Here is a 56,972-nt window from a genome sequence, read left to right as displayed (position 1 = left end):
GGTGGTCTGAACCGTTCGCTGTTCCTGCCCTTCATCAAGCAGATCACCGACCACATGGACGTGCTGCGGCTCGACGCGCGCACCGACTTCCGGTTGGAAAAACTTCAGGGCGTGCCGATGTGGCTGACGCCGGCGGACGCCGAAGCGGACACCGCGCTCGATCGCGCCTGGTCGAAGATGTCAGGCAGCGCCAAATGCAAGTCGCGCGATATTTCGATCAAGGGCCGCATCCTGCACGTGCCGTGCTCGGCGCACGGCGTGGCGCGCTTCGCGTTCGCCGATCTCTGCGAGAAGCCGCTCGGCGCATCCGACTATCTCAGGCTGGCGCACGACTATCACACCATCCTGGTCGACCATATTCCAGTGATGGACATCTCTCAGCGCAACGCCGCCAAACGTTTCATCACGCTGATCGACACGCTGTATGACAATGCCGTGAAGCTGATGGCCTCGGCCGATGCAAACCCGATCTCGCTCTATCTTGCCAACGAGGGCAACGAGGCCAACGAGTTCAAGCGCACCGCCTCGCGCCTGATTGAAATGAGCTCGGAATCCTATCTGGCGCTGCCCCACGGCCACAAGGATTCCACCGCCAGCGGCTCGACCAAGGGCTTGGTGGAGACTTAAGTCCTATTTGCCAGCGCTGTCATTCCGGGGCGCGCCCCTTCGCGGGCGAGCCCGGACTCCACTTTTGCCACCCGTCTTGAGGCCCGATGCATTCCGGGCGCGTCGCCTCGCGATGCCTCGGAATGACAGGGATGCGCTCGAATACGAGGCAAGCCCGACAATTGGGCAAGCCCTGACTTGAACGGGGGAGGCGAAAGGGATAACCACCCGTCTCAGTTTTCCCCTCCTTACGTGTCTAAAGGACAGGCTCACATGGCGCGCGACAAGATTGCTTTGATTGGCTCCGGTCAGATCGGCGGAACGCTGGCTCATCTCATCGGCCTGAAAGAGCTGGGCGACGTGGTGATGTTCGATATCGCCGAGGGCGTGCCGCAGGGCAAGGCGCTCGACATCGCGCAGTCCTCGCCGGTCGACGGCTTCGACGCGCACTACACCGGCGCGAACTCCTACGAGGCACTCGACAACGCAAAGGTCTGCATCGTCACCGCCGGCGTGCCGCGCAAGCCCGGCATGAGCCGCGACGACCTCCTCTCCATCAACCTCAAGGTCATGGAGCAGGTCGGCGCCGGCATCAAGAAGTATGCCCCCGACGCCTTCGTCATCTGCATCACCAACCCGCTCGACGCGATGGTCTGGGCGCTGCAGAAGGCCTCCGGCCTGCCGCACAAGAAGGTCGTCGGCATGGCCGGCGTGCTGGATTCGTCGCGCTTCCGCTACTTCCTGGCCGACGAGTTCAACGTTTCGGTCGAAGACGTCACCGCCTTCGTGCTGGGTGGCCATGGCGACACCATGGTGCCGCTGGTGAAATACTCCACCGTCGCCGGCATCCCGCTGCCCGATCTCGTCAAGATGGGCTGGACCTCGCAGGCGCGCCTCGACGAGATCGTCGACCGCACCCGCAACGGCGGCGCCGAGATCGTCAATCTGCTCAAGACCGGCTCGGCCTTCTACGCGCCGGCGGCTTCCGCGATCGCGATGGCCGAGAGCTATCTGCGTGACAAGAAGCGCGTGCTGGCCTCGGCCGCCTACCTCAACGGCGAATACGGCGTGAAGGACATGTATGTCGGCGTGCCCGTCGTGATCGGCTCCAAGGGTGTCGAGCGCGTGGTCGAGATCGAGCTCGTTGGCAAGGACCGCGAAGCCTTCGACAAGTCGGTCGGCGCAGTGCAGGGTCTGGTGGACGCCTGCAAGAAGATCGCACCCGATCTTCTCGGTCGCTAAACTCAATAATCCCCGCCGAAGATCGAAAACCGGTCTTCGGCGGTTTCATTTCCGGGCCTCGCGTCGGGCGGGTTCCGGATCGGCAGTCCAGAGATCGATGTCAAAGAATCCGGGTTGCAGTTCCTGTGGTATATGGTATGCCAGCCACAAGACTGAGGTGGGCCTACGAGGTCACCGCCCGCGGGTTCAGGGAGCGACCATATGAATATCCATGAATATCAGGCCAAAGCGCTGCTGAACGAGTTCGGTGTAGCGATCTCCAAGGGCGTTCCGGTCCTGAAGGCCGCCGATGCGGACGCGGCGGCAAAGGCCCTTCCGGGCCCGGTCTGGGTCGTGAAGAGCCAGATCCACGCCGGCGGCCGCGGCAAGGGCAAGTTCAAGGAAGCCTCGGCCGGCGACAAGGGCGGTGTGCGCATCGCCAAGTCGGCCGCGGAGGTTTCCGAGTTCGCCAAGCAGATGCTCGGCGCCACGCTCGTCACCATCCAGACCGGCCCCGCCGGCAAGCAGGTCAACCGCCTCTACATCGAGGACGGCTCCGACATCGACAAGGAATTCTACCTCTCGATCCTGGTCGATCGCGAGACCTCCCGCGTCTCCTTCGTGGTGTCGACCGAGGGCGGCGTCAACATCGAGGACGTCGCGCACAACAGCCCTGAGAAGATCGTGACCTTCTCGATCGATCCCGCGACCGGCATCATGGGCCATCACGGCCGCACCGTCGCGAATGCGCTGAAGCTCTCCGGCGATCTCGCCAAGCAGGCCGAGAAGCTCACCGCGCAGCTCTACGCCGCCTTCGTCGCCAAGGACATGTCGATGCTGGAGATCAACCCGCTGGTCGTGACCAAGCAGGGCCAGCTCCGCGTGCTCGACGCCAAGGTGTCGTTCGACGACAACGCGCTGTTCCGCCATCCCGAGGTGCTCGCGCTGCGCGACGAGACCGAGGAAGACGCCAAGGAAATCGAGGCGTCGAAATACGACCTCAACTACGTCACCCTCGACGGCAATATCGGTTGCATGGTCAACGGCGCCGGTCTCGCCATGGCCACGATGGACATCATCAAGCTCTACGGCATGGCGCCGGCGAACTTCCTCGACGTCGGCGGCAGCGCCAGCAAGGAGAAGGTCGCGGCCGCCTTCAAGATCATCACCGCGGACCCGAACGTGAAGGGCATCCTGGTCAACATCTTCGGCGGCATCATGAAGTGCGACGTGATCGCCGAGGGCGTCACGGCTGCGGTTCGTGAAGTCGGCCTCAGCGTGCCGCTGGTGGTTCGCCTCGAAGGCACCAATGTCGAGCTGGGCAAGAAGATCATCCGTGAATCCGGCCTGAACGTGGTGCCGGCCGACAATCTCGACGACGCCGCGCAGAAGATCGTGAAGGCCGTCAAGGGAGGCTGAGGCCATGACCCAGGACCATCTCGCTGCATTATCCCCGTTGCCGGAGCACGCGCGTCTTGCCGCGTTCGCCGGTGAATGGAATGGCGAAGAGGTGGTCTTTCCGTCGCGCTGGACGGAGGGCGGCACTGCGACCTCTCACGTCGTGGCCCACATGGATCTCAACGGCTTCTATCTGATCCAGGACTCGGTCCAGACCCGCGACGGCAGGCAGAGCTTCGCCACCCACGGCATCTTCACCTTCGACCGCGAAGACCGGACCTATAAATTATTCTGGTACGACTCGCTCGGCTACACGCCGCCCTCGCCCGCCTCCGGCGGGTGGGTCGGCAAGACCCTGACGCTGGTGCGCGGCTCGCTCCGCGGCAATGCGCGCCACGTCTACGAAATCATCGACGACGATTCGTACTCGTTGAAGATCCAGTTCTCGCCGGACGCGGAAGGCTGGGCCGACGTGCTCACCGGCGTCTACCGCCGCATCCACTGACCTCTCACTCGTTAGTTTCGCGAAAGCAGACCTCATGTCCATCCTGATCGACAAGAACACCAAGGTCATCTGCCAGGGCTTTACCGGCAAGAACGGCACCTTCCATTCGGAGGCCGCGATTGCCTACGGCACCAAGATGGTCGGCGGCACCTCGCCGGGCAAAGGCGGTGCGACGCATCTGGGCCTGCCGGTGTTCGACACCGTGCGCGAGGCGCGCGAGAAGACCGGTGCCGATGCGTCGGTGATCTACGTGCCGCCGCCGGGCGCGGCGGACGCGATCTGCGAAGCCATCGATGCCGAGGTCCCGCTGATCGTCTGCATCACCGAAGGTATCCCGGTCATCGACATGGTGCGGGTGAAGCGCTCGCTGGCCGGCTCCAAGTCGCGCCTGATCGGGCCGAACTGCCCGGGCGTCATGACCGCTGGCGAGTGCAAGATCGGCATCATGCCGGCCAACATCTTCAAGACCGGCAGCGTCGGCATCGTCTCCCGCTCCGGCACCCTGACCTACGAAGCCGTGTTCCAGACCTCTCAGGAAGGCCTCGGCCAGACCACGGCGGTCGGCATCGGCGGCGACCCGGTCAAGGGAACCGAGTTCATCGACGTGCTGGAAATGCTGCTTGGCGATCCCAAGACCGAGTCGATCATCATGATCGGCGAGATCGGCGGTTCCGCCGAGGAGGACGCCGCCCAGTTCCTCAAGGACGAGGCCAAGCGCGGCCGCAAGAAGCCGATGGTCGGTTTCATCGCCGGTGTGACCGCCCCTCCCGGCCGCCGCATGGGCCATGCCGGCGCGATCATTTCGGGCGGCAAGGGCGACGCCGGTTCGAAGACCGACGCGATGAAATCGGCAGGAATTACAGTGTCGCCGTCTCCCGCCCGCCTCGGTCACACGCTTGCCGAAAAGTTGAAGGGCTAATTCAGTCCTTGGCAATTTTCCGGGCGAAGTTTCGCAGCAAATAGGATAAATGGTGCCTGTCGCGCTGGTCCCCTGCCGGGGAGCCCAGCGCCAGCGCCGTTTGTTATGCGCGAACCGAAATCGCCAGGAACTCAAGTATGTCTCGCCAAGACGCGAACGCAGCCTTTGCCCTCTCCTCCTTTTTGCAGGGCACCAACGCCACCTACATCGACGAAATCTACGCCCGCTACGAGAAGGACCCGTCCTCGGTCGATGCCGAGTGGCAGGAATTCTTCAAGAGCCTCAACGACCCGCCGGGTGACATCAGCAAGAACGCCCAAGGCCCGTCCTGGGAGCGCGCCAACTGGCCGCTGACCCCGCAGGACGATCTGACCTCCGCGCTCGACGGCAATTGGGCCGAAGTCGAGAAGACGGTCGGTGCCAAGATCGCCGCCAAGGCTCAGGCCAAGGGTGGCGATAAGGGCGGCGGCCTCTCCTCCGCCGACCTGCTCCAGGCCACGCGCGACTCCGTCCGCGCGCTGATGCTGATCCGCTCCTATCGCATGCGCGGCCACTTCCACGCCAAGCTCGATCCGCTCGGCATCGAAGCCCCGCGCAACCGCGAGGAGCTCGACCCCCGGACCTACGGCTTCAGCGAAGCGGATTTCGACCGAAAGATCTTCCTCGACCACGTGCTCGGCCTCGAATACGGCAGCCTGCGCGAGATCACCGCGATCTGTGAGCGCACCTACTGCCAGACGCTCGGCGTCGAGTTCATGCACATCACCAATGCGGCACAGAAGGCCTGGATCCAGGAGCGGATCGAGGGGCCGGACAAGGAAATCTCGTTCACCCGCGAAGGCCGTCGCGCCATCCTGATGAAGCTGGTCGAAGCCGAAGGCTTCGAGAAATTCTGCGACACCAAGTTCACCGGCACCAAGCGCTTCGGCCTGGACGGCGCCGAGTCACTGATCCCCGCGCTCGAGCAGATCATCAAGCGCGGCGGCAATCTCGGCGTGAAGGAGGTCGTGCTGGGCATGCCGCATCGCGGCCGCCTCAACGTGCTGACCCAGGTGATGGGCAAGGCGCATCGCGCGCTGTTCCACGAGTTCAAGGGCGGCTCGGCCAATCCTGACGCCGTCGAAGGCTCCGGCGACGTCAAATATCACCTCGGCGCGTCCTCGGACCGGGAGTTCGACGGCAACCGCATCCATCTGTCGCTGACCGCCAACCCCTCGCATCTCGAGATCGTCGATCCCGTCGTGCTCGGCAAGGTCCGCGCCAAGCAGGACCAGCACGGCGATCCGCCGGACATGCGCATCTCGGTGCTGCCGCTCCTGATGCACGGCGACGCCGCGTTCGCCGGCCAGGGTGTGGTCGCGGAATGCTTCGGCCTGTCGGACCTGAAGGGCTACCGCACCGGCGGCTCCGTGCACTTCATCGTCAACAACCAGATCGGCTTCACCACCTATCCGCGTTATTCCCGTTCGTCGCCTTACCCGTCCGACGTGGCGAAGATGATCGATGCGCCGATTTTCCACGTCAACGGCGACGATCCGGAAGCCGTGGTGTTCGCGGCCAAGGTCGCGACCGAGTTCCGGCAGAAATTTCACAAGCCTGTGGTCATCGACATGTTCTGCTACCGCAGGCATGGCCATAACGAGGGCGACGAGCCGGCTTTCACCCAGCCGGTGATGTACAAGAAGATCGCGGCCCATCCGTCGACGCTCGAGCTCTACGCCCGCCGCCTCATCAGCGAAGGCGTGTTGACCGAGGGCGAGGTCGACAAGGCCAAGGCCGATTGGCGCGCGCGGCTCGATGCCGAGCTCGAAGCCGGCTCCGGCTACAAGCCCAACAAGGCCGACTGGCTCGACGGCAAATGGGCCGGCTTCAAGATCGCCGATCCGGAAGAAGATGCGCGGCGTGGCGTCACCGGCGTCGACATCGCCGAGCTGAAGGACATCGGCCGCAAGATCACCAAGGTGCCGGACGGCTTCCGCGTCCACCGCACCATCCAACGCTTCCTCGAGAACCGGTCCAAGGCGATCGACGGCGGCACGGGCATCGACTGGGCTACCGGCGAGGCGCTGGCGTTCTGCACGCTGCTCAACGAGAACCACCATGTCCGGCTGTCCGGACAGGATTCGGAGCGCGGCACCTTCTCGCAGCGCCACTCGGTCCTGATCGACCAGGAAGACGAGAGCCGCTACACGCCGTTCAACCATCTCGGCCACGAGCAGGGCCATTACGAGGTCATCAATTCGCTGCTGTCGGAAGAGGCCGTGCTCGGCTTCGAATACGGCTACTCGCTCGCCGAGCCGAATACGTTGACCCTGTGGGAAGCGCAGTTCGGCGACTTCGCCAACGGCGCGCAGGTCGTGTTCGACCAGTTCATCTCCTCGGGCGAGCGCAAATGGCTGCGCATGTCCGGCCTCGTCTGCCTCCTGCCGCACGGCTATGAAGGCCAGGGACCGGAGCACTCCTCGGCGCGTCTGGAGCGTTATCTGCAGATGTGCGCGGAAGACAACATGCAGGTGGTCTATCCGACCACGCCGGCGAACTACTTCCACGTGCTGCGCCGCCAGCTCCATCGCGAGATCCGCAAGCCGCTGATCGTGATGACGCCGAAGTCGCTGCTGCGTCACAAGCGGGCGGTGTCGCGTCTCGAGGAGCTCGCGAAGGGAACGACCTTCCACCGCATCCTCTATGATGACGCCCAGATGCTGCCGAGCGAAGCGGTCAAGCTCGTTTCCGACGAGAAGATCCGCCGCATCGTGCTCTGCTCGGGCAAGGTCTATTACGACCTCTACGAGGAGCGCGAGAAGCGCGGCATGGACGACATCTACCTGATGCGCGTCGAGCAGCTCTATCCGGTGCCGCTGAAGGCGCTGGTGGCCGAGCTGTCGCGCTTCAAGAAGGCCGAAGTGGTGTGGTGCCAGGAAGAGCCCCGCAACATGGGGGCCTGGCACTTCATCGAGCCCTATCTGGAATGGGTGCTGAACCAGGTGAACGGCGCGAGCCGGCGTCCGCGTTATGTCGGCCGCGCCGCCTCCGCCGCGACCGCCACGGGTCTGATGTCGAAGCATCAGGCGCAGCTGAAGGCGTTCCTGGACGAAGCATTGAGCTGAACTTTTTCGAGCTGCGTCATGCCCCGCCTCGTGCGCAACGGCGCACTGGCGCGGGGCATCCGGCAAACCGTGGCGTCCGTGGTGAATGCGAACGTTTCGGCTTGCTGGATGGCCTGCTTTTCGCCGGCCGATGACACCTGAAAATTCCCGACCGCATTGGCGATCTCCTTAAGGAAAAGACCATGACTGAAATTCGTGTGCCGACCCTCGGCGAATCCGTCACCGAGGCCACCATCGGCCGCTGGTTCAAGAAGGCCGGCGATCCCGTCGCCGTCGACGAGCCCTTGGTGGAGCTCGAGACCGACAAGGTCACCATCGAAGTCCCGGCGCCCTCCGCCGGCACGCTGAGCGAGATCGTCGCGGCCGATGGCGCCACCGTCGCGGTCGGCGCGCTGCTCGGCCAGATTACCGAAGGCGCCGCTGGCGCTGCCAAGCCGGCCGCTGCGCCCGCAAAGCCCGCGGCAGCCGCTCCTGTCGCCGCTGCGGCTGCTCCTGCTGCGTCGAAGGCTCCGCCGGCCGACGCCCCGCTCGCCCCGTCCGTGCGAAAGCTCTCGGCCGAGACCGGCATCGACGCCTCGACCGTTCCCGGCTCCGGCAAGGACGGCCGCGTCACCAAGGGCGACATGCTCGCCGCGATCGAGCGTGCGGCCTCCGCGCCGACCCCGGTCAACCAGCCCGCCGCCGCCGTTCAAGTCCGCGCGCCGTCGCCGGCCGATGACGCCGCCCGCGAAGAGCGCGTCAAGATGACCCGGCTGCGCCAGACCATCGCGCGCCGCCTCAAGGACGTGCAGAACACCGCCGCGATGCTCACGACCTTCAACGAGGTCGACATGACCAACGTCATGGCACTGCGCGCGCACTACAAGGATGCGTTCGAGAAGAAGCACGGCAGCAAGCTCGGCTTCATGGGCTTCTTCACCAAGGCCGTCGTGCAGGCGCTGAAGGACATCCCGGCCGTCAACGCCGAGATCGACGGCACCGATTTGATCTACAAGAACTACTACCACATCGGCGTCGCCGTCGGCACCGACAAGGGCCTCGTGGTGCCCGTGGTGCGCGACTGCGACAACAAGTCGATCGCCGACATCGAGAAGGGCATCGCCGATTTCGGCCGCCGTGCCCGTGACGGCCAGCTCAAGATCGACGAGATGCAGGGCGGCACCTTCACGATCACCAATGGCGGCATCTACGGCTCGCTGATGTCGACCCCGATCCTGAACGCGCCGCAGTCCGGCATCCTCGGCATGCACAAGATCCAGGAGCGGCCGATGGTCGTGGGCGGCAAGATCGAGGTCCGCCCGATGATGTATCTGGCGCTGTCCTACGATCACCGCGTCATCGACGGCAAGGAGGCGGTGACCTTCCTGGTCCGCGTCAAGGAGAGCCTGGAAGATCCGGCTCGCCTGGTGCTCGATCTCTGATCCCTGATGCTCTGCGAGCGCCGTCGCCTTTCGCGACGGCGCGTGTCGAACCATGGAGGCGCGCGTGACCGATAAAGTCGTTGTCATCACCGGCGGCAGCCGCGGCATCGGGCGGGCGACCGCGATTGCGGCGGCCGCGCGCGGCTTCCGAATCGTCGTCGGCTATGCCAGCAACAAGACGGCCGCCGACGAGGTGGTCGCCGCGATCGAGGCCAGCAACGGCAAGGCGATCGCGGTCAAATGCGATGTCGCCGAGGAAAGCGACATCCTGGCGCTGTTCAAGGCCGCCGACGGGTTCGGCACGCTCGGCGCACTCGTCAACAATGGCGGTATTGTCGGGACCAGCGGCGTGCGTGTCGACGAGATGTCGGCCGAGCGCATCCAGCGCGTGATGGCGGTCAACGTCACCGGCTCTATCCTCTGCGCGCGCGAGGCGGTGAAGCGGATGTCGACCCGGCACGGCGGCCAGGGCGGCGTCATCGTCAATCTGTCGTCGGTTGCTGCCAAGCTCGGCGCGCCGAACACCTATGTTGACTATGCCGCGTCCAAGGGCGCGATCGATTCTTTCACTGTCGGCCTCGGCCATGAGGTTGCCGGCGAGGGCATTCGCGTCGCGGGCATCCGCCCCGGCCTGATCGACACCGAAATCCACGCTGCCGGCGGTGAGCCCGACCGCGCCCATCGTCTGGCCCATATGGTGCCGATGAAGCGCGTCGGTACTGCCGATGAAGTCGCCAATGCCATCGTCTGGCTGATGTCGGACGACGCCTCCTACGTCACCTCAGCCATTCTCGATGTGTCCGGCGGACGCTGACGCACCGGCGGACGCTGACACATCCTCATCACGCTAAACCTACGGGACTTTCTCTCATGGCTACCTACGATCTCGTCGTCATCGGCACCGGACCGGGCGGTTATGTCTGCGCGGTGCGCGCAAGCCAGCTCGGCATGAAAGTCGCCGTGGTCGAAAAGAACGCCACGCTCGGCGGCACCTGCCTCAATGTCGGCTGCATGCCGTCGAAGGCGCTGCTGCACGCCTCCGAAATGTTCGAGGAAGCCGGGCATTCCTTTGCCAAGATGGGCGTCAGCGTCTCCGCGCCGAAGCTCGATTTGCCTTCGATGATGAACTTCAAGCAGCAGGGCATCGACGGCAACGTCAAGGGCGTCGAGTTCCTGATGAAGAAGAACAAGATCGACGTGCTCAAGGGCACCGGCAAGATTCTCGGCACCGGCAAGGTCGAAGTCTCCGCCGACGGCAAGTCGCAAGTGGTCGAGACCAAGAGCATCGTGATCGCCACCGGCTCGGACATCGCGCGGCTGAAGGGCATCGAGATCGACGAGACGCGCATCGTGTCGTCGACGGGCGCGCTGTCGCTGGACAAGGTCCCCGGCAAGCTGCTGATCGTCGGCGCCGGCGTGATCGGTCTCGAGCTCGGCTCGGTCTGGCATCGTCTCGGCGCCGAAGTCGTCGTCGTCGAATTCCTGGACCGCATCCTGCCCGGCATGGACGGCGAGATCGCCAAGCAATTCCAGCGCATCCTGGAGAAGCAGGGCTTTGCGTTCAAGCTGGGCGCCAAGGTCACGGGCGTGGACACCTCCGGCAAGACGCTGAAGGCGACGATCGAGCCCGCCGCCGGCGGCGCCGCCGAGACGCTGGAAGCCGACGTCGTTCTCGTCTGCATCGGCCGCGTGCCGTACACGGATGGGCTCGGCCTGAAGGAAGCCGGGATTGCGCTCGACAATCGCGGCCGCGTGCAGATCGACCCGCATTTTGCCACCAGTGTGAAGGGCGTCTATGCCATCGGCGACGTCGTCGCGGGCCCGATGCTCGCGCACAAGGCCGAGGATGAAGGCGTCGCGGTTGCCGAGATCATCGCCGGGCAGGCCGGCCACGTGAACTACGATGTTATCCCGGGCGTCGTGTATACCACGCCGGAAGTGTCCTCGGTCGGCAAGACCGAGGAGGAGCTGAAGCAGGCGGGCGTGGCTTATACCGTCGGAAAGTTCCCCTTTACCGCCAACGGCCGTTCCAAGGTCAACCAGACCACTGACGGTTTTGTGAAGATTCTCGCAGATGCGAAGACCGATCGCGTGCTCGGCGTCCACATTATCGGCCGCGAAGCCGGCGAAATGATCCATGAAGCGGCCGTTCTCATGGAGTTTGGCGGCAGTGCGGAGGATCTCGCCCGCACCTGCCACGCGCATCCGACCCGCTCGGAAGCCATCAAGGAAGCCGCGCTTGCAGTCGGCAAGCGGGCCATCCATATGTAGGCTGCGTCCAGCGCCGAATCGGGCGGGAAACACATGTTACGCCGCCTGCTTCAACCGGTCTGGGTCCTGCTTGCGATCATCTTCCTGATCGAAGCCTGGCTGTGGGATCATCTCGAACCGATCGTCGCGCGGGTTGTCGCAATCATCCCGCTCGCGCGTTTCAAGCAATGGCTGACGGAGCGCGTCGATGCGCTGTCGCCGGCGATGACGCTGATCGTGTTCGCGGTTCCAATCATCCCGCTGTTTCCGCTCAAGCTGGGTGGCCTATGGCTGCTCACGCACGAATACTGGACCAGCGCGGTCGTCACCATCCTGTTCGCAAAACTGCTCGGGGTCGGCGTCACCGCTTTCGTGTTCGACGTGACGCGCGACAAGCTGATGGAGATGGCCTGGTTCGAGCGGCTCTATGATCTGGTGCTGAAGCTGCGCGCCAAGGCCGCCGAGCTGGTCGACCCGATCAAGCGACGCATCCGCGAGCTGATCGCCGGCAACGGCGAAGGCTGGTCCTCCCGCACGTTCCGCCTGATCCAGCGTTTTCGCAAGAGCGTGCACGAAGCGCGCTGAACGTTCCCGCATCCTCGGTGTCATCGCCCGGCCTAGACCGGGCGATCCAGTATTCCAGAGAAAACGAAGAGATACGGAGGAGCCGCGGCGTACTGGACGCCCCGGTCAAGCCGGGGCACGACAGCGGAATGTCTGGCGGCCGATTTGCATCGCGCCGTGGTCACGCCCCATGCCCCTCAGTGCAGATGCAGCAGGTGCGGCAACCACAGACCGAGCCCGGTCATGACGAGCCCGCCGAGCGTCAGCAGGCCAGCGACATAGGCGAGTGCGATCATGCCGGTGATGATGGTGGCCGACGCCAGCACGATGCCGATCTGGAAGGCGGCGGACGCCAGCTCGAAATGATGATACTTCGCGGTGGCCTCGTCGCGCTCATGCTCGGCGTGCTTGGCTTTTTCGGCGAGCTGCTCGGTGCCTTCGCCGGTCTCCGGCTCGGAGCGGTAGCGCGCCGCGGTCTTCTGCCAGTCCTCGATCTGCTTCTGCGCAGCGGCCTTGATGGCGTCGTCGGTGACGGAGCCCAGCGTCAGCTTGCCCTGCTCGGCGGCGGCCTGCACCACGGTGCGGCGGATGCTTTTGGCCTGGAAGAAGGCCCAGAGATTGGAAGCTTGGACGTTCTTGCTGATCGACTCCGTCTGGGCGCCCTTGCCGAGCGTTTCCGAGATCGCCAGGAACAACGCCAGCACCGCGATCAGGAGCGCGATGTTCTTGTTCGAGCCGGACGCGTGTTCGGCGTGCTCGGCATGCTCCATGCTTTCATGTGCGCTCATAAATTCCTCCTGGCCAGGTTCCCACGATTGACCGAACCGCGGGCGCCGCGCAAGAGGCATGCGCGGCAAGAGAGCTTGCCAAGAGAGCTTGCCAAGAGAGCTTACTATGACAGCTTCATGTCAGCATCACCGCCGCGGATGCGCGCTGGCATAGACTTCCAGCAGCCGCTCGGAATCGATGCCGGTATAGATCTGCGTGGTCGAGAGCGAGGCATGGCCGAGCAATTCCTGGATCGCGCGCAGATCGCCGCCGCGTGACAACAGATGCGTGGCGAAGGAATGCCGGAGCGCGTGCGGCGTCGCGCTGTCGGGCAGGCCGAGCGCGCCGCGCAGCCGCTCCATCGCGAGCTGGATGATGCGCGGGCTCAAGGGCCCGCCGCGTGCGCCGACGAAGATCGGGCCCTCGCCCGGCAACGGATACGGGCACATCGCAACATAGTCCTGCACGAGCGCGAGCACGTTCTGCAGCACCGGCACCATACGCGTCTTGTTGCCTTTGCCGGTTACGATCAGCACGTCGCCTTCGCCGGGGCGCGGCACCTCGCGGCGCTTCAGGCCCAGCGCTTCGGAGATGCGCAGGCCCGAGCCGTAGAGGAGAGCCATCACCGCGGCGTCGCGCGCAAGAATCCAGCTCTCGCGGTCCTCGCCGGCGCGCTCGTCGGCGTCCGCAAGACGTTTGGCCGACGCCATCGGCAGCGGCTTCGGCAGGCTTTTTGCGACTTTCGGCGCGCGGATCGCCGAGAGTGCGCCGACCTTGCCCTTGCCCTCGCGTTCGAGGAAGCGGCCGAACGAGCGCAGGCCCGCGAGCGCGCGCATCAGGCTGCGGCCGGCAATGTCGTCGGCGCGGCGCATCGCCATGAAGGCCCTGATATCGGTGGCTTCCAGCGCGGCAAAACGCTTGAGCGTCACCCGCTCGCCCCAATGGGTGCAGAGGAAATTCAGGCACTGCCGCAAGTCGCGGGCATAGGCCTCCAGCGTCTTCGGCGACAGCCGTCGCTCCGCGCCGAGATGCGACAGCCAGCGCGCCATCTCCTGCGCGATGTCGGGATCGGCGCTGGCGAGCTCGATTTGTGGGGCGGTCGCTTTGCTCATGCGCTCTGGACGTGGTGATTCCACTCAGTATATCGCATCACACTCGTTTATCGTTCGCTAAGGCCGCCTCAGGGCGCTAGCCTTGAGGCCCCGGGTTCCGATTCTCCCTGCATGGATCACACAGCGCGCAGCAACGCCGTCTCCGCCAACGCGACCGGCATGGTCGACGTGCTGGTGCCGGTCGCGCTCGACCAGACCTATTCCTACAAGGTGCCGCGCGGGATGGAGCTGAAGGCGGGCGATTTTGTCGGGGTGCCGCTCGGCCCGCGCGAGGTGATCGCTGTGGTCTGGGCCGAAAACGCCAATCCCGATCCGCGCCTGCACAACCGCCTCAAGGAGGTCAGCGAAAAGCTCGACATCCCGCCGTTGAAGCCCGAGCTGCGTGCGGTCGTGGACTGGGTCGCCAATTACACGCTGAGCCCGCGCGGCATGGTGCTGCGCATGTGCCTGCGGATGGGGGAGAACCTCGGTCCCGAGCGGGCACGCGCCGGCGTGCGCCTGGTCGGCGATCCCCCGCGGCGACTGACACCGGCGCGGCAGCGCCTGATCGAGGTGCTGTCGGACCGGCTGCTGCACGGCAAGTCCGAGGCGGCCAAGGAGGCCGGCGTTTCGGCCGGCGTGATCGACGGCCTCGTGGACGAAGGCACGCTCGCGGTCGAACCGATGCCGCCGCCTCCGCCGCCGCCGGCCCCCGACCCGGATTTCAGCCGGCCGGATTTTTCACCGCTCCAGCGCGCCGGCGTCGATGCGATGCGCGCGCTCGCCGCCAACGGCAGCTTCCACGTCGCGCTGCTCGACGGTGTCACCGGCTCGGGCAAGACCGAGGTTTACTTCGAAGCCGTGGCCGAGGCGATCCGCCGCGGAAAACAGTCACTGATCCTGATGCCGGAGATCGCGCTCACCGGTCAGTTCCTCGACCGCTTCGCGCAGCGTTTTGGCGTGCGGCCGATCGAATGGCATTCCGAGCTGACGCCGCGTACCCGTGCGCGCAATTGGGCGGCGATCTCCGAGGGCAGCGCGCCGGTCGTGGTCGGCGCGCGCTCCGCGCTGTTTTTGCCCTACGGCAATCTCGGCCTCATCGTCGTCGATGAAGAGCACGACCAGGCCTACAAGCAGGACGAGGGTGTGCATTATCACGCCCGCGACATGGCGGTGGTGCGCGCGCATATCGCAAAGGTCCCGATCGTGCTGGCCTCGGCGACGCCGTCGGTCGAATCCGAGGTCAATGCGCGCAAGAACCGCTATCAGCGCATCGCGCTGCCGTCGCGCTTCGGCGGCCAGCACATGCCGCATATCGAGGCCATCGACCTGCGCCGCGAGCCGCCCGCGCGCGGCCGCTTCATCTCGCCGCGGCTGGCCTCCGAGATCAGGACCGCGATCGAGCGGCGCGAGCAGGCGCTATTGTTCCTCAATCGCCGCGGTTATGCGCCGCTGACGCTGTGCCGCGCCTGCGGTCATCGCTTCGCCTGCACCATCTGCGATGCCTGGCTGGTCGATCATCGCTTCCGCCAGCGCCTCGTCTGTCACCATTGCGGCTTCTCGATGCCGCGTCCGCAGACCTGTCCGCATTGCGCGGCAGAGGAATCGCTGGTCGCAGTCGGGCCCGGCGTCGAGCGCTTGCAGGAAGAGGCGGCGGCGCTGTTCCCGGAAGCGCGCACCATGGTGCTGTCGAGCGATCTCATCACCTCGATCGAGACCATGCGCTCGGAACTCAATGACATCGCGGAGGGCCGCGTCGACATCATCATCGGCACGCAGCTCGTCGCCAAGGGCCACAATTTCCCGCGGCTCAATCTCGTCGGCGTGGTCGATGCGGATCTTGGCCTGTCCAACGGCGATCCGCGCGCCTCCGAACGTACCTGGCAATTGCTTAACCAGGTGATCGGCCGCGCCGGCCGCGAGCAGGGCCGCGGCGTCGGCTATCTCCAGACCCATCAGCCCGATCATCCCGTGATGAAGGCGCTGATCGCCTGCGACCGCGAAGCCTTCTACGACAGCGAGATCGATTTGCGCGAACGCACGCTCTATCCACCGTTCGGGCGGCTCGCGAGCCTGATCATTTCCGCCGGCGACCGGCCGAGCGCCGAAGGCTTTGGCCGCCGCCTCGTTGCGCTCGCGCCGCGCGATGAGCGCGTGGTGGTGCTAGGGCCGGCGGAAGCCCCTCTCGCGGTCATCAAGGGCCGCTACCGATTCCGCATCCTGGTGAAATCGGCGCGCGGGTTCGACCTGTCGGATTATTTGCGCAACTGGCTTGCCGTATGCCCGAAGCCGAAGGGCAATCAAAAGCTGGAAGTCGACGTCGATCCGCAGAGTTTTTTGTAGGCCACCGCCGCGGCCACACCTCCATCATCATTCCGGAGCGATGCGCAGCGTCGAACCCGGAATCTCGAGATTCCGGTTCACGCTTCGCGTGCCCCGGAATGACAAAGAATAAAAAAAGCCCGCCGTCCCCCAAGATCATGGGAAGACGGCGGGCTTATTTCACGCGTCGCGCGCTTTAGGAGACGACTTCCGCGGTGACGCGGCCGACGCCGGCGCCGGTGAGGCCGATGGCGCGGGCAGCACCCGTGGAGAGGTCGAGGACACGGCCGCGAATGAACGGGCCACGGTCGTTGATGGTGACGACCACGCTCGAGCCGCCATGGGTGACGCGCAGCTTGGTGCCGAACGGCAGCGAACGGTGCGCTGCGGTCATGGCGTTCTGGTTGAAGCGCTGGCCCGACGCGGTCTTGCTGCCGGACTCGTTGCCGTAGAACGAAGCCATGCCGGAGAAGGAACGCCCGGTACCCTGCGACGGCGTCATCGACGCGTTGGCGTTACGCCAATCGGAGGTCGTGTTGGCATCGTTCTGGGCGTGGTGGCGGTGATGATGGTGAGAGTACCGGTGGTGATGGCGGGATTTGGCGGATGCTTCGGTGGCAGTTCCACCGATGAGGAGAGTTGCGGCAACGAAAGCCATCGCCGTACGCGGCCGGGTCACACAGCCCAGCATCTTCAAAGAAAGCATTTAGTGGTCCCTAAGCTAGTATTGCCACATATGTGGCAAGTGGAGCCCCCGTAAGTTTGTGAGCGAGGTGGCGTTTCGTTTCCTAATGAGGCGTGAATTGGGCAGTAAATCCGTTCCGTGTCGGCGTGTAATATCTTGTTACCGGCACAGGTATTCAGCCGATATTCCGTAATCTTGGATTTTAACGATTTATTAACCTAATGATTACTTGTTAATACTGTAAAACGAAGTCATAGCTTTCTGTGTTTAGAATTCCGTAAGTATTCGGCGAGTGAAGCCCTCGCGTCGGAAATCACGCCCGAGTGATCCGTGTTCATGGCCGCTATGCGCTCAGCGCAGGAACGAATGGCCCGGCGTCGGCTCGCAGAGCGTGGCAATTCCGCGGCATGGCAGGTGTCATCGCGTCGTCGGGGACTGCGACGAACTGGCGACAGAGCGTCATGCCTTTAGTTTGGCGTCATGTTGCACCTGCGCGCCTGCTATGTTAGCAAAGCCGCGATTTTAACGAGCCCGGCACTTCCGTGCGGGGTCGAAAATCGAAGTCCCGCTTGAATTCCAAGGGCTTGGATCGCTAGGCGCCGCTTCGTGGCGACGGTTTTTCCCTTGCGAGTTTGACAGCAAAAAGAGCGCGTCTGTGGCTGCAGAAGATACGTCCGTTTCCGGTGTGTCGGGCCGTTATGCAACGGCCTTGTTTGAACTGGCCCGTGACCAGAAAGTGGTCGACGAGGTCAAAGCCGATCTCGACAAATTCGAGGGGATGCTGAACGAAAGCGCCGATCTGAAGCGCCTCGTCCGCAGCCCGGTGTTCGCGGCCGATGCGCAGTCCAGGGCCCTCTCGGCCGTGCTGAACAAGACGGGGATCGCCGGCATCTCCGCCAATTTCCTGAAAGTGCTGACCGCCAACCGTCGCCTGTTCGTGGTGGCTGACGTCATCCGCGCCTATCGCGCCCTAGTCGCCCGCTTCAAGGGCGAGGCGACGGCCGACGTCACCGTGGCGGAGGCGCTTTCGGACAAGAATCTCGACGCCCTCAAGGTTGCCCTGAAGTCGGTGACCGGCAAGGACGTCGCGCTCAACGTGAAGGTCGATCCCTCGATCATCGGTGGCCTCGTGGTCAAGCTTGGCAGCCGGATGATCGATAGTTCGCTTCGCACCAAACTCAATTCGATCAAGCACGCGATGAAAGAGGCAGGCTGATGGACATCCGCGCCGCGGAAATTTCCGCGATCCTCAAGGACCAGATCAAGAATTTCGGCCAGGAAGCTGAAGTCTCCGAAGTCGGACAGGTGCTGTCCGTCGGCGACGGTATCGCCCGCGTCTACGGTCTGGACAACGTCCAGGCCGGTGAAATGGTCGAGTTCGAGAACGGCACCCGCGGCATGGCGCTGAACCTCGAAACCGACAATGTCGGTATCGTTATTTTCGGCGCCGACCGCGAGATCAAGGAAGGCCAGACCGTCAAGCGCACCCGCGCCATCGTGGACGCGCCGGTCGGCAAGGGCCTGCTCGGCCGCGTCGTCGACGCGCTCGGCAACCCGATCGACGGCAAGGGCCCGATCCAGGCCGACAAGCGCATGCGCGTCGACGTCAAGGCGCCCGGCATCATTCCGCGCAAGTCGGTGAACGAGCCGATGGCGACTGGCCTCAAGGCGATCGACGCCCTGATCCCGATCGGCCGCGGCCAGCGCGAGCTGATCATCGGCGACCGCCAGACCGGCAAGACCGCGATCGCGCTCGACACCATCCTCAACCAGAAGCCGCTCAACGCGCAGCCGGACGAGAACATCAAGCTGTATTGCGTCTACGTCGCGATCGGCCAGAAGCGCTCGACCGTTGCCCAGTTCGTGAAGGTGCTGGAAGAGCAGGGCGCGCTCGAATATTCGATCATCGTCGCCGCCACCGCTTCGGATCCGGCGCCGATGCAGTACATCGCGCCGTTCACCGGCTGCACCATGGGCGAGTACTTCCGCGACAACGGCATGCACGCCGTCATCATCTATGACGATTTGTCCAAGCAGGCCGTCGCCTACCGCCAGATGTCGCTTTTGCTGCGCCGCCCGCCGGGCCGCGAAGCCTATCCGGGCGACGTGTTCTATCTGCATTCCCGCCTGCTCGAGCGCGCGGCGAAGCTGAACAAGGACCAGGGCTCGGGCTCGCTGACGGCGCTGCCGGTCATCGAAACCCAGGCCAACGACGTGTCGGCCTACATTCCGACCAACGTCATTTCGATCACCGACGGCCAGATCTTCCTGGAAACCGACCTGTTCTTCCAGGGCATCCGCCCCGCGGTGAACGTCGGTCTGTCGGTGTCGCGCGTCGGTTCCTCGGCGCAGACCAAGGCCACCAAGAAGGTCGCCGGCAAGATCAAGGGCGAGCTCGCGCAGTACCGCGAAATGGCGGCGTTCGCGCAGTTCGGCTCCGACCTCGACGCCTCGACCCAGCGCCTGCTCAACCGCGGCTCGCGTCTCACCGAACTCCTGAAGCAGCCGCAGTTCGCGCCGCTGAAGATGGAAGAGCAGGTCTGCGTGATCTGGGCCGGCACCAACGGCTATCTCGATCCGCTCCCGGTCAACAAGGTGCGCGCGTTCGAGGACGGTCTGTTGTCGCTGCTGCGCGGCAAGAACGTCGAGATCCTCAACGCGATCCGCGACAGCCGCGATCTCTCCGACGACACCGCCGCCAAGCTGAAGTCGGTGGTCGAGGGTTTCGCCAAGAGCTTCGCATAAGAGAACCGTCGCATGGCCGGGCTTCTTGTCCCGGCCGTCCGTGCTCACCGCATGGAGACAAAGACGTGGATGCCCGGGACAAGCCCGGGCATGACGACTGGGATAGGCTAGCGGCTTGATCCAAGGGATCGAACCGCCGGGGTGAACGAAGAATGGCGTCACTTAAAGACATGCGCGTCCGCATCGCCTCCACCAAGGCGACGCAGAAGATCACCAAGGCCATGCAGATGGTCGCGGCGTCCAGGTTGCGCCGCGCCCAGCAAGCGGCCGAGGCGGCGCGGCCCTATGCCGACAAGATGAGCGCGGTGATCGCCAACATCGCCAGCGCTGCCGCCGGTTCGCCCGGCGCGCCGGTGCTGCTGGCCGGCACCGGCAAGGATCAGGTTCACCTGCTGCTGGTCTGCACCGGCGAGCGCGGCCTGTCGGGTGCCTTCAACTCCTCGATCGTGCGCCTCGCGCGCGAGCGCGCCCAGGCGCTGATGGCGCAGGGCAAGGACGTCAAATTCTTCTGCGTCGGCCGCAAGGGCTACGAGCAGCTCCGCCGCCTCTACGACAAGCAGATCGTCGAGCACCTCGACCTGCGCGGCGTTCGCCAGCTCGGTTTCGTCAACGCCGAGGACATCGCCAAGAAGGTGCTGGCCCGTTTCGACAACGGCGAATTCGACGTCTGCACGTTGTTCTACGCGCAGTTCAAGTCGGTGATTGCCCAGATCCCGACCGCGCAGCAGATCATTCCGCTGACCGTGGAAGAAAACGCGGCGAACGCGCCGTCGACGTCCTACGACTATGAGCCTGAGGAAGACGAACTCCTCTCCGGCCTGTTGCCGCGGAATATCGCGGTGCAGATCTTCCGCGCACTGCTGGAAAACAACGCCTCGTTCTACGGCGCCCAGATGAGCTCGATGGACAACGCCACCCGCAACGCCGGCGAAATGATCCGCAAGCAAACCCAGATCTACAACCGAACCCGTCAAGCCCAGATCACCAAGGAGCTGATCGAGATCATCTCCGGCGCCGAGGCGGTCTGACGCACGAACCAAACGACGGTCGTTCAAGTAAAGAATTTCGAAGGAGAGCTTCATGGCTACAGCAGCTAACCAGGTCGGTCGCGTCACCCAGGTCATGGGCGCCGTCGTCGACGTTCAGTTCGAAGGCCATCTGCCGGCCATTCTGAATTCGTTGGAAACCAAGAACGGCAACATCCGCCTCGTGCTGGAAGTTGCGCAGCATCTCGGTGAGTCCACCGTGCGCACGATCGCGATGGACGTGACCGAAGGTCTGGTCCGCGGCCAGGAAGTGACCGACACCGGACAGCCGATCGCGGTCCCGGTGGGCGCGGGCACGCTCGGCCGCATCATGAACGTGATCGGCGAGCCGATCGACGAAGCCGGCCCGATCCAGTCCGAAGGCCGGCGCGCCATCCACCAGGAAGCGCCGAGCTACACCGACCAGTCGACCGAAGCTGAAATTCTCGTCACCGGCATCAAGGTCGTCGACTTGCTCGCGCCCTACGCCAAGGGCGGCAAGATCGGCCTGTTCGGCGGCGCTGGCGTCGGCAAGACCGTGCTGATTCAGGAGCTGATCAACAACGTCGCGAAGGCGCACGGCGGTTACTCCGTATTCGCCGGCGTCGGCGAGCGTACCCGCGAGGGTAATGACCTCTATCACGAGTTCATCGAGTCCAAGGTCAACGCCGATCCGCACAATCCGGATCCGAGCGTCAAGTCGAAGTGCGCGCTGGTGTTCGGCCAGATGAACGAGCCGCCCGGCGCCCGCGCCCGCGTCGGCCTGACCGGTCTGACCGTCGCCGAGCACTTCCGTGACCAGGGCCAGGACGTGCTGTTCTTCGTCGACAACATCTTCCGCTTCACCCAGGCCGGCTCTGAAGTGTCGGCGCTGCTCGGTCGTATCCCGAGCGCCGTGGGTTATCAGCCGACGCTCGCCACCGACATGGGCGCGCTGCAGGAGCGCATCACCACCACGCAGAAGGGGTCGATCACCTCGGTGCAGGCCATTTACGTTCCGGCCGACGACTTGACCGACCCGGCGCCCGCGACCTCGTTCGCGCATTTGGACGCCACCACGGTGTTGAACCGCGCGATCTCGGAAAAGGGCATCTATCCGGCGGTGGACCCGCTCGACTCGACCTCGCGCATGCTCTCGCCGCTCGTCGTCGGCCAGGAGCACTACGACACCGCGCGTCAGGTCCAGCAGGTGCTGCAGCGCTACAAGTCGCTCCAGGACATCATCGCCATTCTCGGCATGGACGAGCTTTCGGAAGAGGACAAGCTGACGGTGGCCCGCGCCCGCAAGATCGAGCGCTTCCTGTCGCAGCCGTTCCACGTCGCCGAAATCTTCACCGGCTCGCCCGGCAAGTTCGTCGACCTCGCGGACACCATCAAGGGTTTCCGCGGCCTCTGCGAAGGCAAGTATGACCACCTGCCGGAAGCCGCCTTCTACATGGTCGGCACCATCGAAGAGGCGATCGAGAAGGGCAAGAAGCTGGCGGCCGAGGCGGCCTAAGCTGCGAAGGGCGAGCAGGGAGTAGCGACCAGTCGCGCTGCTCCCGCTCCATTCGCTTTTCGCTACTCACCATTCGCAGGTTTCCCATGGCCACCTTCCACTTCGATCTCGTCTCGCCGGAAAAGCTCGCCTTCTCGGGCGAGGTTGATCAGGTCGATATCCCCGGCGTCGAGGGTGACTTCGGCGTGCTGGCGGGACATGCGCCGGTCGTAGCCGCGATTCGGCCCGGCATTCTCACCGTGACCACCGGCGGCAAGCACGAGAAGATGATCGTGCTCGGCGGTATCGCCGAAGTTTCCGAAAAGGGCCTGACCGTGCTCGCCGACGTAGCGACGTCGCTGGCCGAGCTCGACCGCGCCCAGTTCGCCGCGACTGTCTCGGAGATGGAAGAGGGACTGAAGGAGCACGAAGGCAGCGAGCTCGACCAAGCCATTGCGCGGCTCGATCACTTCAAGAGCATCCAACACGAGCTCAACAGTACGGCAATGCACTAAGCCCCGGTGCACCGCGCCGGGGCCCGAACTGAAAATTCCTGAATAAGTTCAGCGCTCGTCACGGAAGTGGCGGGCGCTGAAACTTTGTTGCACCGCGCCGCCGATAGCGGCATTCTGCGCTTGCGAACTTTGTCCCGGGGGCCGGTCGCAGATGAAACGCAAGATCGCAGCGATTTTCGCAGCCGATATTGCCGGTTACTCACGACTGGTCGCGGAAGACGAAGAGGAGACGCTCCGGCGTATGGCCTCCTATCGCGAGGTCGTCGACGATTTCATTGCCAAGGCGGGCGGACGCATCTTCAATACCGCCGGCGACGCCGTGCTCGCGGAATTTCCAAGCGCAGTCGATGCGGTGCGCTGCGCGATCGACATCCAGGAGTCCTTGCGAACGCGCAACATGGCCTATCCGCCGAGCCGGCAGATGTCGTTCCGCATCGGTATCACCATCGGCGACGTGGTCGAGCGCGACGGCGATCTGCTCGGTGACGGCGTCAATATCGCCGCCCGGCTCGAGGGCCTCGCCGAGGTCGGCGGCATCTGCGTCTCTCGCGCCGTGCACGAACAGGTCGCCAACAAGCTCTCGGTGCAGTTCGCCGATATTGGCGCGCAGGAGGTCAAGAATATCCCGACGCCGGTACACGCCTATATGGTGGCGATGCGGCGCGGCGACGGCTACGCAACGCCTGAGATCAAGAAGGTGGCGAAGGCCGCGGCCGCGCCGAACTGGATGTGGCCGCTGGTGGTCGGTATCGTCTCCATCGTTGCCATCGGCGTCGGCGGCTTCCTCTATTTCACCAAGCTCGAGACCACGAAGGCGCCGGCGATCGCAGCGACCGCGCCGAGCCCTGTATCAAGCCCTGTATCAAGCCCGTCACCCACCGTGGCGGCGAAAGCGGCGATGCCCATGCCGGCCCCATCCGCCTCGCCGATGGCCGGCAAGTTTGCTGCCGACGGCGTGCCCTTCATCAACGAGCGCGTCCGCAATTATCTGGCCGGCGATTATTCCGCTGCCGGCGACTACAAGGCGTTCGCGGTCAATGTCGGCGGTTTCACCGGCGCGTCGTTGAATCAGCCGAACGAGGAGGCGGCGCGCAACGCCGCACTCGAGCAGTGCCAGAAGCGCGCCGATGCTGCGCAGTCGCCGCGGCGCTGCGAGCTCTATGCGGTCGGCAACAATGTCGTCTACACGCACGGCAAGCCGCCGATGCCGCCGCAGCCGTTTGTCCGGCATGATGCCATGACCGAGCGTGCCTTCGCCTCGAAGGACTTTCCGATGGTGCGCGATCCCGCCAAGGTCCGGCTCGAGAACATGTTCGTGCCCGCGGCGAAATCCCGCGCGGTCGCGCTCGGCCCCGGCGGTCAATATTTCATGGTGATGGGCGCATCATCCGCCGATGATGCCGCGCGGCGTTCGCTGGAATCGTGCGGCGCGATCGCCGGCGTCGCCTGCCTGGTCGTTGCGCTCGACGAGAATTTCGTGGTGCCGATCCCGACCCTGCTGAAGATCACCGGCTTCTTCCACGCGTCGTCGAATGCCTCGATCGTCGCAGATGCGCGCGACGAGGTCGTGCGCAAGCTCGCCGATGGCATGGGCTGGAACGCCGTCGCGGTCGGCACCGCGGGCCGGCCGGGCCTCGGCCTGAAGGCCGCCGACGAGCAGACCGCCGTCAATGCCGCGCTCGCCGACTGCGCCAGGCGCGACAGCGATTGCCACGTGATCGCGATCGGCCCGTTCACCGTCGGACCGACGAATTAGGCTGTTTTGATCAGGTTGTTTCGGCGGTTTTAATTCGCGAAGGGCGCAAACTGCTGTGCCACCGCGCGGTAGACGTCGCGGCGGAACGGCACCACGACATCGGGGACACGGTCGAGCCGCTCCCAGCGCCAGGCATCGAACTCCGCGGGTTGCCCGTTGCGCGGCGTCAGCGGATCGATCTCGTCATCCTTGCCGGTGAAGCGCAGCGCGAACCATTTTTGGCGCTGGCCGCGGAATTTCGCCAGCCGGTGCGTCTGCGGCCCGTCATAGGGAGGGAATTCGTAAGTCAGCCAGTCGGTCTCGCCGAGATAGGTTGCGCTCTTGACGCTGGTCTCTTCCCAGAGTTCGCGCAACGCCGCGTCGCGCAGGTCCTCGCCCTCATCGACGCCGCCTTGCGGCATCTGCCAGTCCAGACCCGGCAGGATGATCTCGGGTCCGTCGCCCTTGAAGCGATGTCCGATCAGCACGCGGCCATCGGCATTGAACAGCGCGATTCCGACATTGGGACGGTAGGGCTTTTCATGGGTCACGCGTGGATCTCTCGTCGTCATTCCAGGCGATGCATTAGCATCAACCTGGAATGGCGACTTGAACTAATCCTCCGCCAGCGCGGAAAATTCCTTCACCACGCGCTCATAGACCGGGCGCTTGAACGGGATGATCAGCCCGGTCAGGTTCTTCATCGGCTCCCAGCGCCAGGCCACGAACTCGGCCTTATGGCCGCCGCCGGGATTTGCGACGTTGATCTCGCTGTCCGTGCCGGTGAAGCGGACCGCGAACCATTTCTGGCGCTGGCCGCGGTAGCGGCCCTTCCAGGCGCGGCCCGCAACGGTGCGCGGAATGTCGTAAGTAAGCCACTCCGGAACCTCGCCGAGCCGCTCGACCGAGCGCACGCTGGTCTCTTCATAGAGCTCGCGCCTGGCGGCGTCCCAGGTATCCTCGCCGGGATCGACGCCGCCCTGCGGCATCTGCCAGACATGGGTGTCGTCGACATGCTCGATGCCGCCGGCGCGGCGGCCGACGAACACCAGTCCCTTCGGGTTGATCAGCATCACACCGACGCAGGTCCGGTAGGGCAGATCCTCATAACGCGCCATTCCGCCAGACCTCTCGCATGCTGTCGGTAGGGCTTGAGCAGGCCCAACGGGCCTGTGCCGTACCAATCCGTTGATTTAGCTGGATTTTGATTTCAGCATCGCGGTTGTCAATGGCACCAAAAGGATACCCCGGTCGCCCAATGTCTTGGTCCAGGCGCCGATGCGCTCGATCGAGACCGGGAGGGCGGAGGCGGTGCCCACGGCAGTGCCGCGCTCGCGCGCCGCCGCTTCGAGCTTGGTCAGGGCACGGTCGATCTCGGCCGGGGTCGGCACCGCGTCGATCGCGATGTCGCCCTTGCCGAACGGCATCGCCTGGCTGGCGGCTGCCTGGGGCGCGATGCTGCGGGGCGAGGAGCCGTCGTCGAAGAAGCCGAGGCCGCGCTTGGCCGCCTCGCGGATGATCGGCTGCATCGCCGGCTCGGTCGCGATAAAGCGGGCGCCCATGAAATTGGTGAGGCCGGCATAGCCCTGCATCCGGCTCAGATGCCAGTACAGGCGGTCCATGTTCTGGTCGGCACTCAGTGAGGTCAGCAGCGTCTGCGGCCCCGGATCGTTGTCGGGGAAGTCGTAGGGCTCCATCGGGATCTGGAGGAAGATCTCGTGGCGTTGGGCGCGGGCCCGCTCGGCGAGTTTTCCTGGATCGGACCCATAAGGCGTGAACGCCAGCGTCACCGCCGGCGGCAGCCGCATGATCGCATCGGTGGTCTTGGCAGCGCCGACGCCGAGGCCGCCGATCAGGATCGCGACAACAGGCATCTTGGCGGCCTTGGCGCGGTCCGCATCCGCCGCATAGACGTTGAACGGCTTCAGATCCCCGGCAACCATAGGGATCATGCCGTAGCGCGATTTCTCAAGGAGTTTCGGGTCGATCCCGGCCATGACGGGCGGTGGCGCGGAGGCCGCGGCTGTTTCGCCCTTGCCTGCAGCATCGCCGCCGATCACCACGTCGTGGCGCGTGCCGGTAGAACCGTCGATCATGGTGACGGTCTTCTGCTCGCCCGCCTGCTTTGGCGCCTCCTTCGTCTCGTGCTTGCTTTCCTGCTTGCCGTCCTGGCCCTGGCCGGAAGCGGCCGGCTTTTCGTCGCCAGCCTTGTCTGCGCTATTGGGCTCGCGAATCGCGAGCCGCGTCATCGGCTCGCCGCCGAGCGGATCCTTGTTGAAGATGGCGAAGCCGGCAAAGGCGACCAGGAACAGCCCGAGCAGGACCGCGAGCATCTGCATGGCCGTGAACGGCAGCCGCAGCCGGCGTTTCCGGCGCGGCTTGTTCTGTCCGAGCGGGGCGCTCAGATCATCGGCCGTTTCAGTCATGCGCGATCCCGAATCACTCCCAATGACGATACCACGCCGAGGTCAAGCGGCGGCAGGCCGGGATAGGCCGGGGATGTCAGGAATTCCAAGCAAAAAGGGCGGCTCCGGGAGCCGCCCTTTTCGTCAGATCGCTTGATGTCAAGACTTGATAGCTTGAGGCCTTAGTTTGCCGCTTTGGGCTTGTCGGTCGTGGCCTTGTCGCCCGGCGTGGGCGCCGCGGAGGCGCTGTTCTTGATGCCGTGAAGCAAATCGTCGGCGAGCTTGAGTGCCTTGTCGTCCTTGGCGTCCGGCGGAACGTAAGATTGCGAGCCGGTCTTCTCGTCACCGTCGTTCTTGAGATGGCCGCGCAGCGAAGCTTCGCCCTTGGTGTCGGTGCGCGACTTCAGCTCGTCCGGCACGTCCTGCAGCACTTCGATGTCGGGCACGATGCCCTTGGCCTGGATCGACTTGCCCGACGGCGTGTAGTAGCGCGCCGTGGTCAGGCGCAGCGCGCCATTGCCCGAGCCGAGCGGAATGATGGTCTGCACCGAGCCCTTGCCGAACGAACGCGTGCCGACGATGGTCGCGCGCTTGTGGTCCTGCAGCGCGCCGGCAACGATCTCCGACGCCGAAGCCGAGCCGCCGTTGACCAGCACGATGACCGGCTTGCCCTTGGTGAGGTCGCCCGTATGCGCGGTACGGCGCTGGGTCTCCTCGGCATTGCGGCCACGGGTCGAGACGATTTCGCCCTTCTCCAGGAAGGAGTCGGAGACGGTGACCGCTTCCTCGAGCAGGCCGCCCGGGTTGTTGCGGAGGTCGATGACGTAGCCCTTCAGCTTGTCGCCGATCTGATTCGAGAGGTTGGCGACCTCGCGCTTCAGCCCTTCGGTGGTCTGTTCGTTGAAGGTGGTGATGCGGATATAGCCGATGTCGTCGGCCTCGACGCGGGCGCGCACCGAGCGGACGCGGATGTTGTCGCGCACCAGCGTGACGTCGATCGGATTGTCCTGGCCCTTGCGGATGATCTTGAGCTTGATCTTGGTGTTGACGGGGCCGCGCATCTTCTCGACCGCCTGGTTCAGGGTCAGGCCCTGCACCGCCTCGTCGTCGAGATTGGTGATAATGTCGTTGGCCATGACGCCGGCGCGCGAGGCCGGGGTGTCGTCGATCGGCGAGACCACCTTGATCAGGCCGTCTTCCATCGTGACTTCGATGCCGAGGCCGCCGAACTCACCGCGGGTCTGCACCTGCATGTCGCGGAAGCTCTTGGCGTCCATGTAGCTCGAATGCGGATCGAGACCGGTGAGCATGCCGCTGATCGCGGATTCGATCAGCTTGGTATCGTCGGGCTTCTCGACATAGTCCGAGCGCACGCGCTCGAACACGTCGCCGAACAGGTTGAGCTGGCGATAGGTGTCCGCGGTGGCGGCTCGCGCGCTGGAGCCCATGAAGACTGCGCGCGGCTGGGTTACGAACAGCGTCAGCGCCGCACCGGTGGCCGCGCTGAGGAGGATAACTGAAGTCTTGCGCATCATCCGCGAACCTTCTCGCCTTCATTTGCGGCCCACCATGGGCCTGGATCGATTGGAGTGCCGTCTTTGCGGAACTCGACATACAGCACAGGTTGACTCGCGTTCGTGGCGAGAATGGAGGCGACTTGAGAGGTCGACCCCATGGTTGCGACAGGCTCCCCCGTGAGCACAAACTGTCCGATGTTGACCGAAATGCGCTCCATCCCGGCGATCAGGACATGATACCCGCCCCCGGCATTGAGGATCAAGAGTTGTCCATAGCTGCGGAACGGGCCGGCATAGACGACCCAGCCGTCACACGGCGTCGTGACCTGGGAGCCGGGCCTGGTCGCCAGCGAAATGCCCTTCTGCACCCCGCCGAGGCCATCGGAACCGCTGAAATCCCTGATCTTGTTACCGTTAACCGGAAGAGGCAGGAGGCCCTTGGCCGCGGCAAAGGCCATCGCAGGGGTGGTCCGGGAGCGGTCCTTGAAAGCGCCGGGGCCGGTCTTGGCGCTGGCGGCGGCGTTTGCGGCCGCCTTGGCCTCGGCCTGCTTGGCGGCGTCAGCCGCCTTCTCGGCCGCCTTGGCGGCGCTTTGCAGATCCTGCTCCATCTTGGCGATCAGCCCCTGGAGATCGCCGACCTGTCTTGAGAGCGCGACGGCGCGCGAGTTCTCGGCGTCGAGGTCTTTTTCGCGCGACGCCTGCTGACGCTGCCGCTCGGCGACCAAAGCGGTGAGCCGGGTCTGGTCGTTGCGGACCTTGTCGCGGTCGGAGGCGAGCTGGTCGCGCTCGGTCGCGATGGTCCTGCGCAAGGCCACGAGCTCGCCGAGCTCGCCCGCGATCTTCTCCGCGCGGCCGCGCAATTCCGGCACGACGGCACCGAGCAGCATCGCGGTGCGCAGGGATTGCAGCGCGTCCTCGGGCCGCACCAGCAGCGCCGGCGGCGTGCGCCTTCCGGCGCGCTGCAGGGCCGCCAGCACTTCGACGATGTCGGCGCGGCGCGAATCGAGCGAGCTGCGCATCGCCTGCTCGCGGCCGTTCAGCGACCGCAGCCGCGCTTCGGCTTCGTCGATCTTGGTCTCGACGGTGCGCACATTGGCGGCGGTGTCGATCAATTGCTGATTGAGCTGGGTGCGGTCCTGGCCGAGCGAGGTGATCTCGGCCTTGAGCTTGGCCTGCGCTTCCTCCGCGCTCTTCTTGCTTGCGCGCGCGGCCTCCAGCTCCTGCTCGCGCTGCTTGATCGCGTCGGGCGCGACGGCGGCCGTCTGCGGCGGCGCAACTGTCTGACCTTGCGTCTGAGCTTGCGCGAGGCTTGCGCCGGTAACACCGGCGATCAGCAGCAGGTTGAGGACAGGCGTTCGCATCGCTTTAGGCAAAGGTGCTCGTTGTGGCGCGGATCACGCGCGGTGATAGGGGTGGCCGGCCAGAATGGTGGCGGCCCGATAAAGCTGTTCCAGAAGCATGACGCGGACCATTTGATGCGGCCAGGTCGCAGAGCCGAACGCGATCGCGAGCTTGGCCTTACGGCGCAATTCGGGCGAAAGTCCGTCCGCCCCTCCGATCACGAAGATAGTATGACCGGCACCCTCGTCGCGCCAGCGCGCCAGATGCCGTGCGAATACGGTCGAATCCAGATTCTGGCCGCGCTCGTCCAGCGCCACCAGGATCGATTTTTCGGGAATATGCGCGGAGATCGCCGCGGCCTCTTCGGCCATCCGCGTCGCCGTATCGCGCGCGCGGCTTTCGGGCAATTCGTGGATGGCGAGCTCGCGGAATCCGAGCTTGCGGCCAGCCTCGTCGAACCGCTCGAAATAGCGGTCGGCAAGCTCCCGTTCGGGGCCCTGCTTCAGCCGGCCCACCGCAATGACGGCTATGCGCATGATATGTTCAGGGTCGCGTTTTCTAGACCGCGCGCAATATGCGCGCGCACGACGCTAGCATGCGCGTCAGCCGATTCGAAATCGGCCAGCAGCCTCTAGATCGCCTTCGCCGCCCCTGGGCCCTGCGTGTACAATCTCTCGAGATTGTAGAACTCGCGGACCTCGGGTCTGAACACGTGCACGATCACATCGCCGGAATCGATCAGCACCCAGTCGCAATTGGGCAAGCCCTCGACGTGGATGTTCTTGATGCCGTTTTCCTTGAGGCCCTTGGCAACGTTCTCCGCGATCGCGCCGACGTGCCGGTTTACCCGGCCGGTGGTGACGATCATGTAGTCGGAGTAGGCCGATTTGCCGCGAAGGTCGATGGTGACCGTCTCTTCCGCCTTCATGTCATCGAGGCGGGAGAGGATCAGGCTCAGCGTCTTGTCGGCGTCGGGTTGCGCCTTCAAGGCCGCAGCTTTGGTCGATGTTTTACGCGCCGGCTTGGCAACCTTGGGTAAAACAGACTTCGGTGAAGCCGTCTTGGGTGAAGCTGACTTGGACAATACAGATGTGGTCAGGGACCATTCCTTTCACTGTATCGCGAACGCCGAATCCGACGCTCACTGGTTACACTACATCATGTGGGGTTAAGGGTTTCAATATGCCAGAGAGCCCGAAGTCCACACGACGTCCGCACAATGTGACTCACTTCGTACCTTTCCAGCTCCCGTCCGGGTTCCGTAAGCCGGTCGAAGAGAGATTCAGCTTCATACCTGTCAGGAACACCCAGGCCGGCGCGGCCCGATCTGCAAGCAATGCGGCCTCATTCTCGGGCATGCGGTAGCGCCTGAGCGCCTGGGCGGCGGGAGAGGCGAGGGCACGAAAACTCTGCGGCGGGCGATCGATGACCGCAATCGGCACCTGGTCGGCGATGCGCCGCCAGTGCTGCCAACGATGGAATTGAGCGAGGTTGTCGGCGCCCATGATCCAGACAAAGCGCAAGCCCGAGAGGCGGCGGCGCAAGGTGTTGATCGTGTCGATAGTATAGCGCGTGCGAATGACGGATTCGAGACAGCTCACCTCGATCCGTGGGTCGTCCGCAACGTCGCGTGCCGCCTGCATGCGCGCGCCGAGCTCATGCAGCACGCCGTTCTCTTTCAGCGGATTGCCCGGCGTCACCAGCCACCACACGCGATCGAGCTGAAGGCGTTTCAGCGCGAACTGGCTGATCGCGCGATGGGCCTGGTGCGGCGGATTGAACGAGCCGCCGAGCAGGCCGATGCGCATGCCCGAGGTGTGGGTCGGAATGGCCTGCGCGAAGAAACGTGGCGCGACGAAATTGTTGCTCAATGCCCCGCGCCTTGCGTCGTCTACGGCCGCGTCTGCCCGGTGCCGTGAACGCGATATTTGAAGCTCGTCAGCTGTTCGGCGCCAACCGGGCCGCGGGCATGGAATCTGCCGGTGGCGATGCCGATCTCGGCGCCGAAGCCGAACTCGCCGCCGTCGGCGAACTGGGTCGAGGCGTTGTGCAGCACGATCGCGGAATCGACCTCGCTCAGGAATTTCTTCGCAGCGGTCTCATCCGCGCTCACGATCGCATCGGTGTGGTGCGAGCCGTGGTCCTGGATATGCGCGATCGCGCCGTCGACGCCGTCCACCACCTTCGCCGCGATGATCGCGTCGAGATATTCAGTGTCCCAATCGTCCTCGCTCGCGGGCTTGACGCGCGCATCGGTCTTTTGCACGGCGTCGTCGCCGCGCACTTCGCAGCCGGCCTCGATCAGCATCTCGACCAGCGGCTTGAGGTTTTTACCAGCCGCAGCGCGATCGACCAGCAGCGTCTCGGCGGCGCCGCAGACACCAGTGCGGCGCATTTTCGCGTTGAGCACGATCGACTTCGCCATGGCGAGGTCGGCGCTGCCGTCGATATAGACGTGATTGACGCCTTCGAGATGCGCGAACACCGGTACGCGCGCTTCCTGCTCGACGCGCGCGACGAGGCTCTTGCCTCCGCGCGGCACGATCACGTCGACGGCACCGTTCAATCCCGACAGCATCATGCCCACCGCCGCGCGGTCGCGCGTCGGCACCAGCGTGATTGCAGCCTCGGGGAGGCCCGCTTCGCGCAGGCCCTGCACCAGGCATTGATGGATCGCGCGGCAGGAGCGGAAACTGTCGGAGCCGCCGCGCAGGATCACGGCATTGCCGGACTTCAGGCACAGCACGCCGGCGTCCGCCGCAACGTTCGGCCGGCTCTCGAAGATCACGCCGACGACGCCGAGCGGCACGCGCACGCGCTCGATGGTCATGCCGTTCGGCCGTTGCCAGCTCTCGGTGACGATGCCGACCGGATCGGCAATGTCGCGCACGACGCTGATGCCCTCGGCCATACCCTCGACCCGCGCCGGCGTCAGCGTCAGGCGGTCGATGAAGGAGGAGGTGGCGTTGCCGGAGGTGCGGGCCTCCGCGATGTCCTCGGCATTGGCGGCGAGAATCGCGGCGGCATTGTCGCGGAGCGCCCGCGCCATGGCCTCGAGCGCCCGGTTCTTCTGCTCCGGCGGCGCCAGCGCCAGCACGCGCGCGGCAGCGCGGGCACGGGTACCGAGATCGGTCATCAGCGCCTGAAGATCGGCAGCGCCGTCGACAGCTTTGAGGGGGGCGGCCATGGGGAGTTCAACCTCTTGCTAGGGCGGTGTCCTAGCATGAAAATCCCGCTTTTGCGAAGGGCGGGGCGGGTATGGTAGATCTCCCGATGCCGTATCACCTGGGCCATTGGCGTAGTTCCGACGTCATGGCCGGGCTTGTCCGGGCCATCCACGTCTTGCCGCTCACAAGAGAGAGAGCGTGGATGCCCGGGACAAGCCCGGGCATGACGGGCTGGGGCCTGCCTGCCTTACCCGCCCACCACAAGATCGTCCCGGTGGATCATCTCGGACCTTCCGCTGATGCCGAGGATGGCCATCACGTCCGGGGAGGAGCGGCCCTTGATCCGTTCGGCATCGTCGGCGTCGTAGGCGATCAGGCCGCGGCCGACCTCGCTGGTGTCGGGGCCGCGCACGATCACGGCGTCGCCGCGGGCGAACTGGCCCTCGACCTTGATCACGCCGGCCGGCAGCAGGCTGGCGCCGGCGCGTAGCGCGGCGACCGCGCCGGCGTCGATGGTCAGCGTGCCCTTCGGCTCCAGCGAGCCCGCGATCCAGCGTTTTCGCGACGTGATGGGATTGGCCGGCGTCAGGAACCAGGTGCAGCGGCCGCCATCGGCGACCGCCTGCAAGGGATGCTCGATCTTGCCGGAAGCGATCAGCATATGGGTGCCGCCGGTGGTCGCGATTTTTGCGGCTTCGACCTTGGTGCGCATGCCGCCGCGGGAGAGTTCGGACTCGGCGTCGCCTGCAACAGCCTCGATCTCCGAGGTGATGCTGTCGACCACCGGAATGAGCTTCGCGTTCGGATTGTTCTTCGGCGGGGCGTCGTAGAGACCGTCGATGTCGGACAGCAGCACCAGCAGGTCCGCGCTCGCCATGGTGGCGACGCGCGCGGCGAGGCGGTCATTGTCGCCGTAGCGGATCTCGTTGGTCGCGACCGTGTCGTTCTCGTTGATCACGGGGATGGCGCGCCACTCCAGCAGCTTGCCGATGGTGGAGCGGGCGTTGAGATAGCGGCGGCGCTCCTCGGTGTCCTGCAGCGTCACCAAAATCTGGCCGGCGCCGATGCCGTGGGCGCCAAGGACCTCCGACCAGATGCGGGCCAGCGCGATCTGACCGACGGCTGCCGCCGCCTGGCTCTCTTCCAGCTTCAGCGGGCCGCGCGGCAATTTGAGGCGGCTGCGGCCGAGCGCGATCGAGCCGGAGGAGACGACGAGCACGTCACGCCCCTCGCGGTGCAGCTTGGCCATGTCGTCGGCGAGCGCGGCGAGCCAGGACGCCCGTACCTCGCCCTTGTCGGAATCGACCAGCAGCGCGGAGCCGACCTTGACGACGATGCGGCGGAATTGACTGAGTTCGGGGCTGGCCATGGCGCGTCTGATGGATTGCTCTGCATTAGAAACGGCGGAGCGACAGGCGGCGCCGGTGAGGTCTGCTTTTGCAGCAGGACAGTGACCGGCGCAAGGCAGCGGCATGGTAAACAGTGCATCTCGGCCTTGTGTCAGGCGTCCGCTGGGCTCTAATTGCGGCCAACGATAACGGGCTGAACGAGGAAACGAATGGATCGCCGCAAATTCATGAGCGGATGCTTGGGGCTGCCGCTGCTCGCGCACGCGGGCGAGGCGCTAGCGCAGGCTGGGCTCAGCAAGATCATCTTCCCGTTCGCGGCCGGCGCCGGCGGCGACACGCTGTGCCGGTTGATCGCGCAGGAGATGGCGCCGGCGCTGCAGCGGACCATCGTGGTCGAGAACCGCACCGGCGCTGACGGCCTGATCGGCATCAAGGGGGTGAAGAGTGCCAACCCCGACGGCAGCATGGTGCTGGTGACGACCGGGCCCACGATGTACCTGCTGCCAATGGTGGAGACGATTCCGAGCTTCGATGCTGCCAAGGATTTCGTCCCGGTATCGCTGCTGGCGCGGTTTGAATTCGCCGTCGTGATCAGCCCGGCGATCGAAGCCGCGGATTTCAAGGGATTTGTCGCCTGGCTGAAGGCACATCCGGACAAGACGTCGTTCGGCGTGCCGAGCAACGGCACCATCCCGCATTTCATGGGCTCCAAGCTCGAAAAGGACCTCGGCATTGCCATGACGCGCGTGCCCTATCGGGGCAGCGCGCCCATCCTCAACGACATCATCGGCGGTCACATCTCTTTCGGAATCACGACCTTGGCCGATGCGCTGCCGCAGCATCGCGCCAAGGGCGTGAAGATCATCGCCGCCTCGAGCGCGGAACGGTCGCCCTTCGCGCCCGAAGTCCCGACGCTGAAGGAGAGCGGCATCGATCTCGTCGCCGACGCCTGGTACGGCATGTGGCTTCCCGCCGGCAGCTCCCCGGAACTCGCGCGCAAGCTCGGCGCCGCCGCAAGCGTCGCGCTCGCCAAGCCCGAGGTGAAGGAGAAGCTCACCGCGATCGGGCTGATTCCGGTCGGCAGCAATGCGGAAGGCCTGACGAAGGAGCTCGCCGCGAATGCGGCATTCTGGCAGCCGGTCGTGAAGGCGACGGGATATAAGATCGAGAATTAGTTTTTGTTTCCGGTCCGCTCTCCGCCGTCATGGCCGGGCTTGTCCCAGTCATCCACGTGCTCTGTCACTTGACGCAAGACGTGGAAGCCCGGGCATGACGAGCTGAGAGAGCCTCGCTCCGCTCACTCACAACTTCGCGCGCTGCGCGATGCCGTCCTTGATCGACGCCAGCTCCGCCTCGTCCCAGATGCCGATCAGGACGCCGCCCTTCACCTGGAGCTGGTTGTCAGCGTAGGCGGCGATCTTCTCGCGGGATGTGGTGATATGGTCGTTGGGGTGCAGCGCCCAGTCGAACAATTCCGCCTGCAATCGCGCGATGATGCCGGCGCATTCGGGATCGTCGCCGCGATCCAGAAATTCTTCCGGATCGGTCTCGAGGTCATACAGCATCGGGCGGAAGCCTGAGGCATGGATGTATTTCCAGCGGCCGTCGAACACCATGAATAAGCGGCAGCGCTCGATCGGCTGGTTCAATTTCAGCCGGACATCCTGCATGGCGTAATCGTATTCAGAGAAGGCGACCTTGCGCCAGTCGGGCGGCGTCGGCCCGCGCAGCAGCGGCAGCAGCGAGCGTCCCTCGAGGATGTGGCCCGGCACCTCGCCGCCGAAATAATCGACGAAGGTCGGCGCGAGATCGATGCCTTCGACCAAAGCATCGCTGCGTGTGCCGCGCGTGGCGTCCGCTTCCTTCGAGGGGTCGATGATGATCAGGGGGATCTTCGCCGACTGCTCGTGGAACAGATCCTTCTCGCCCATCCAGTGATCGCCAAGATAATCGCCATGATCGGAGGTGAACACGATCATCGTCGTGTCCAAGAGGCCGCGCTCCTCCAGAAAATTCATCAGCACGCCCATCTGGTCGTCGATCTGGGTGATCAGGCCCATATAGGTCGGGATCACCTTTTCGCGGGCTTCGTCGCGCGCCATGTTGCGGGAGTAGCGCATGTCCATATAGGCGCCGAACACCGGATGCGGATTCTGGCGCTCGCGCTCGGAGCGGATCACCGGAATCATGTCCGATGTCGAATACATGCTGGCGTAGGGTTCGGGCGCGATGTAGGGCCAGTGCGGCTTGATGTAGGACAGATGCAGGCACCACGGCTTGCCGTCGGTTTCAGCCTCGCCGATGAAGTCCATCGCGCGGCGCGTCATGTAGGGCGTCTCGGAATGCTCGTCCGGCACGCGCGCGGACTTGTCGGCATGCACGAGCAGCCAGCCGTTCTGGAGCGAGCCGTCCTCGGCCGCACCTGAATTCGCCCATTGCTCCCACGGATTGGTCGCTTCAAAACCCTGCTGGCGCAGATATTCGTCGTATTTCGGACGCGGCCGCCCCGTGGGATGCAGGCCGTCGTCACGCTCATAAGGCTCGAACCCGCATTCGGCGACGTGCACGCCGATCATCGATTCCGGCGGGATGCCGAGCGCCTTCATGCCTTCGAGATCGGGCGCCATGTGGGTCTTGCCGACCAGCACGTTGCGCACGCCGAGCTTCTTGAGATGATCGCCGAGCGTGGGCTCGCCGATGCGCAGCGGCCACCCATTCCAGTGCGATCCGTGCGAGCGCATGTAGCGGCCGGTATAGAACGACATCCGCGACGGACCGCAGATCGGCGACTGCACATAGGCCTTGCTGAAGAGCACGCCCCGTTTGGCCATGGTGTCGATGTTCGGGGTCTTCAGCGTGGGATGGCCGGTGCAGCCGAGATAGTCATAGCGAAGCTGGTCGCACATGATCCAGAGAACGTTCTTCGCGCGCGCCATGCCTCTCACTCCGTCCCTTTGACGGCATATTGCACTATCGAAGGCGTGAAGAAACCTCTCCCATCGGGAGAGGTGCTGGAGATCGCGGCCGTGTTCTCAGGCCGACCACGGCTCCGCTTCGGCCGCGCTCTTCGCCTTGGCCGAGACCGGGCTCTCGCCGATCACATCCGCCAACGCGCGCAACGCGTCCTGCACGCCGTCGCCGGTGACGGCGGAGAGCAGCAGCGGCGTCTTCTTGGCGGCGCGCTTCAGCCGTTCCTTCTGCTTCTTCAACTCGTCCGGCTCGACCGCGTCGATCTTGTTCAGTGCGACGATCTCGATCTTGTCGGTGAGTTGCCCGGCATAGGCGTCGAGCTCCGTTCGCACCGTCTTGTAGGCCTTGCCGGCATGCTCGCAGGTCGCGTCGATGAGATGCAGCAGGACGCGGCAGCGCTCGACATGGGCGAGGAAGCGGTCGCCGAGACCGACCCCTTCATGCGCGCCTTCGATCAGGCCGGGGATGTCCGCCAGCACGAATTCGCGGCCGTCGGCATTCACGACGCCGAGCTGCGGATGCAGCGTGGTGAAGGGATAGTCGGCGATCTTCGGCTTGGCCGCGCTGACCTTGGCGAGGAAGGTCGACTTGCCGGCATTGGGCAGGCCGACGAGGCCGGCATCCGCGATCAGCTTCAGCCGCAGCCAGATCCAGCGCTCCTCGCCGGGCTGGCCGGGATTGGCATTGCGCGGCGCGCGGTTGGTCGAGGTCTTGAAATGCGCGTTGCCGAAGCCGCCATTGCCGCCCTCGGCCAGCACGAATTTTTCGCCGACGGTGGTGAAATCGTGGATCAGCGTCTCGCGGTCTTCGTCGAAGATCTGCGTGCCCAGGGGGACCTTCAGCACGATCGCCTTTCCGTTGGCGCCATGGCGGTCCGAGCCCGAGCCGTTCTCGCCCTTCTGGGCCTTGAAGTGCTGCTGGTAGCGATAGTCGATCAGCGTGTTCAGCCCGTCGGCGACCTCGATGATGACATTGCCGCCGCGGCCGCCATTGCCGCCGGAGGGACCGCCGAATTCGATGAATTTTTCGCGGCGGAACGCCACGCAGCCGTTCCCGCCGTCGCCGGAGCGGATATAGACCTTTGCTTCGTCAAGGAATTTCATGGGCCATAGGTAGGCCAGCCGGTCCCGCGCGGCAACCCGGGCAGACCCGCAAATCGGCCGAAACTCGGCGATTTGTGGCCTTGCTTAACCGGCTGGCCGGCGCCGGATCAGGAATTTCTGCACACCCTCCAGCACCAGCTCCTTGCGCTGGTTGAACACGGTGCTTTTGAGCGTCACCGCGCCGGTCGAGCGGCCCGGCACCAGCTCGATGACCTCGAGCGCGGGATAGAGGGTGTCGTCGGCAAACACCGGTTTGAGGAACCGGCTCGACTGCTCGAGGAAGCCGACCAGGGAGTCCTCGACCATGAACGGAAACAGGCCCGCGCCGGGTGCGGTGTGGATCAGCGTCTGGAAACCGTGGGCGAGCAGATGCGGCATGCCGCGGCTGCGGCAATACTCCACATCGTAATGCACCGGATGGGTGTCGCCGCTCGCGGTCTGGAACGCCGCGAACACCGCTGTCGTCTGGGTGCGGCTCGGCAGCACGAAGCGTTCGCCGACCACGAAATCCTCAAACCAGCGTTGCGTGGGGATCATGCGATGCCGGGCCGGATCGAAGTCGGTCATGCCTAAGCTCTTTTCCTGGCTCTTTCATTCCGGTGGCGCCTATCGCGACCGCGAGGCGGAGACTGCGACAATCCGTTCAATTCGTCCAACGCGGGCTTGTCCGGACGGCCTGTGTCATTACAACCTCCGCAAGCGACTCTCCTCGCCGGTTCTTGACGCTTTCTCCGCTCGTCATTGCGAGCGAAGCGAAGCAATCCAGCCTCTCTCCGCGGAAACGGACTGGATTGCTTCGTCGCAAGAGCTCCTCGCAATGACGGGCTCGCAATGACGGGCTTCCGCGAACGACAGCAATGCCTCTGTTCAAAAATCTCGCGGCCTATGACGAACGCTCGGCGCGCCTCGCCGGCATTGCGCTCATGGTGCTGTCGATCTTCATGTTCTCGTTCGGCGATGCCATGGGCAAGTTCCTGGTCGGGACTTATTCGGTGGGGCAATTGCTGTTCCTGCGCGCCTGCGCGGCGCTGCTGCTGCTGTCGCCGCTGGTCTGGCGGCAGCGTCACCAGTTCCTGCATCTGGAGCGGCCGGGCCTCCAGCTCTTCCGTGTCGTGCTGTCGACGCTGGAAGTGGCGGCGTTCTTCCTTGCGACGGTCTATCTGCCGCTCGCCGACGTGATCACCTATTATCTCGCCGGGCCCATTTTCGTCACGGCAATGTCGGCGATCTTCCTGGGCGAGAAGGTCGGCTGGCGGCGCTGGACCGCGATCCTGATCGGCTTCTGCGGCGTGCTGATTGCGTTGCGGCCGTCGGCACAGACGGTGAGCCTGCCGGCGCTGATCGCGCTTGGCGGCAGTCTTTCTTTCGCAACGCTGATGCTGATCACGCGCAGCCTGCGCAAGACGCCCGATATCGTGATGGCGTCCTCGCAATTCGTCGGCACGTTTTCACTGGGCGCTGTGCTGTCGGCGTTCCACTGGGTGCCGCCGACATCCGGCAGCCTTGTGATTTTCGCGCTGGCGGGATGCGTCTCGGTCACGGCGTTGTTCTGCGTCAACCGCTCGCTCAAGCTCGCGCCGGCCAGCGTCGTCGTGCCCTATCAATATTCGATGATCGTCTGGGCCGTGATCTTCGGCTTCGTCGTGTTCGGCGACGTGCCCGAAATCGCCACCCTCGTCGGCGCCGCCGTCATCATCGGCGCCGGGTTCTATATCTACTTGCGTGAACGCGATCTGGGGCGCGCCGGCGGAGAGGTCAATCCGCCGGCGTAGGGCCTACCTCACGCGCCTTGCGCTGCTCCAGCTCTTCAGCGACGCCCACACGCCGCGCGAGAGGCGGAAGCAGTCGACCGGCGTGGACGAGCCCAGCGCCAGGAAACGGTGCAGCTGGACGCCGCTCCACTGGAAGCCGCACTTCTCCAGCACGTTGCGCGAGGCCGGGTTGGTGACGCGCGCACCGGCATAGAGATGATCGTCCTCGAACTCCTCGAAGAAGAAGTCGATCGCGCCGCGCGCGGCCTCGGTGGCAAAGCCCCGGCCCCAATGCTCGACCCCGAGCCAGTAGCCGAGCTCGGCATTGTCGGGCGTCGCGCGGTCGATGCCGACCATGCCGATGGGTCCGCTGTCATGCTCGATCAGGAACACGGTCTCGCTGCCGAGCGCGGTGGCGCGGACGAAGGCGACGGCGTCGTCCTGCGAATAGGGATGCGGGAGGCGCCTTGTGTTTTCGGCGACGCGACGGTCGTTGGCGAGAAGGGCGATGGTCCTGACGTCGGCAAGGGTCGGCCGCCGCAAGGTCAGCCGCTCGGTGGCGACGACGCTTGGTCTCGCCTCCTGCAAGGTCACGCTCGAAAAGTCCTGCAACATGTCCGGCTCCGTCGAAGTCACTAAGTGTAAAGTGAGCACGCAAACGAAAGGGGAGGCCGGTTTCCCGCCTCCCCTGGAGCCTTCGATCTCTATGATCTCAAGGACTCCGCCGGTTCGGTCTGGGACCCGGCGGACTCCAAATTTGATCCACCGTTTATTCAGCCGCCTCTGCGAGCGGGAGCACCGAGATGAAGGTGCGGCCGTTGGCTTTGGCCTGGAACGTTACGCGGCCCTCGATCTTGGCGAACAAGGTGTGGTCCGTGCCCATGCCGACATTAAGGCCGGGATGCCAGGTGGTGCCGCGCTGACGCGCAATGATGTTGCCGGGAATCACAACTTCCCCGCCGAACGCCTTGATACCGAGGCGCTTGCCCTTGGAATCGCGACCGTTGCGCGATGAACCGCCTGCTTTTTTGTGAGCCATGGCTCGTCTCCGAAATCCTGAGTATTTCTAGATCAATTCCTTGACGGAATCATTTCACAATTTCTCACGCATCAATTCGTGATGGCGCGTGATCAAATTATGCCGCGGCCTCTTCGGTTGCCTCTGGCTTGGCGACCTTTTCCCGCTTCGGACGCGGGCCCTTGGTGGGCTTGGCGCCGTCCGTCAGGATCTCCGAGATGCGCAGCACCGTGATCTCGTCGCGATAGCCGCGCTTGCGGCGCGAGTTCTTGCGGCGGCGCTTCTTGAAAGCGATGACCTTGGGACCGCGCTTGTGGTCGAGCACCTCGACCGCAACGGACGCGCCTGCGACCGTGGGCAGACCCAGGACCGGCGTGTCGCCGCCGACCAGCAGAACTTCATTGAGCTGCACGATCGAGCCGACTTCGCCTTCGATCTTGCCTACTTCCAGGACATCATCCGGAACGACGCGGTACTGCCGGCCGCCGGTTTTGATGACTGCGAACATCGTTGTTTTCCTTCGTGTTCATTCCCGGCCTCGCGACATGGTGTCGGGGCCGGCTTTTTGTCAGTCGCGGGTTTAAGCGAATATGGGTTTATGCGAGTTTTGTGCGGGCGGAAGTTATCCCTTTGAAAACCCACGCAAAAACAAGCGGCGCGAGAAACGCCCCGCGCCGGTTGCGGGACTTATAGCCGCTGGCCTCCGGGAGTCAAGAAAAACCGGGCGAAAAGGCCCGGATTTGAAGCATTTGGGCCCAATTCAAGCCCGCAGCAGAATCGGGGCCCACGCTGCAACCAACGGGTTCCCCCGCTGTTGTCCCCGCGAATTGATGCACGGGCGAGGGGCTTACCATGGCTACAGACGAGCTGGTCAAGACGACGACGGGCATCGCCCATCACGGCGCGGAGCGGTTGCCCTCGGTGGACATCGACAGCTTCAACATCGAGATGAAGGACGAGGACGGCTTCCTCGGCGACCGCGCCAGCAAGGGCGCGTTCCGCGACATCCTCGATCGCTGGCGCAAGCCGCTGCGCAAGAGCGGCGAGGACCCGTTCGGCAAGGAGCCGTCCGAGGAGATCAGCAAGAAGACACTGGATGCCATCCTGGTCGGGGACGACACCGAGGCCTCCGCGCTGGTGCACAGCGCGATCGAGGAATTCGCCCAGGAGCTCGCTTATGTCACGCGGCGTTTCCTCAAGTCCAAGGCCTGGGCCAAGACCGAGCGCATCGTGGTCGGCGGCGGATTTCGCGATTCCCGGCTTGGCGAGCTCGCGATCGCGCGCACGGAGATCATCCTGAAATCCGAGGACTTCAAGATCGACATGATGCCGATCCGCCATCATCCCGATGAAGCCGGCCTGATTGGCGCGCTGCATCTGGCGCCATCCTGGATCTTCGAGGCCCATGACAGCATCCTCGCGGTCGACATCGGCGGCACCAACATCCGCTGCGGCCTGGTCGAGACCAGCTGGAAGAAGGCCGAGGATTTGTCGAAAGCCAAGGTCGTGAAGTCCGAGCTGTGGCGCCATGCCGACGACGAACCGACGCGCGAGGGCGCGGTGAAGCGGCTGATCAAGATGCTGAAAGGGCTGATCGCCGAGGCCGAGGAGGAAGGCTACAAGCTCGCGCCGTTCATCGGCATCGCCTGTCCCGGCGTGATCAACGCCGACGGCTCGATCGAGAAGGGCGCGCAGAACCTGCCCGGCAATTGGGAGAGCAGCAAGTTCAACCTGCCGGCGAGCCTGATCGAAGGCGTCCCCGAGATCGGCGGGCACGACACCGCGATCCTGATGCACAATGACGGCGTGGTTCAGGGCCTCTCCGAGGTGCCGTTCATGCAGGACATCGATCGCTGGGGCGTGCTCACCATCGGCACCGGGCTCGGCAACGCCCGCTTCACCAACCGCCGCAAGGACGGCGGCCAAGGCAAAGATAACGGAAAAGACCGGGACTCTACGGACAACGGCAAGGAAACCGGCAAGAAAAAAGCTAAGGCCGACAAGGAGTAACCTTGACTGGTTAGGTTAAGGACCGGATTGCGTTGCAGGCCGGTCGGCGCACGCTACGGTCGAATCGTCGCCTCACCTGGCCGGCGAAGCCGCCCTTCCCAGCCAGCATTTCAATGAGCGGCACCGGGACCGCCAGTGTTTACCGCGTCTGGCGGTCCCACCCCGTTTCGGGGGACCCTCGGACTTTCCGGAACACCGGTGATTCGGGCGTCGATGGCGCCGCCTCGGCCTTCACGCGCGGGCATTGGCAAACGGCTCACGCCCATTTCCGCTCGAACTGCCGCCGAAATCCGACAATCGTCCTCATCATCGCCGCGACATCATGGGGTCCGCCCGGAAAACCGGCCCGATTTTCGCCCGTCCAGCCTTGTCTGGCCCGCCATCCTCGCCTATTAACGCCCCAACCACAGGGGCCCAGCTCCTTGACTTGGCGCCTTCAGGAGAGGTGGCAGAGTGGTCGAATGCACCGCACTCGAAATGCGGCATAGGTGCAAGCCTATCGGGGGTTCGAATCCCTCCCTCTCCGCCAGATTTTACGTCTATGCGATTGACAGGAAAGAAGTTTCAGGAAAATTTCAGCGCTTGGTCCCTAAGCGGATCCGCCAAAAGCGTATCCCTAAAGTAGGGCGAAGCAGCGCAATTCGAGTGCAAGAGCCTTGCAATCATCTCAAGGTTGTCGAGAATGACAACTTCGTATCAGGAAAATTTCAAAGCAGCCGATCGATCGTTCGCGTCGGGTCGAGTTGTTTCGGACGGCTCCTCTAAATCCACGCGGTCCATCGCGACGACAACTCGCGAATTTGTTCGCCTTGCCGCTCTCTCGGCAACTTCTAAAATCCGCTCGTAATCTTCTTTGCGAATTGAGACTTTTGCCATTTTTCGTTTCCCGCCGAATCAATCTGCTGACCCTTGCACCAAACCGGTACAATTCAAACACTAACGTCGAGTTCCTATGCCGAGCGCGTCGCGAAAGAAACTGCTTCCTGAGCTTGTATTTGGCCTTGTCGGTCCAATGGGAGTCAACGTGGAAGCAATTTGCGACACGCTAGCAAGCGCGTTGCGCGCCGTCGGATACGAGCCTCACACCGTACATCTCACGAAGGAGATGTTGAGAGGGGAGCGCTACAAACTCCAGCGCTACCCCGTCCAAATTCCAATCGACAAAGATTTCTACTCTGATGTGAATTTTAAAATCAACTATGCGAACGCTCTTTGCAAGGAGTTTTCCGACTTTGCGACCATGGGTCGTATCGCATTACGCGCTATCGGTGATGAAAGAGAAAGAATAACAGGCAATCGGAATACCATATCTGATCGCGCGATCGCCTATGTCGTACGGCAGTTGAAAAGGCCCGACGAAGCAAGTCTTCTGCGCCGTGTCTATGGACGGCAGTTCGTTCTAATATCTGCTTATGGCTCTTCTGAGCAGCGTCAGAAACTGCTGGAGGAGCGTCTCCGGCGCAGCTTGCCCCCAGCCACGCCGCCTCACGAAATCTCCTGTAAAGCGCTTGAGCTTATCGAAAAGGACGCAAGAGAGGACGATGAAGAGTTCGGGCAAAATGTCCGAGAGACGTTTCATCGAGCCGATGTCTTCATTGACGGACTTTCGCGACCCGAAATGGAAGAAAAGCTAAACCGGTTTATTCAAGCCTTTTTTGGACGCACTGACATCGCGCCCTCCAAAGAAGAATATGGAATGTATGCGGCCAAGTCGGCTTCGCTTCGCTCTAGCGATTTGTCCAGACAAGTAGGTGCAGCAGTCTTCTCAGATGACGGTGAGTTAATTACTCAAGGCTGCAATGAGGTCCCGAAAGCGTTCGGGGGCACTTACTGGGACTTAGAACAGCCGGATTTTCGCGATGTTCGGCTCGGGTACGATCCGAACGATATTGTCAAAACTGAATTGCTGCGCGAGCTTTTCGACAAGATGAGCGGATCAGGTTTGCTCTCTGAGAAGGCTAAGGCGGTGGGAAGCCCGGCCGAAATGGTTGAAGAGTTTACCCGAAAAAAACGACCGGGGATCGATGAAAAGGATGGCCCACTAGCTCGTTGTGCGGTGCTCGATTTAACCGAGTTCGGGCGCGTGGTTCACGCAGAGATGTGTGCGATCTGCGATGCTGCCCGTATCGGTCGTAGCCTAAAGGGCAGCACTTTATTCGTGACTACGTTCCCTTGCCACAATTGCACGAAGCACATTTTGGCAGCCGGAATTAAGTGTGTTGTCTACATGGAGCCTTATCCCAAAAGCCGAGCTAAGGACTTACACACCAACGAAATCGAAATCGAGAAAGTCACTTCCGGTAAAGTGTCTTTTTTGCCTTTCCTCGGCATCTCCCCGGTGCGCTATCGAGATATCTTTCAGAAGGGAAGGCGAAAGAACAGCAGCGGCGCGGCGATAAGATATTTGACCGATCCTCCGACGCCCATGTTGGAACTGGTTTCTACCGCTTACCTTGAAGATGAGGATTTGGAGTGGTTTGAACTGCTAGGCTCGCTGGAGCCAAATACTGGCGATGATGACGGTAAGGCTGGCATCTAACCCGGACGCAGTCGTAATTCCTGGTGACAACAGCAAAGATAAATAGCTTGGCCTTCGATAGTGGGCAGTGCGGAGAAGCCTCGAAATATCTCCGTCGCGACTGCGTCTGCCGTGAAGCCCCGTTTTGAGTGCATGATTGCCCCGTGCGTCCGGTGACGATCCGCCGTGCATCCGCCATCTACCGCTTGCCATTGCCGGTGAGCGCGGCTCAATCGAGGGAGGAACAGGAGGAAATTGCAATTGCCAATTTCATAGATCTAAGCAACATCTGATTAGGGGGCTCGGGGCTAATTTATGCGTGTTCTTGGAATCTGCGCGCTTAGCGTCGCATTGACAGGCTGTGCAATTCAGCGTTCGCAAGTCGCTCAGGAAGCAAAAGCCTCGATAGTCGGCATGACAAAAGAGCAGGTTTTTACCTGCATGGGGCCAGCCGCATCAAAAGCTGCGGAAGGGGCAACAGAGATTTGGTCGTATCCATCAGGGAACGGTTACCGATCAACGACGGTGGTCGCGGGCACCGACGCAACGCGTTCCGGCAACAACGTGTCAGGCACGGTCAACACGTTCGGCTCCGCAACCGGTGTTAGCACCGCGCGCTTTTGCACGGTTAACATCGTCATTCAGGGCGGAGTTGTTAGTCAGGTCAACTATTCCGGGCCGACTGGTGGACTTCTGACTGGCGGTGAACAATGTGCTTTCGCAGTTGAAGCTTGCGCCAAAAAACAGGGATAACGTAGGATACCGACAGCTTCCAAAATTCCTCACGTGAGTCCACAAGTCGATAGTTTCAGTGAATTGGCTTTCTTATCCTTGCAAGCATCGCCGAAGTCTCTCACCTGTTCATCAGGGTGCTCGTGAAGGGGCGGCTCGCGGAAACGCTACGGGAATTGAGCTTATCGATAGCGACTGTCTGCTGGAGCTGTCGCTCGAGGAGGGCTTGGGGATCCGCGAGACGAAGGCACTCACCATCAACCGTGAGTTCTTCGCGCCCTACCAAAAGTGGGACCCTGATGACAAGAGTTCGATCGACGATCAGGCTCTGCAACGATGACATCCTGCGCCTGTTTTGCCCGACGAGTCAAACCACGCGCGACGTCACCAGACATTCGCGGACACGACGATCGACACGCATCCGGAATCTTCCCGTCGAGCCAGCGACTCCCCCCTTCCGTAAGTCATTGATCTTGCAACCTCCGCCTACTGTGCATGGGGTTGTTTTCGAGCTTTGTGTTGTCTGGTCGCGAAAGACGTGAGACTTGATCGTCACGCGCGCCGGCCGGCTTCATCAGCGAAAGCCGATCGTCGCCACCCACAAGACGAGACAAACATGCAATCTTCCGGCAGCGGCTGGGGCAACGGGCTTCTCGGCGTCATCATCTTCAGCGGCTCGCTGCCGGCGACGCGCGTGGCGGTCGGCGGTTTCTCCGCGCTGTTCCTGACGTCCGCGCGCGCGGTGATCGCGGCGCTGATCGGCGTGGCCGTGCTCGGCCTGCTCCGTCAGGCGCGGCCGGCGCGCAACGATCTCGCCTCGCTCGCCATCGTCGCCATCGGGGTCGTGGTCGGCTTTCCGCTGTTGACCGCGCTCGCTCTCCAGCACATCACCTCGGCGCATTCGATCGTCTTCATCGGCCTGCTGCCGCTGTCGACCGCGATCTTCGGCGTGCTGCGCGGCGGCGAGCGGCCGCAGCCGATGTTCTGGCTGTTCGCTGTGCTGGGCAGCGCCACGGTCGCGGGCTTCGCCCTGTCGGGCGACGGCAGCGCTTCGCTCACCGGCGATCTCCTGATGGTCGTCGCCATCGTGCTGTGCGGACTCGGCTATGCCGAAGGCGCCGCGCTGTCGCGCCGGCTCGGCGGCTGGCAGGTGATCTCCTGGGCGCTGCTGCTTTCGCTGCCGCTGATGCTGCCGGTCGCGATTCTAACCTGGCCGTCGACCTGGAGCGGCGTCGGCGTGCCCGCCTGGATCGGGCTCGCCTACGTCTCGGTCTTCAGCATGTTCGTCGGTTTCATCTTCTGGTATCGCGGGCTCGCGATCGGCGGCATCGCCCGCGTCGGCCAGTTGCAGCAGCTCCAGCCGTTCTTCGGCCTCGCGCTTGCCGGCCTGCTGCTGCACGAACCCGTCGCCTGGAGCATGATCGTGGCGACCGCGCTCGTGGTCGCCTGCGTGTACTTCGCGCGGCGGTATGCGTGACGGTGGCCAAATTGCGCGTTGGGTGTTGAGAGCGCGCAGCTACTTCTGCTTCCTGCCCGGCCTTTCGATCCCGGGCATCCGCCCGATCTGCTCGGCTAGGAAGTCGACCAGCAGCCGCACCCGCGCGATGCCGGACCGCTCCGGCACGATCAGCATGTTCAGCGGAACGGGAGGCGGCGAATATTCCGGAAGCACGATCTCGAGCTTGCCGGTAGCGAGAAGGTCCTCAATCAGCCAGAGATGCGCGGGCGCAATACCGCGGCCAGCCGCGAGCGCCTCGCGTGCGGCAAGCCCGTGGTCTACGCGCAACCGCCCGGCGAACGGCACCGCATGGCGGCCGCCGCGGCGTCCGTGCAGCACGAGCAAATCGCTGCCGGCGATGTTGGACATCCTGATCCCCTCGTGGTTGGCGAGGTCTTGCGGGCGCGCGGGCCTGCCGCGCAGAGCCAGATAGTCGGGTGAGGCCACAAGCACCCGCCGCGACTGGCCAAGCGGCTTGAGCTTCATCGAACTCTCGGCGAGCGGGCCCAGACGGAGCGCGACGTCGACGCCTTCCCGCACAAGGTCGATCCGCTCGTCGGTCAGGCTGAGATCCACCGCCACCTCCGGATAACGGTCCTGGAAGGCGAAGATGAGCCGGCTGACATGGAGCACGCCGAACGCCGCGGTGCAGGAGGCGCGTACCGTTCCGGCGGCTGCGCCGCGCGTGCTGCGCGCCTCGTCGCGCGCCTGCTCGATCAGGCGCAGAATCTGCACACAGTCGGCGTAATAGCGGCGACCCTCGTCCGTCATGGTCACGCTGCGCGTGGTCCGGGTGAGCAGCGGCACGCCGACGGCTTGCTCCAGTTCCCGGATGTGCCTCGTCACCGTCGATTGGCCGAGGCCAAGCTCGCGTGCGACCGCGGATAGGCTTCCCCGCTCGGCGACCCGCACGAAGCTGCGCATGCGCTCGAGCGTGACCTCCGGCCTATCCATTTTTCGGCACAATCCTATCCATTGGCGACATCTACTGAATTGCGGTCCGCCGCGCTACCTCATGCGCGGAAATCATCAACCAAGGTGCTGATCATGAAAGTCTTGATCGTCTACGCTCATCCCGAACGACGCTCGCTCAGCGGCTCGCTCCGCGATGTCGCCGTCAGGGAGCTCGAGGCCCAAGGCCACGAGGTGCGGGTCTCAGACCTCTACGCCCAAGGTTGGAAGGCCGACGTCGACCGCGCCGACTTTCCGTCGTTGCCGCCGGACGCGCGGCTTGCGCCCGCTTCGGCATCCAGGCAGGCGTTCGAGGCCGGCACACTGACCGCAGATGTCAAAGGCGAGATCGAGAAGCTGCTATGGGCGGATGTCCTGATCCTGCTGTTTCCGCTGTGGTGGTTCAGCATGCCGGCGATCCTCAAGGGCTGGGTCGACCGCGTGTTCGCCTACGGTTTTGCATACGGTGTCGGCGAGCACAGCGAGAAGCGTTGGGGCGACCGCTATGGCGAGGGCACGCTGGCGGGCAAACGCGCGATGCTGATCGTGACGGCCGGCGGCTGGCAGGAGCACTATTCCGCCCGCGGGATCAACGGGCCAATCGATGATCTGCTGTTCCCGATCAATCACGGCATTCTCTATTATCCCGGATATGACGTGCTTCCGCCGTTCGTCGTCTACAAGGCCGACAAACTCGACGAAGCCGGCTTCCGGGCGATAGCTGAACGTTTGCGCGAGAGGATGAGAACGCTTGCGACGACCGCGCCGATTGCCTATCGGCGCCAAAATGGCGGCGACTACCTGATTCCGAGCATGCAGCTCCGGGCCGGGCTCGAGTCCCCCGGCGCCAGTGGTTTCGCGCTCCACGTCGGGCGGGCCGAGGCGCGCGGGGCAATTGATGAGGGGAGCCCCACGCCCTCGGCAAGGGATGTCGGCGCGGCAACGGTTTAGTGTAACGAAGGACCCGCGCGGCGCCGAACGCGAGCGCCGCCGAACGAGCTTACTCCATCACCGTCCGCGTCAGCGTGCTCCGCGCAAATTTCTTCAGCGGCATCGGCTTGCCGAACAGAAAACCCTGCACGAGGTCGAAGCCGAGCTCGTTCGCGGCGACGAGGTCGGCGCGGCTCTCGACGCCCTCGGCGACGGCGTGCACGCCATAGCCATGTGAAAGCTCGACGATGTGGCGGCACACCGTGCGCTTGAGGCGATCGGTGCCGCTGCCGGTGACGAAGTGCCGGTCGGCCTTCAGCTTGATGAAGGGAATCTTGTCCCTGTCCATCAGCGACGGCCAGTTGGCGCCGAGATTGTCGATCGACAGGCCGATATTGTGCAGGCGCACCTCGCGGGCGACCTCGACGAGGAGATCGAGATCGCGGATCGCCTCCTCGCTGTCGATCTCGATCGTCAGCCCGCCGAACGCCGGATGCGTCGGCATGCGACGGCAGAGGTCGCGTACGGCTTGCGGCTCCTTCAGATATGACGCCGGCAGGTTGATCGCGAGATCGACCGGGCCCTGCTGCTCCAGCAGATAGTGCCAGTCCTGCATGGCGCGCTCGATCACGAATTCGGAGAGGTCGCGCAGATGCGGGTCGTGCTCTTCGGGGATGAAATAGGCCGGCGGCACCACGCCCCAGGTCGGGTGCCGCATTCGCACCAGCGCCTCGGCGCCGCTGCGGATCAGCGTGCGCGCGTCGATCTTGGGCTGGTACCAGAGCTCGAGCCAGCCGGCATGCAGGGCCTCGCCGACATGCACGGCCGGGCTCGGCGCCGGCTCCCCCGGCAGCAGCATCGCGACGCGCTCGCGCAGCGTCTCCGCGGCAAAGGGCGTGGTCAGCGGCGGCAGCATCGCAAGACCATATTCCTCGCCGACCTGCTGCACGGCCCTGACGATGATCGACTCACGGGCGCCCACAGTCAGAACCTTGCCGTCGAAGGCCTCGCGCACCAGCTTTTCCAGAAACGTGCCGGGCTCGATGCCGTCGGCGGCGATGCCGAGCAGGACCAGGTCGGGCAATTCGCTCGTCAGGATGGTTTGCAGCTCGTCGGCGCTGGCGCATTCGGTGGTGACGAAGCCGAGGTCCTCCAGCACGTCCGCGAGAAAAGCGCGCAGATGGCGCTTGCTGTCCGCCACGCAGGCGCGCGGCTTCACCTTTCGCCGTCCGAAGGTTCTTGGCCTTCGTCCGGCGAGCTCAACAATTTCATCGTTCATCGCAAGCCACTCCCGTTCCGTGTCGGTGTGTTAGCGACGTGAGCAGTTTCAAATATGGAGGGCTTCAGCCGATTGTTGGATTATCTGGGTAACGTTAAAGCACCCATCACGTCTAAAATTGTATCGACCTCGTTGCGGAAGTTTTTACGCCTGCGCGCGCCTCGCGCGCACGAGTGCGGCAATCACTGGAGATTTCGGTGACGTGCAGTGCGGCGGTATGCACGCGCATCGTCCTGCAATTGGACGAAGCCGCGCGCGCTTCGCCCAATTGAATAACGCCGGTATTACTTGCCGGTCGCATTGCGGCGTTGCACGTGTGAAGCACATCACAAGCGCATTGCTGCACTTACGCTATTGCTGTCGGCAGCCGGTGGTGGGCTGTCGAGGATCGCAGCAATGACGACGCGGCGACTAATGTATTGGTGGTTCAGATTCGTGCTGTCAGGACGATTTCTCGATCGCTTCCTGTGCCTGCCGCGCGCGCATTAGCGCGAGCTCAGGTCTGGCCGATCAGTTTGCGCAACGCGGCTGCGCCGTCCTCGATCGCATCGCGTCCCTTCCAGGCCAGATAGGACAGCTTTCCGCCGAGCGTGTCGTGGCTGCGCAGCCGGCGCGAGCCGAGAATGTGGCCGACATTGGAAGGGAAGCGGCTCACTTCGGCGGAGACCAGCGCCGCGATCGCGTCCATCAATTGCTGGAGGCGAATGCCCCATTCGCAATGCTCGATGCCGTCGATCCGCACCTTGAGGGCATATTCGGTGTCGTAGATCTCGGCGAGCAGGTCGCGTGCGACCAGCACCCGGTTGTGCCGGAGCGCGATGCGCAAGGCGAGGCGCTTGTCGTCGAGCTGGTCGAGCACCATGTGAACGACGCAGGCATAGGGCGTGGCGGCGATATCGGCGGCGCTCTTGCTCGCGGCGGCCTTGGTGGCAAGGCGTACCAATTGCCAGAAGGTCTTCAGCCGCCTCGCCACCAGCGTCAGCGCGAACGGCAGCGCCTCGGGATGGGCCTTCTTGAAGGCGCCTAATCGCGCGGTGATCTGATCAACCAGGCCATCGTCGAATTTCGCGATTTTCTCGGGCAGTTTTTCGTTGAACTTCGGCAGCGCGGCGCCGGCGCGCAGCACATGTTGCATCTTCTTCACGTCGTCGAAGGCGGTGCGCGATGCCGTGTATTGCGCGAGCTTGCCGCGCGCGAACTCGGTGCTCTCCGCTGATGCGAGGGTGCTCTCGAGAACCTTGACGACCTTGATCTGGAAGGTCGTTGCGATCTTCAGCACTTCCTTCGGGTTGTTGGCGGCGACCTGGTCGTTGATCGCCTTGATGTAGTCGCGCGCCATGGTCGGCAGCAGGTCGCGGCAGATCCACTCCCAGATCGGGGTGAGGGTGTTGCGCGAGATCCGCCCCATATTGGCGTGCTCGGGCGCGCCGTCGATCAGAAGCAGCTCAAGCGGCGCGAAGAAATGGCGCGATGGACTGGTGGCGCGCGCCTGGTTCGATCCCTCCTTGCGAAATTCGGCCCGCAGCTTGGACTGGATATCGGCCGCGCCCGGCATGTCGATGCCGCACAGCTCAAGCCGTTCGAGCTCGCTGAGCAGGCAGCTGCGCGACAGCGGCGTCAGCTTCTGCAAGAACTCCGATATCTGGTCGACCTCGTTCATGGCACGCAATCTTCCGCAACGATTCCAGCAGGCCCACCGGCCCGATGCATGGAGGCATTTGCGCGCTCTCAGTTGCGACATAGAGAAGCAAGTCGCCGTTAATTTATCCGTAAAATCCGGGGGCGGCGGTATCGGGCGCGGATGTGATCGTTAAGAAGGCTGTGCGCCATCCGCCCATTATTGAGCAGATTTATCAACCTAGGAATGCCGAGGGACGCTGCCACGCAAGCATAAAGTGTGCCTGCGCCGGGCTTTCAGCACAAAACTGCCAAATTCACCGTAGTCTTACGGAGCAAAAAGTTAACCACAGACCGCCTCGGGTTCCGCTAAACGAGTGACATGGGGTCACAGAATGATACGGCCGCTGATTCGCGGCCGTCGGAATGGTTCGAAAGCAGCGCTGCTCAAACTGAAGAGCTCGATTTCGTTCGCCTGAACGCCGCCCGTGCCAAGGCGGCCGACGAAATGGCCGCCGCCATCGCCCGCGAGCTCAACGGCCCCCTCACCGCGCTCCTGCTCTACATGGGCGAGATCAAGCATCACAGCGACCAGCTCGCGCCGGTGACGGGCGACCGTGCCTATCTGCAGCGGGTGGTGGAGAATGCGCTGGAGCAGACCGAGCGGGTTTGTGGCCTCGTCAAGCAGCTTGCCGGTTCTCACGCGGGTGGCCTGCCGGTCGCGTCCAGGGCCGAGGACGCTGAATCGAAGGCCGGGCGCCTGCCGCGGCCGCAGCGTGTGCCGAGTGCCGAAATCGTCGGCCTGTCGGGCCAGAAGCGGCTGACCAAGCGCGAGCGCGAGGTGCTGAGGCTGATCAGCGAGGGTTATTCGAACAAGCAGGGTGCGCTTCGGATGCAGATCAGTCCGCGCACCTTCGAGAGCCATCGCGCCGAGGCGATGCGGAAGCTCGGTGCGCGCAACACGGCGGACCTCGTCCGCGCGGCGCTGCTGCATTCGATCGACTGAAGGCTCTCGTGCCGTGCCGCCGGCCGGCGGCGAGGGCCAGGCCTAGAAAATCTCTCGAGAAAGTCCCGGGGCTCCGATCTCGCTCAGAAATAATCTTCGGCAAAGGGACGCGCGCGCGAAGAAGGCCGCAGCGGCTTGAGCTCTTCCTTGGGCCCGGTGGGAATGATCGTGATGATCCAGCGGGGCGGCATGCTCGATTCCTGCTCCAGCACCGAACGCACGAAGCCAGTCACCGTCGCCTCGCCAGCGGTCACCGTCGCCATCCGGCCGTTGAACTGTGCGATGCGGAAGCGACGGACCTCTTTCTGGTCCGCGGTCTCGTAGGTGAACATGGAAACCCTCCTGGTTTCCGGTGACTATCGCTACCTATGATTAGCCATCCGTGAAAATCCCAAACCGTAGAAGTACGGCGGGGATGCACGCGGGAGTGGCTAGAGTGCTTTCGAGCGAAGTCGATGCCGGTTCGCGTGAAGAAAACGCGTCAGACAAGAATCTAGCCCTCCGCCTCCTGCGCGCGCGCGGTAGCGTAGGCTGCATCCATCAGGTCCAGGAGGTCGCCAAATTCGGCGTCGCCGAGCCTCTCGGCGGTCTTCTCCAGCCGCAGCGCCAGCGCTGCGAGCCTGACATAGCCGAACGTTCCGGCCACGCTCTTCAGCGAATGCGCTTCGCGCGCGATCTTTCCGTGGTGCTGCGCGAGCGAGAGCGTGCGGAACAGTTGCAGGCGTGCACAGGTCTCGCTCCAGAACACGTCGCGCACTTCACAAGCACCGTCCTCGCCGATCTCGCGCATCAGCGCCTGGTATGCGCCCGGCTCAAGCGCGGGCTCGGCATCGAGCGCTGTCTGCGCAGGCGCGACGGTTGCTTCGAACATGGTCTTGCCTGCCTCGGTCACGGTTCGCTTGCCGCCGGTCCCGTAGCGGGGCGCGCGGCAGGCCCGTGTCTATGGCGTCCAGATTTCAGTTCCGGTAGCAGGACATTCCGTCTTTGCCGCTCGAAATTAGCCGCCGATTCACCACGCCGCGGCGCCGGTCAGCGCGGGCCGAGCAGCCGGTCATACTGCGCCTTCACGGTTGCGTAGCATTCGCACGCCGTCTGGCGCAGGCCGTCCAGGTTGAGGATCTGGATGTGTCCGCGGCTGTAGTGGATGAAATTGGCCTGCTGCAAGGTATTGGCGACCAGCGACACGCTGTTCCGCCGAGCGCCGATCATCTGCGCCATCGCTTCCTGGGTCAGCAGCAACCGGTAGTCGCCGGAGAGGTCATGGGTGTGCAGCAGGCAGCGCGACAGCCGCGACTCCACCGGATGGGCGGCGTTGCAGCCCGCGGTCTGCTGCACCTGCGCGTAGACCGCCAGCCCGTGACGGGTGAGCAGTGTCCGCAGGGTGCTGCTCTGGTCGGCCGCGATGCGCAGCCGGTCGAGGTCCATCACGGAGGCGGAGCCAGGAACCAGCACGATCGCCGTATTCAACGCGCAGGCATCACCCATGATCGAGAGCGTTCCGAGCAGGCTGTCGCGGCCGATCATGGCGACTTGCACATGCTCACCCTTGGCGAGCTCCACCACCAGCGAGATGACGCCGCGATGGGGAAAGTAGGCGCGCTTAAGCGTCTCGCCGGTCTCGACCAGCACCGCGTCATGTGGCAGATCGCCCGTGCGCAGGTGCGGGCGGATCAACTCATAATCATCTGCGGACAACGCGGACAGGAAACCGTTGGAGGAACGCACCATCGTTTCCAAAGTAGCCTCCCCGTCTCCCGGACCAGCGAGTCGCAGCACGCGAAACTGCTTGCTGTCCGGGTAAGTTCCATCATGTTCTCGTCGGGATATATTGGCAATTGGGACAAGATGTCCGACCGCAGTGATGGCGGCTGCGAGGTCGGGTGCACGTCTGCATCCGGATTGATCGTGTCGCGCTCATCACCGCAGGACTCCTGACAGGGGTGAGTCGCCCAAGACAGCTTCCCTGACTATTTCGAAGGGAGCGAGATGAGGACGCAGCAGATTCAGATCGGCCGCATCGAGCATCTGCAGCAACTGGTTGGCCGCTCACTGTCATTCAGGTCGATCCGGCGCGTTCGATGTGATCGGCGCCGCGTCCGGTTCGTCATCCAGTTGCGCCGTGGCTAAGAATGTTATACAGGTTGTGTCTCGGTGCATATACCTGTTGGGAGGCAGACAGGCTGGCGCATTTGCGGCGGAAATGAGAACGGCACGCTGATTCGCTCATGAGCCTGCGCGCCGGTCCTGCGAGGGTTGCGCAGGTAAAAGCGGCAAGGGGGCCTTGCTTCGAACCTTGGCGCCGCGTGGCCGCAGAGTCCGCGTCTATCGTCTTCCCCGCTTCGCCAACGACGTTCGCGAGCGTCTATTTCCCGAGCAAAGGAGAAAGGTGTGTCCCACGGTTCAATTATTGAATCGCCGAAACAGGAAGCTCAAACGGGGACAGAAGATCTGCGCCATATTCTCGTTGTCGACGACGACCCGATGGTATGCATGGCCATCGAGGTCTATCTCCAGCGCAACAATTTTCGGGTGACGATCGCCGAAGGGGGCGAAGCCGGACTTCGCGCCCTTGAACGCGGACAGTTCGATCTGATGATCATCGATATCTTCATGCCGCACATGCGCGGGTTCGAATCGATCCGGATCTTTCACCAAAGGGCGCCGGCCGTTCCGCTGATCGCGATGTCAGGCTACGCTTTCGCAAATCTGAATTCGCCAGCCCCCGACTTCCTCCGGATGGCGCTGGAGCTCGGTGCAGCGCGCTGTCTGCGCAAGCCGTTCACGCCGCACGCGCTGCTCGCCGCCATCAACGATTGTCTGGCGGAACACCGTCCCGACGGCGACCTTGCCTTGGCTGCGCGCATGGGTTAGCGGCGGCGTCGGCCGGAGCAGACACGGGTAACCGTTCGTTTACCGCAAACGCGGATCTTGCGAATTCCGGCAAAGCACCTAGCGACAGTGGCGAGAGCGCCCCGGATTGCAGGCGGCTCGGTTCAATTCCGCGAAGGCCAATGCATATCGTCCTTCACGAGCAGGGCTTTCCTGCGCGGCTGGCCTTGCTGTTATCGGCACGTTTACCTACGCGTCTCGTCGTCGCGGCATGGTGCCGGTTCTGCCGAAAACCGCCGTCGCATGCAGTCGAACGCCAAACTTGTCTTCAATATCCGTATTAGGACGGAGGATGAAATTAACGCGACCGTGAAAGGGGATGTCTAACGATCCAAGATAGGGCTTCCGTCTATGCCAAGCGCGGCTCGGGCGTCGAGGTCCAGATCAGTAAGGCGTAGCTTATGGATGATCTGTTGCGGGAGTTTTTGACGGAGACCAGCGAGAGCCTGGACACGGTCGACAATCAGCTGGTGAAGTTCGAGCAGGAGCCGAACAACGCCAAGATCCTGGATAACATCTTCCGCCTGGTCCACACCATCAAGGGCACCTGCGGCTTCCTGGGATTGC

Annotated in this window: 52 protein-coding genes and 1 tRNA gene (1 of these 53 running past the window's edge); 28 read left to right on the top strand and 25 right to left on the bottom strand. The window is 63.9% G+C overall.

Annotated features, from left to right (window positions below; translation table 11 throughout):
• From zapE to IVA88_RS10390, 10 genes are all read left to right on the top strand, one after another.
• A protein-coding gene (gene zapE, locus IVA88_RS10435) for a cell division protein ZapE (RefSeq protein ID WP_247497202.1) crosses the window boundary here: on the top strand, positions 1-627 show its 3' portion. It extends 558 nt beyond the left edge of the window; only the last 627 of its 1,185 coding nucleotides appear in the window; the start codon falls outside the window, past its left edge; the stop codon is at positions 625-627.
• Positions 628-879: 252 nt separating this feature from the next.
• On the top strand, positions 880-1,848 hold the full coding sequence (gene mdh / locus IVA88_RS10430) for a malate dehydrogenase (RefSeq protein WP_007598869.1): 969 nt from the start codon (positions 880-882) through the stop codon (positions 1,846-1,848).
• A gap of 201 nt (positions 1,849-2,049) precedes the next feature.
• The gene (gene sucC, locus IVA88_RS10425) at positions 2,050-3,246 is read left to right on the top strand and encodes an ADP-forming succinate--CoA ligase subunit beta (protein ID WP_007604323.1); all 1,197 of its coding nucleotides are present in this window, start codon (positions 2,050-2,052) and stop codon (positions 3,244-3,246) included.
• 4 nt (positions 3,247-3,250) lie between these two features.
• Entirely contained in the window at positions 3,251-3,730 is a 480-nt protein-coding gene (locus IVA88_RS10420; protein ID WP_247497201.1) for a DUF1579 family protein, read from the top strand.
• A 34-nt stretch (positions 3,731-3,764) separates the two neighbouring features.
• Positions 3,765-4,649 carry a succinate--CoA ligase subunit alpha gene (gene sucD, locus IVA88_RS10415; RefSeq protein WP_247344406.1) on the top strand — a complete coding sequence of 295 codons (885 nt, stop codon included), beginning with the start codon at positions 3,765-3,767 and terminating at the stop codon, positions 4,647-4,649.
• Positions 4,650-4,786: 137 nt separating this feature from the next.
• Complete coding sequence (locus IVA88_RS10410; RefSeq protein ID WP_247497200.1) at positions 4,787-7,756, top strand: 2-oxoglutarate dehydrogenase E1 component; 2,970 nt, start codon at positions 4,787-4,789, stop codon at positions 7,754-7,756.
• 182 nt (positions 7,757-7,938) lie between these two features.
• A complete protein-coding gene (odhB, locus tag IVA88_RS10405; RefSeq protein WP_247497199.1) occupies positions 7,939-9,177 on the top strand; it encodes a 2-oxoglutarate dehydrogenase complex dihydrolipoyllysine-residue succinyltransferase in 1,239 nt (412 codons plus the stop codon).
• A gap of 64 nt (positions 9,178-9,241) precedes the next feature.
• Positions 9,242-9,991 carry an SDR family oxidoreductase gene (locus tag IVA88_RS10400; RefSeq protein ID WP_247497198.1) on the top strand — a complete coding sequence of 250 codons (750 nt, stop codon included), beginning with the start codon at positions 9,242-9,244 and terminating at the stop codon, positions 9,989-9,991.
• A 56-nt stretch (positions 9,992-10,047) separates the two neighbouring features.
• Entirely contained in the window at positions 10,048-11,448 is a 1,401-nt protein-coding gene (gene lpdA, locus IVA88_RS10395) for a dihydrolipoyl dehydrogenase (protein ID WP_247497197.1), read from the top strand.
• Between the two features lie 33 nt (positions 11,449-11,481).
• Positions 11,482-12,012: a hypothetical protein gene (locus IVA88_RS10390; RefSeq protein ID WP_247497196.1), complete on the top strand. Its 531-nt coding sequence runs from the start codon at positions 11,482-11,484 to the stop codon at positions 12,010-12,012.
• A gap of 176 nt (positions 12,013-12,188) precedes the next feature.
• Here IVA88_RS10390 and IVA88_RS10385 read toward each other — a convergent pair whose 3' ends face one another.
• A complete protein-coding gene (locus IVA88_RS10385; protein ID WP_247497195.1) occupies positions 12,189-12,779 on the bottom strand; it encodes a DUF4337 domain-containing protein in 591 nt (196 codons plus the stop codon).
• Positions 12,780-12,905: 126 nt separating this feature from the next.
• Positions 12,906-13,871 carry a tyrosine recombinase XerC gene (locus IVA88_RS10380; RefSeq protein WP_247497194.1) on the bottom strand — a complete coding sequence of 322 codons (966 nt, stop codon included), beginning with the start codon at positions 13,869-13,871 and terminating at the stop codon, positions 12,906-12,908.
• Positions 13,872-13,982: 111 nt separating this feature from the next.
• Between IVA88_RS10380 and IVA88_RS10375 the strand changes: the two genes are divergently transcribed.
• A complete protein-coding gene (locus tag IVA88_RS10375; RefSeq protein WP_247497193.1) occupies positions 13,983-16,193 on the top strand; it encodes a primosomal protein N' in 2,211 nt (736 codons plus the stop codon).
• A 175-nt stretch (positions 16,194-16,368) separates the two neighbouring features.
• On the opposite strand, the gene IVA88_RS10370 is transcribed toward IVA88_RS10375, so the two are convergent.
• Entirely contained in the window at positions 16,369-16,878 is a 510-nt protein-coding gene (locus IVA88_RS10370) for a septal ring lytic transglycosylase RlpA family protein (RefSeq protein WP_247497192.1), read from the bottom strand.
• A 634-nt stretch (positions 16,879-17,512) separates the two neighbouring features.
• Between IVA88_RS10370 and IVA88_RS10365 the strand changes: the two genes are divergently transcribed.
• From IVA88_RS10365 to IVA88_RS10340, 6 genes are all read left to right on the top strand, one after another.
• Positions 17,513-18,073 carry a F0F1 ATP synthase subunit delta gene (locus IVA88_RS10365; RefSeq protein ID WP_247497191.1) on the top strand — a complete coding sequence of 187 codons (561 nt, stop codon included), beginning with the start codon at positions 17,513-17,515 and terminating at the stop codon, positions 18,071-18,073.
• Entirely contained in the window at positions 18,073-19,602 is a 1,530-nt protein-coding gene (atpA, locus tag IVA88_RS10360; protein ID WP_007604342.1) for a F0F1 ATP synthase subunit alpha, read from the top strand. Before IVA88_RS10365 ends, atpA begins: the two co-directional genes overlap by 1 nt.
• Positions 19,603-19,754: 152 nt before the next feature.
• Positions 19,755-20,630, top strand: a complete 876-nt coding sequence (locus IVA88_RS10355) for a F0F1 ATP synthase subunit gamma (RefSeq protein WP_247497190.1) — start codon at positions 19,755-19,757, stop codon at positions 20,628-20,630.
• A gap of 52 nt (positions 20,631-20,682) precedes the next feature.
• Positions 20,683-22,125 (top strand): F0F1 ATP synthase subunit beta, encoded by a 1,443-nt coding sequence (gene atpD, locus IVA88_RS10350; protein ID WP_247497189.1) that lies wholly within the window; start codon positions 20,683-20,685, stop codon positions 22,123-22,125.
• Between the two features lie 86 nt (positions 22,126-22,211).
• Positions 22,212-22,619 (top strand): F0F1 ATP synthase subunit epsilon, encoded by a 408-nt coding sequence (locus IVA88_RS10345; protein ID WP_247497188.1) that lies wholly within the window; start codon positions 22,212-22,214, stop codon positions 22,617-22,619.
• 151 nt (positions 22,620-22,770) lie between these two features.
• Positions 22,771-24,375 carry an adenylate/guanylate cyclase domain-containing protein gene (locus IVA88_RS10340; RefSeq protein WP_247497187.1) on the top strand — a complete coding sequence of 535 codons (1,605 nt, stop codon included), beginning with the start codon at positions 22,771-22,773 and terminating at the stop codon, positions 24,373-24,375.
• Between the two features lie 29 nt (positions 24,376-24,404).
• Here IVA88_RS10340 and IVA88_RS10335 read toward each other — a convergent pair whose 3' ends face one another.
• From IVA88_RS10335 to proB, 10 genes are all read right to left on the bottom strand, one after another.
• A complete protein-coding gene (locus IVA88_RS10335) occupies positions 24,405-24,905 on the bottom strand; it encodes an RNA pyrophosphohydrolase (RefSeq protein WP_247497186.1) in 501 nt (166 codons plus the stop codon).
• 63 nt (positions 24,906-24,968) lie between these two features.
• The gene (locus IVA88_RS10330; protein WP_247497185.1) at positions 24,969-25,472 is read right to left on the bottom strand and encodes an RNA pyrophosphohydrolase; all 504 of its coding nucleotides are present in this window, start codon (positions 25,470-25,472) and stop codon (positions 24,969-24,971) included.
• 75 nt (positions 25,473-25,547) lie between these two features.
• Positions 25,548-26,780 (bottom strand): divergent polysaccharide deacetylase family protein, encoded by a 1,233-nt coding sequence (locus IVA88_RS10325; RefSeq protein ID WP_247497184.1) that lies wholly within the window; start codon positions 26,778-26,780, stop codon positions 25,548-25,550.
• Between the two features lie 161 nt (positions 26,781-26,941).
• A complete protein-coding gene (locus tag IVA88_RS10320; RefSeq protein ID WP_247497183.1) occupies positions 26,942-28,294 on the bottom strand; it encodes a S41 family peptidase in 1,353 nt (450 codons plus the stop codon).
• Positions 28,291-29,637, bottom strand: a complete 1,347-nt coding sequence (locus IVA88_RS10315; RefSeq protein ID WP_247497182.1) for a peptidoglycan DD-metalloendopeptidase family protein — start codon at positions 29,635-29,637, stop codon at positions 28,291-28,293. The genes IVA88_RS10320 and IVA88_RS10315 overlap by 4 nt, the downstream gene beginning before the upstream one ends.
• Positions 29,638-29,670: 33 nt before the next feature.
• Complete coding sequence (gene rlmH / locus IVA88_RS10310; RefSeq protein ID WP_247497181.1) at positions 29,671-30,153, bottom strand: 23S rRNA (pseudouridine(1915)-N(3))-methyltransferase RlmH; 483 nt, start codon at positions 30,151-30,153, stop codon at positions 29,671-29,673.
• A 95-nt stretch (positions 30,154-30,248) separates the two neighbouring features.
• On the bottom strand, positions 30,249-30,605 hold the full coding sequence (rsfS, locus tag IVA88_RS10305) for a ribosome silencing factor (RefSeq protein WP_027515020.1): 357 nt from the start codon (positions 30,603-30,605) through the stop codon (positions 30,249-30,251).
• Positions 30,606-30,843: 238 nt separating this feature from the next.
• Positions 30,844-31,488 carry a nicotinate-nucleotide adenylyltransferase gene (locus IVA88_RS10300; protein ID WP_247497180.1) on the bottom strand — a complete coding sequence of 215 codons (645 nt, stop codon included), beginning with the start codon at positions 31,486-31,488 and terminating at the stop codon, positions 30,844-30,846.
• 20 nt (positions 31,489-31,508) lie between these two features.
• A complete protein-coding gene (locus IVA88_RS10295) occupies positions 31,509-32,804 on the bottom strand; it encodes a glutamate-5-semialdehyde dehydrogenase (protein ID WP_247497179.1) in 1,296 nt (431 codons plus the stop codon).
• 227 nt (positions 32,805-33,031) lie between these two features.
• A complete protein-coding gene (gene proB / locus IVA88_RS10290; RefSeq protein ID WP_247497178.1) occupies positions 33,032-34,153 on the bottom strand; it encodes a glutamate 5-kinase in 1,122 nt (373 codons plus the stop codon).
• A gap of 207 nt (positions 34,154-34,360) precedes the next feature.
• Here proB and IVA88_RS10285 point away from each other — a divergent pair, with 207 nt between their 5' ends.
• Positions 34,361-35,308 carry a Bug family tripartite tricarboxylate transporter substrate binding protein gene (locus tag IVA88_RS10285; protein WP_247497177.1) on the top strand — a complete coding sequence of 316 codons (948 nt, stop codon included), beginning with the start codon at positions 34,361-34,363 and terminating at the stop codon, positions 35,306-35,308.
• Between the two features lie 126 nt (positions 35,309-35,434).
• Here the strand turns inward: IVA88_RS10285 and IVA88_RS10280 are convergent, their stop codons facing one another.
• The 3 genes from IVA88_RS10280 to IVA88_RS10270 form a co-directional block, all read right to left on the bottom strand.
• Complete coding sequence (locus IVA88_RS10280; protein ID WP_247497176.1) at positions 35,435-37,069, bottom strand: alkaline phosphatase family protein; 1,635 nt, start codon at positions 37,067-37,069, stop codon at positions 35,435-35,437.
• A 96-nt stretch (positions 37,070-37,165) separates the two neighbouring features.
• The gene (obgE, locus tag IVA88_RS10275) at positions 37,166-38,206 is read right to left on the bottom strand and encodes a GTPase ObgE (protein WP_247497175.1); all 1,041 of its coding nucleotides are present in this window, start codon (positions 38,204-38,206) and stop codon (positions 37,166-37,168) included.
• An 84-nt stretch (positions 38,207-38,290) separates the two neighbouring features.
• Positions 38,291-38,773: a MaoC family dehydratase gene (locus IVA88_RS10270; RefSeq protein WP_247497174.1), complete on the bottom strand. Its 483-nt coding sequence runs from the start codon at positions 38,771-38,773 to the stop codon at positions 38,291-38,293.
• A gap of 290 nt (positions 38,774-39,063) precedes the next feature.
• Here IVA88_RS10270 and IVA88_RS10265 point away from each other — a divergent pair, with 290 nt between their 5' ends.
• Positions 39,064-39,978, top strand: a complete 915-nt coding sequence (locus IVA88_RS10265; RefSeq protein ID WP_247497173.1) for a DMT family transporter — start codon at positions 39,064-39,066, stop codon at positions 39,976-39,978.
• A gap of 3 nt (positions 39,979-39,981) precedes the next feature.
• On the opposite strand, the gene IVA88_RS10260 is transcribed toward IVA88_RS10265, so the two are convergent.
• From IVA88_RS10260 to rplU, 3 genes are all read right to left on the bottom strand, one after another.
• Positions 39,982-40,572 (bottom strand): GNAT family N-acetyltransferase, encoded by a 591-nt coding sequence (locus tag IVA88_RS10260; protein WP_247497172.1) that lies wholly within the window; start codon positions 40,570-40,572, stop codon positions 39,982-39,984.
• A gap of 154 nt (positions 40,573-40,726) precedes the next feature.
• A complete protein-coding gene (rpmA, locus tag IVA88_RS10255) occupies positions 40,727-40,996 on the bottom strand; it encodes a 50S ribosomal protein L27 (RefSeq protein WP_018459863.1) in 270 nt (89 codons plus the stop codon).
• 97 nt (positions 40,997-41,093) lie between these two features.
• A complete protein-coding gene (gene rplU / locus IVA88_RS10250; RefSeq protein WP_247497171.1) occupies positions 41,094-41,483 on the bottom strand; it encodes a 50S ribosomal protein L21 in 390 nt (129 codons plus the stop codon).
• Between the two features lie 344 nt (positions 41,484-41,827).
• On the opposite strand from rplU, the gene IVA88_RS10245 reads away from it, so the two are divergent.
• The 5 genes from IVA88_RS10245 (at position 41,828) to IVA88_RS10225 (ending at position 47,712) form a co-directional block, all read left to right on the top strand.
• Positions 41,828-42,985, top strand: a complete 1,158-nt coding sequence (locus tag IVA88_RS10245) for an ROK family protein (RefSeq protein ID WP_247497170.1) — start codon at positions 41,828-41,830, stop codon at positions 42,983-42,985.
• Positions 42,986-43,424: 439 nt separating this feature from the next.
• Positions 43,425-43,514 (top strand) — tRNA-Ser (locus IVA88_RS10240).
• A gap of 423 nt (positions 43,515-43,937) precedes the next feature.
• A complete protein-coding gene (locus IVA88_RS10235; RefSeq protein ID WP_247497169.1) occupies positions 43,938-45,524 on the top strand; it encodes an anti-phage dCTP deaminase in 1,587 nt (528 codons plus the stop codon).
• Between the two features lie 393 nt (positions 45,525-45,917).
• A complete protein-coding gene (locus tag IVA88_RS10230; protein WP_247497168.1) occupies positions 45,918-46,256 on the top strand; it encodes a hypothetical protein in 339 nt (112 codons plus the stop codon).
• 595 nt (positions 46,257-46,851) lie between these two features.
• On the top strand, positions 46,852-47,712 hold the full coding sequence (locus tag IVA88_RS10225) for a DMT family transporter (RefSeq protein WP_247497167.1): 861 nt from the start codon (positions 46,852-46,854) through the stop codon (positions 47,710-47,712).
• Between the two features lie 39 nt (positions 47,713-47,751).
• Here the strand turns inward: IVA88_RS10225 and IVA88_RS10220 are convergent, their stop codons facing one another.
• Positions 47,752-48,687 (bottom strand): LysR family transcriptional regulator, encoded by a 936-nt coding sequence (locus IVA88_RS10220; RefSeq protein ID WP_247497166.1) that lies wholly within the window; start codon positions 48,685-48,687, stop codon positions 47,752-47,754.
• Between the two features lie 93 nt (positions 48,688-48,780).
• Between IVA88_RS10220 and IVA88_RS10215 the strand changes: the two genes are divergently transcribed.
• Positions 48,781-49,635, top strand: a complete 855-nt coding sequence (locus IVA88_RS10215; RefSeq protein ID WP_247497165.1) for an NAD(P)H-dependent oxidoreductase — start codon at positions 48,781-48,783, stop codon at positions 49,633-49,635.
• A 49-nt stretch (positions 49,636-49,684) separates the two neighbouring features.
• Here the strand turns inward: IVA88_RS10215 and IVA88_RS10210 are convergent, their stop codons facing one another.
• Positions 49,685-50,893 (bottom strand): EAL domain-containing protein, encoded by a 1,209-nt coding sequence (locus IVA88_RS10210; RefSeq protein ID WP_247497164.1) that lies wholly within the window; start codon positions 50,891-50,893, stop codon positions 49,685-49,687.
• 496 nt (positions 50,894-51,389) lie between these two features.
• Positions 51,390-52,553 (bottom strand): hypothetical protein, encoded by a 1,164-nt coding sequence (locus IVA88_RS10205; protein WP_247497163.1) that lies wholly within the window; start codon positions 52,551-52,553, stop codon positions 51,390-51,392.
• Positions 52,554-52,892: 339 nt separating this feature from the next.
• Here IVA88_RS10205 and IVA88_RS10200 point away from each other — a divergent pair, with 339 nt between their 5' ends.
• Positions 52,893-53,516 (top strand): helix-turn-helix transcriptional regulator, encoded by a 624-nt coding sequence (locus IVA88_RS10200; protein WP_247497162.1) that lies wholly within the window; start codon positions 52,893-52,895, stop codon positions 53,514-53,516.
• Between the two features lie 83 nt (positions 53,517-53,599).
• On the opposite strand, the gene IVA88_RS10195 is transcribed toward IVA88_RS10200, so the two are convergent.
• The 3 genes from IVA88_RS10195 to IVA88_RS10185 form a co-directional block, all read right to left on the bottom strand.
• Positions 53,600-53,848 (bottom strand): hypothetical protein, encoded by a 249-nt coding sequence (locus tag IVA88_RS10195; protein WP_247497161.1) that lies wholly within the window; start codon positions 53,846-53,848, stop codon positions 53,600-53,602.
• Positions 53,849-54,009: 161 nt separating this feature from the next.
• On the bottom strand, positions 54,010-54,387 hold the full coding sequence (locus IVA88_RS10190) for an Hpt domain-containing protein (RefSeq protein ID WP_247497160.1): 378 nt from the start codon (positions 54,385-54,387) through the stop codon (positions 54,010-54,012).
• Positions 54,388-54,545: 158 nt separating this feature from the next.
• Positions 54,546-55,244 (bottom strand): Crp/Fnr family transcriptional regulator, encoded by a 699-nt coding sequence (locus IVA88_RS10185; RefSeq protein WP_247497261.1) that lies wholly within the window; start codon positions 55,242-55,244, stop codon positions 54,546-54,548.
• A gap of 720 nt (positions 55,245-55,964) precedes the next feature.
• Here IVA88_RS10185 and IVA88_RS10180 point away from each other — a divergent pair.
• Both IVA88_RS10180 and IVA88_RS10175 read left to right on the top strand, forming a co-directional pair.
• Positions 55,965-56,387: a response regulator gene (locus tag IVA88_RS10180; protein WP_247497260.1), complete on the top strand. Its 423-nt coding sequence runs from the start codon at positions 55,965-55,967 to the stop codon at positions 56,385-56,387.
• A gap of 419 nt (positions 56,388-56,806) precedes the next feature.
• Positions 56,807-56,972, top strand: a 166-nt coding sequence (locus tag IVA88_RS10175) for an Hpt domain-containing protein (RefSeq protein WP_008538701.1), incomplete at its 3' end; no start/stop codon positions are given.

The sequence above is a fragment of the Bradyrhizobium sp. 149 genome (genome assembly GCF_023073915.1).
Taxonomy (GTDB): domain Bacteria; phylum Pseudomonadota; class Alphaproteobacteria; order Rhizobiales; family Xanthobacteraceae; genus Bradyrhizobium.
This window is presented reverse-complemented; position numbering and strand designations above follow the sequence as displayed.

Coding starts and splice junctions, on each gene's coding strand:
- mdh (WP_007598869.1), top strand. CDS start 880: ATGGCGCGCGACAAGATTGCTTTGATTGGCTCCGGTCAGATCGGCGGA.
- sucC (WP_007604323.1), top strand. CDS start 2,050: ATGAATATCCATGAATATCAGGCCAAAGCGCTGCTGAACGAGTTCGGT.
- IVA88_RS10420 (WP_247497201.1), top strand. CDS start 3,251: ATGACCCAGGACCATCTCGCTGCATTATCCCCGTTGCCGGAGCACGCG.
- sucD (WP_247344406.1), top strand. CDS start 3,765: ATGTCCATCCTGATCGACAAGAACACCAAGGTCATCTGCCAGGGCTTT.
- IVA88_RS10410 (WP_247497200.1), top strand. CDS start 4,787: ATGTCTCGCCAAGACGCGAACGCAGCCTTTGCCCTCTCCTCCTTTTTG.
- odhB (WP_247497199.1), top strand. CDS start 7,939: ATGACTGAAATTCGTGTGCCGACCCTCGGCGAATCCGTCACCGAGGCC.
- lpdA (WP_247497197.1), top strand. CDS start 10,048: ATGGCTACCTACGATCTCGTCGTCATCGGCACCGGACCGGGCGGTTAT.
- IVA88_RS10390 (WP_247497196.1), top strand. CDS start 11,482: ATGTTACGCCGCCTGCTTCAACCGGTCTGGGTCCTGCTTGCGATCATC.
- IVA88_RS10385 (WP_247497195.1), bottom strand. CDS start 12,779: ATGAGCGCACATGAAAGCATGGAGCATGCCGAGCACGCCGAACACGCG.
- IVA88_RS10380 (WP_247497194.1), bottom strand. CDS start 13,871: ATGAGCAAAGCGACCGCCCCACAAATCGAGCTCGCCAGCGCCGATCCC.
- IVA88_RS10375 (WP_247497193.1), top strand. CDS start 13,983: ATGGATCACACAGCGCGCAGCAACGCCGTCTCCGCCAACGCGACCGGC.
- IVA88_RS10370 (WP_247497192.1), bottom strand. CDS start 16,878: ATGCTTTCTTTGAAGATGCTGGGCTGTGTGACCCGGCCGCGTACGGCG.
- atpA (WP_007604342.1), top strand. CDS start 18,073: ATGGACATCCGCGCCGCGGAAATTTCCGCGATCCTCAAGGACCAGATC.
- IVA88_RS10355 (WP_247497190.1), top strand. CDS start 19,755: ATGGCGTCACTTAAAGACATGCGCGTCCGCATCGCCTCCACCAAGGCG.
- atpD (WP_247497189.1), top strand. CDS start 20,683: ATGGCTACAGCAGCTAACCAGGTCGGTCGCGTCACCCAGGTCATGGGC.
- IVA88_RS10345 (WP_247497188.1), top strand. CDS start 22,212: ATGGCCACCTTCCACTTCGATCTCGTCTCGCCGGAAAAGCTCGCCTTC.
- IVA88_RS10340 (WP_247497187.1), top strand. CDS start 22,771: ATGAAACGCAAGATCGCAGCGATTTTCGCAGCCGATATTGCCGGTTAC.
- IVA88_RS10330 (WP_247497185.1), bottom strand. CDS start 25,472: ATGGCGCGTTATGAGGATCTGCCCTACCGGACCTGCGTCGGTGTGATG.
- IVA88_RS10325 (WP_247497184.1), bottom strand. CDS start 26,780: ATGACTGAAACGGCCGATGATCTGAGCGCCCCGCTCGGACAGAACAAG.
- IVA88_RS10320 (WP_247497183.1), bottom strand. CDS start 28,294: ATGATGCGCAAGACTTCAGTTATCCTCCTCAGCGCGGCCACCGGTGCG.
- IVA88_RS10315 (WP_247497182.1), bottom strand. CDS start 29,637: ATGCGAACGCCTGTCCTCAACCTGCTGCTGATCGCCGGTGTTACCGGC.
- rlmH (WP_247497181.1), bottom strand. CDS start 30,153: ATGCGCATAGCCGTCATTGCGGTGGGCCGGCTGAAGCAGGGCCCCGAA.
- IVA88_RS10295 (WP_247497179.1), bottom strand. CDS start 32,804: ATGGCCGCCCCCCTCAAAGCTGTCGACGGCGCTGCCGATCTTCAGGCG.
- proB (WP_247497178.1), bottom strand. CDS start 34,153: ATGGCCAGCCCCGAACTCAGTCAATTCCGCCGCATCGTCGTCAAGGTC.
- IVA88_RS10285 (WP_247497177.1), top strand. CDS start 34,361: ATGAGCGGATGCTTGGGGCTGCCGCTGCTCGCGCACGCGGGCGAGGCG.
- IVA88_RS10280 (WP_247497176.1), bottom strand. CDS start 37,069: ATGGCGCGCGCGAAGAACGTTCTCTGGATCATGTGCGACCAGCTTCGC.
- obgE (WP_247497175.1), bottom strand. CDS start 38,206: ATGAAATTCCTTGACGAAGCAAAGGTCTATATCCGCTCCGGCGACGGC.
- IVA88_RS10270 (WP_247497174.1), bottom strand. CDS start 38,773: ATGACCGACTTCGATCCGGCCCGGCATCGCATGATCCCCACGCAACGC.
- IVA88_RS10265 (WP_247497173.1), top strand. CDS start 39,064: ATGCCTCTGTTCAAAAATCTCGCGGCCTATGACGAACGCTCGGCGCGC.
- IVA88_RS10260 (WP_247497172.1), bottom strand. CDS start 40,572: ATGTTGCAGGACTTTTCGAGCGTGACCTTGCAGGAGGCGAGACCAAGC.
- rpmA (WP_018459863.1), bottom strand. CDS start 40,996: ATGGCTCACAAAAAAGCAGGCGGTTCATCGCGCAACGGTCGCGATTCC.
- rplU (WP_247497171.1), bottom strand. CDS start 41,483: ATGTTCGCAGTCATCAAAACCGGCGGCCGGCAGTACCGCGTCGTTCCG.
- IVA88_RS10245 (WP_247497170.1), top strand. CDS start 41,828: ATGGCTACAGACGAGCTGGTCAAGACGACGACGGGCATCGCCCATCAC.
- IVA88_RS10235 (WP_247497169.1), top strand. CDS start 43,938: ATGCCGAGCGCGTCGCGAAAGAAACTGCTTCCTGAGCTTGTATTTGGC.
- IVA88_RS10230 (WP_247497168.1), top strand. CDS start 45,918: ATGACAAAAGAGCAGGTTTTTACCTGCATGGGGCCAGCCGCATCAAAA.
- IVA88_RS10225 (WP_247497167.1), top strand. CDS start 46,852: ATGCAATCTTCCGGCAGCGGCTGGGGCAACGGGCTTCTCGGCGTCATC.
- IVA88_RS10220 (WP_247497166.1), bottom strand. CDS start 48,687: ATGGATAGGCCGGAGGTCACGCTCGAGCGCATGCGCAGCTTCGTGCGG.
- IVA88_RS10215 (WP_247497165.1), top strand. CDS start 48,781: ATGAAAGTCTTGATCGTCTACGCTCATCCCGAACGACGCTCGCTCAGC.
- IVA88_RS10210 (WP_247497164.1), bottom strand. CDS start 50,893: ATGAACGATGAAATTGTTGAGCTCGCCGGACGAAGGCCAAGAACCTTC.
- IVA88_RS10205 (WP_247497163.1), bottom strand. CDS start 52,553: ATGAACGAGGTCGACCAGATATCGGAGTTCTTGCAGAAGCTGACGCCG.
- IVA88_RS10200 (WP_247497162.1), top strand. CDS start 52,893: ATGGGGTCACAGAATGATACGGCCGCTGATTCGCGGCCGTCGGAATGG.
- IVA88_RS10195 (WP_247497161.1), bottom strand. CDS start 53,848: ATGTTCACCTACGAGACCGCGGACCAGAAAGAGGTCCGTCGCTTCCGC.
- IVA88_RS10190 (WP_247497160.1), bottom strand. CDS start 54,387: ATGTTCGAAGCAACCGTCGCGCCTGCGCAGACAGCGCTCGATGCCGAG.
- IVA88_RS10185 (WP_247497261.1), bottom strand. CDS start 55,244: ATGGTGCGTTCCTCCAACGGTTTCCTGTCCGCGTTGTCCGCAGATGAT.